Annotated in this window: 53 protein-coding genes and 3 tRNA genes (1 of these 56 running past the window's edge); 13 read left to right on the plus strand and 43 right to left on the minus strand. The window is 60.6% G+C overall.

Going from position 1 to position 56,730, the window contains the following annotated elements:
* The 21 genes from tuf (I6L48_RS02345) to I6L48_RS02445 form a co-directional block, all read right to left on the minus strand.
* Positions 1 to 958: the 5' portion of an elongation factor Tu gene (gene tuf / locus I6L48_RS02345; RefSeq protein WP_005306325.1), read on the minus strand. The gene continues 227 nt to the left of window position 1, outside the view; 958 of the gene's 1,185 nt are visible here — the first part of the coding sequence; it begins with the start codon at positions 956 to 958; the stop codon falls past the left edge of the window.
* 54 nt (positions 959 to 1,012) lie between these two features.
* Positions 1,013 to 3,118 (minus strand): elongation factor G, encoded by a 2,106-nt coding sequence (gene fusA, locus I6L48_RS02350; protein ID WP_010675948.1) that lies wholly within the window; start codon positions 3,116 to 3,118, stop codon positions 1,013 to 1,015.
* A gap of 75 nt (positions 3,119 to 3,193) precedes the next feature.
* A complete protein-coding gene (rpsG, locus tag I6L48_RS02355; protein ID WP_010675949.1) occupies positions 3,194 to 3,664 on the minus strand; it encodes a 30S ribosomal protein S7 in 471 nt (156 codons plus the stop codon).
* 93 nt (positions 3,665 to 3,757) lie between these two features.
* Complete coding sequence (gene rpsL / locus I6L48_RS02360) at positions 3,758 to 4,132, minus strand: 30S ribosomal protein S12 (RefSeq protein WP_005306278.1); 375 nt, start codon at positions 4,130 to 4,132, stop codon at positions 3,758 to 3,760.
* 181 nt (positions 4,133 to 4,313) lie between these two features.
* Positions 4,314 to 4,592 (minus strand): sulfurtransferase complex subunit TusB, encoded by a 279-nt coding sequence (gene tusB, locus I6L48_RS02365; protein ID WP_128273695.1) that lies wholly within the window; start codon positions 4,590 to 4,592, stop codon positions 4,314 to 4,316.
* Between the two features lie 7 nt (positions 4,593 to 4,599).
* Complete coding sequence (gene tusC, locus I6L48_RS02370; RefSeq protein WP_029314860.1) at positions 4,600 to 4,956, minus strand: sulfurtransferase complex subunit TusC; 357 nt, start codon at positions 4,954 to 4,956, stop codon at positions 4,600 to 4,602.
* A gap of 9 nt (positions 4,957 to 4,965) precedes the next feature.
* Entirely contained in the window at positions 4,966 to 5,358 is a 393-nt protein-coding gene (gene tusD, locus I6L48_RS02375) for a sulfurtransferase complex subunit TusD (protein WP_010675952.1), read from the minus strand.
* An 86-nt stretch (positions 5,359 to 5,444) separates the two neighbouring features.
* The gene (locus I6L48_RS02380) at positions 5,445 to 5,825 is read right to left on the minus strand and encodes a RidA family protein (protein ID WP_010675953.1); all 381 of its coding nucleotides are present in this window, start codon (positions 5,823 to 5,825) and stop codon (positions 5,445 to 5,447) included.
* A 26-nt stretch (positions 5,826 to 5,851) separates the two neighbouring features.
* The gene (locus tag I6L48_RS02385; protein WP_010675954.1) at positions 5,852 to 6,568 is read right to left on the minus strand and encodes a transcriptional regulator; all 717 of its coding nucleotides are present in this window, start codon (positions 6,566 to 6,568) and stop codon (positions 5,852 to 5,854) included.
* Between the two features lie 197 nt (positions 6,569 to 6,765).
* Positions 6,766 to 11,070 (minus strand): DNA-directed RNA polymerase subunit beta', encoded by a 4,305-nt coding sequence (gene rpoC, locus I6L48_RS02390; RefSeq protein WP_010675955.1) that lies wholly within the window; start codon positions 11,068 to 11,070, stop codon positions 6,766 to 6,768.
* 91 nt (positions 11,071 to 11,161) lie between these two features.
* Positions 11,162 to 15,190, minus strand: a complete 4,029-nt coding sequence (rpoB, locus tag I6L48_RS02395) for a DNA-directed RNA polymerase subunit beta (protein ID WP_010675956.1) — start codon at positions 15,188 to 15,190, stop codon at positions 11,162 to 11,164.
* Positions 15,191 to 15,413: 223 nt separating this feature from the next.
* Positions 15,414 to 15,779 carry a 50S ribosomal protein L7/L12 gene (gene rplL, locus I6L48_RS02400; RefSeq protein WP_010675957.1) on the minus strand — a complete coding sequence of 122 codons (366 nt, stop codon included), beginning with the start codon at positions 15,777 to 15,779 and terminating at the stop codon, positions 15,414 to 15,416.
* Positions 15,780 to 15,830: 51 nt separating this feature from the next.
* Positions 15,831 to 16,331 carry a 50S ribosomal protein L10 gene (rplJ, locus tag I6L48_RS02405; protein WP_042016252.1) on the minus strand — a complete coding sequence of 167 codons (501 nt, stop codon included), beginning with the start codon at positions 16,329 to 16,331 and terminating at the stop codon, positions 15,831 to 15,833.
* A 256-nt stretch (positions 16,332 to 16,587) separates the two neighbouring features.
* A complete protein-coding gene (gene rplA / locus I6L48_RS02410) occupies positions 16,588 to 17,289 on the minus strand; it encodes a 50S ribosomal protein L1 (protein WP_010675958.1) in 702 nt (233 codons plus the stop codon).
* Positions 17,290 to 17,293: 4 nt separating this feature from the next.
* Positions 17,294 to 17,722, minus strand: a complete 429-nt coding sequence (gene rplK / locus I6L48_RS02415) for a 50S ribosomal protein L11 (RefSeq protein WP_005306313.1) — start codon at positions 17,720 to 17,722, stop codon at positions 17,294 to 17,296.
* A 134-nt stretch (positions 17,723 to 17,856) separates the two neighbouring features.
* Complete coding sequence (gene nusG, locus I6L48_RS02420) at positions 17,857 to 18,408, minus strand: transcription termination/antitermination protein NusG (protein ID WP_010675959.1); 552 nt, start codon at positions 18,406 to 18,408, stop codon at positions 17,857 to 17,859.
* A gap of 9 nt (positions 18,409 to 18,417) precedes the next feature.
* A complete protein-coding gene (gene secE / locus I6L48_RS02425; protein WP_010675960.1) occupies positions 18,418 to 18,789 on the minus strand; it encodes a preprotein translocase subunit SecE in 372 nt (123 codons plus the stop codon).
* A gap of 60 nt (positions 18,790 to 18,849) precedes the next feature.
* Positions 18,850 to 18,926, minus strand: a tRNA-Trp gene (locus tag I6L48_RS02430).
* Between the two features lie 52 nt (positions 18,927 to 18,978).
* Entirely contained in the window at positions 18,979 to 20,163 is a 1,185-nt protein-coding gene (gene tuf / locus I6L48_RS02435) for an elongation factor Tu (protein WP_005306325.1), read from the minus strand.
* A gap of 172 nt (positions 20,164 to 20,335) precedes the next feature.
* A tRNA-Gly gene (locus I6L48_RS02440) sits at positions 20,336 to 20,410 on the minus strand.
* A 38-nt stretch (positions 20,411 to 20,448) separates the two neighbouring features.
* Positions 20,449 to 20,533, minus strand: a tRNA-Tyr gene (locus I6L48_RS02445).
* A 263-nt stretch (positions 20,534 to 20,796) separates the two neighbouring features.
* Here I6L48_RS02445 and coaA point away from each other — a divergent pair.
* Complete coding sequence (gene coaA, locus I6L48_RS02450) at positions 20,797 to 21,735, plus strand: type I pantothenate kinase (RefSeq protein ID WP_216987746.1); 939 nt, start codon at positions 20,797 to 20,799, stop codon at positions 21,733 to 21,735.
* Positions 21,736 to 21,811: 76 nt separating this feature from the next.
* Here the strand turns inward: coaA and birA are convergent, their stop codons facing one another.
* Positions 21,812 to 22,777 (minus strand): bifunctional biotin--[acetyl-CoA-carboxylase] ligase/biotin operon repressor BirA, encoded by a 966-nt coding sequence (gene birA / locus I6L48_RS02455; RefSeq protein ID WP_113069124.1) that lies wholly within the window; start codon positions 22,775 to 22,777, stop codon positions 21,812 to 21,814.
* Positions 22,774 to 23,811: a UDP-N-acetylmuramate dehydrogenase gene (gene murB, locus I6L48_RS02460; RefSeq protein WP_113069126.1), complete on the minus strand. Its 1,038-nt coding sequence runs from the start codon at positions 23,809 to 23,811 to the stop codon at positions 22,774 to 22,776. The genes birA and murB overlap by 4 nt, the downstream gene beginning before the upstream one ends.
* Positions 23,812 to 23,936: 125 nt before the next feature.
* On the opposite strand from murB, the gene I6L48_RS02465 reads away from it, so the two are divergent.
* On the plus strand, positions 23,937 to 24,590 hold the full coding sequence (locus I6L48_RS02465) for a TrkA family potassium uptake protein (protein WP_041211920.1): 654 nt from the start codon (positions 23,937 to 23,939) through the stop codon (positions 24,588 to 24,590).
* Positions 24,587 to 25,942 (plus strand): TrkH family potassium uptake protein, encoded by a 1,356-nt coding sequence (locus I6L48_RS02470; protein WP_010675966.1) that lies wholly within the window; start codon positions 24,587 to 24,589, stop codon positions 25,940 to 25,942. Before I6L48_RS02465 ends, I6L48_RS02470 begins: the two co-directional genes overlap by 4 nt.
* A gap of 72 nt (positions 25,943 to 26,014) precedes the next feature.
* On the opposite strand, the gene I6L48_RS02475 is transcribed toward I6L48_RS02470, so the two are convergent.
* Positions 26,015 to 28,012, minus strand: coding sequence for a DNA topoisomerase III (locus I6L48_RS02475; protein ID WP_113069128.1), 1,998 nt, complete (start codon positions 28,010 to 28,012; stop codon positions 26,015 to 26,017).
* Positions 28,013 to 28,309: 297 nt separating this feature from the next.
* Between I6L48_RS02475 and I6L48_RS02480 the strand changes: the two genes are divergently transcribed.
* Together I6L48_RS02480 and torA are read left to right on the plus strand one after the other, a co-directional pair.
* Positions 28,310 to 29,440, plus strand: a complete 1,131-nt coding sequence (locus I6L48_RS02480; RefSeq protein WP_113069130.1) for a NapC/NirT family cytochrome c — start codon at positions 28,310 to 28,312, stop codon at positions 29,438 to 29,440.
* 22 nt (positions 29,441 to 29,462) lie between these two features.
* Entirely contained in the window at positions 29,463 to 31,943 is a 2,481-nt protein-coding gene (gene torA, locus I6L48_RS02485) for a trimethylamine-N-oxide reductase TorA (protein ID WP_180898682.1), read from the plus strand.
* A 68-nt stretch (positions 31,944 to 32,011) separates the two neighbouring features.
* Here the strand turns inward: torA and I6L48_RS02490 are convergent, their stop codons facing one another.
* The 4 genes from I6L48_RS02490 to I6L48_RS02505 form a co-directional block, all read right to left on the minus strand.
* The gene (locus tag I6L48_RS02490; protein WP_010675970.1) at positions 32,012 to 32,473 is read right to left on the minus strand and encodes a hypothetical protein; all 462 of its coding nucleotides are present in this window, start codon (positions 32,471 to 32,473) and stop codon (positions 32,012 to 32,014) included.
* A gap of 102 nt (positions 32,474 to 32,575) precedes the next feature.
* Entirely contained in the window at positions 32,576 to 33,922 is a 1,347-nt protein-coding gene (locus I6L48_RS02495; RefSeq protein ID WP_113069132.1) for a sensor histidine kinase, read from the minus strand.
* 31 nt (positions 33,923 to 33,953) lie between these two features.
* A complete protein-coding gene (locus I6L48_RS02500) occupies positions 33,954 to 34,610 on the minus strand; it encodes a response regulator transcription factor (RefSeq protein ID WP_005332666.1) in 657 nt (218 codons plus the stop codon).
* Between the two features lie 87 nt (positions 34,611 to 34,697).
* Complete coding sequence (locus I6L48_RS02505) at positions 34,698 to 35,030, minus strand: PepSY domain-containing protein (protein WP_010675972.1); 333 nt, start codon at positions 35,028 to 35,030, stop codon at positions 34,698 to 34,700.
* 63 nt (positions 35,031 to 35,093) lie between these two features.
* Here I6L48_RS02505 and I6L48_RS02510 point away from each other — a divergent pair, with 63 nt between their 5' ends.
* A complete protein-coding gene (locus I6L48_RS02510; RefSeq protein ID WP_039039611.1) occupies positions 35,094 to 35,342 on the plus strand; it encodes a PepSY domain-containing protein in 249 nt (82 codons plus the stop codon).
* A 10-nt stretch (positions 35,343 to 35,352) separates the two neighbouring features.
* Here I6L48_RS02510 and msrQ read toward each other — a convergent pair whose 3' ends face one another.
* On the minus strand, positions 35,353 to 36,006 hold the full coding sequence (gene msrQ, locus I6L48_RS02515; protein WP_216987747.1) for a protein-methionine-sulfoxide reductase heme-binding subunit MsrQ: 654 nt from the start codon (positions 36,004 to 36,006) through the stop codon (positions 35,353 to 35,355).
* 91 nt (positions 36,007 to 36,097) lie between these two features.
* Complete coding sequence (gene msrP, locus I6L48_RS02520; protein ID WP_201969997.1) at positions 36,098 to 37,108, minus strand: protein-methionine-sulfoxide reductase catalytic subunit MsrP; 1,011 nt, start codon at positions 37,106 to 37,108, stop codon at positions 36,098 to 36,100.
* A 371-nt stretch (positions 37,109 to 37,479) separates the two neighbouring features.
* On the opposite strand from msrP, the gene I6L48_RS02525 reads away from it, so the two are divergent.
* Positions 37,480 to 37,953, plus strand: coding sequence for a DUF1097 domain-containing protein (locus I6L48_RS02525; protein ID WP_043153924.1), 474 nt, complete (start codon positions 37,480 to 37,482; stop codon positions 37,951 to 37,953).
* 59 nt (positions 37,954 to 38,012) lie between these two features.
* Here I6L48_RS02525 and I6L48_RS02530 read toward each other — a convergent pair whose 3' ends face one another.
* The 4 genes from I6L48_RS02530 to I6L48_RS02545 all read right to left on the minus strand — a co-directional run bounded on the left by I6L48_RS02530 (position 38,013) and on the right by I6L48_RS02545 (position 41,570).
* The gene (locus tag I6L48_RS02530; protein ID WP_010675978.1) at positions 38,013 to 39,293 is read right to left on the minus strand and encodes a sigma 54-interacting transcriptional regulator; all 1,281 of its coding nucleotides are present in this window, start codon (positions 39,291 to 39,293) and stop codon (positions 38,013 to 38,015) included.
* A gap of 54 nt (positions 39,294 to 39,347) precedes the next feature.
* Positions 39,348 to 39,857 (minus strand): hypothetical protein, encoded by a 510-nt coding sequence (locus I6L48_RS02535; protein ID WP_216987748.1) that lies wholly within the window; start codon positions 39,855 to 39,857, stop codon positions 39,348 to 39,350.
* 105 nt (positions 39,858 to 39,962) lie between these two features.
* Positions 39,963 to 41,375, minus strand: coding sequence for a sensor histidine kinase KdpD (locus I6L48_RS02540; protein ID WP_128342189.1), 1,413 nt, complete (start codon positions 41,373 to 41,375; stop codon positions 39,963 to 39,965).
* A 102-nt stretch (positions 41,376 to 41,477) separates the two neighbouring features.
* Positions 41,478 to 41,570, minus strand: coding sequence for a YnhF family membrane protein (locus tag I6L48_RS02545; protein WP_010675981.1), 93 nt, complete (start codon positions 41,568 to 41,570; stop codon positions 41,478 to 41,480).
* A gap of 125 nt (positions 41,571 to 41,695) precedes the next feature.
* Here I6L48_RS02545 and folK point away from each other — a divergent pair, with 125 nt between their 5' ends.
* Positions 41,696 to 42,241 carry a 2-amino-4-hydroxy-6-hydroxymethyldihydropteridine diphosphokinase gene (folK, locus tag I6L48_RS02550; protein ID WP_069784974.1) on the plus strand — a complete coding sequence of 182 codons (546 nt, stop codon included), beginning with the start codon at positions 41,696 to 41,698 and terminating at the stop codon, positions 42,239 to 42,241.
* A gap of 58 nt (positions 42,242 to 42,299) precedes the next feature.
* Here the strand turns inward: folK and I6L48_RS02555 are convergent, their stop codons facing one another.
* The gene (locus I6L48_RS02555) at positions 42,300 to 43,004 is read right to left on the minus strand and encodes an SDR family oxidoreductase (protein WP_039039618.1); all 705 of its coding nucleotides are present in this window, start codon (positions 43,002 to 43,004) and stop codon (positions 42,300 to 42,302) included.
* 159 nt (positions 43,005 to 43,163) lie between these two features.
* On the opposite strand from I6L48_RS02555, the gene I6L48_RS02560 reads away from it, so the two are divergent.
* On the plus strand, positions 43,164 to 43,568 hold the full coding sequence (locus I6L48_RS02560) for a CBS domain-containing protein (protein WP_029314862.1): 405 nt from the start codon (positions 43,164 to 43,166) through the stop codon (positions 43,566 to 43,568).
* A gap of 248 nt (positions 43,569 to 43,816) precedes the next feature.
* Entirely contained in the window at positions 43,817 to 44,581 is a 765-nt protein-coding gene (locus I6L48_RS02565; protein ID WP_039039620.1) for an ABC transporter substrate-binding protein, read from the plus strand.
* Between the two features lie 101 nt (positions 44,582 to 44,682).
* On the opposite strand, the gene asnC is transcribed toward I6L48_RS02565, so the two are convergent.
* Positions 44,683 to 45,144 carry a transcriptional regulator AsnC gene (asnC, locus tag I6L48_RS02570; protein WP_041214272.1) on the minus strand — a complete coding sequence of 154 codons (462 nt, stop codon included), beginning with the start codon at positions 45,142 to 45,144 and terminating at the stop codon, positions 44,683 to 44,685.
* 154 nt (positions 45,145 to 45,298) lie between these two features.
* Here asnC and asnA point away from each other — a divergent pair, with 154 nt between their 5' ends.
* Entirely contained in the window at positions 45,299 to 46,291 is a 993-nt protein-coding gene (asnA, locus tag I6L48_RS02575; protein ID WP_151028157.1) for an aspartate--ammonia ligase, read from the plus strand.
* A gap of 253 nt (positions 46,292 to 46,544) precedes the next feature.
* On the opposite strand, the gene I6L48_RS02580 is transcribed toward asnA, so the two are convergent.
* Together I6L48_RS02580 and I6L48_RS02585 are read right to left on the minus strand one after the other, a co-directional pair.
* Positions 46,545 to 47,051, minus strand: a complete 507-nt coding sequence (locus tag I6L48_RS02580) for a DUF1543 domain-containing protein (protein ID WP_113069135.1) — start codon at positions 47,049 to 47,051, stop codon at positions 46,545 to 46,547.
* A 26-nt stretch (positions 47,052 to 47,077) separates the two neighbouring features.
* Positions 47,078 to 47,704 carry a LysE family translocator gene (locus tag I6L48_RS02585; RefSeq protein WP_113069136.1) on the minus strand — a complete coding sequence of 209 codons (627 nt, stop codon included), beginning with the start codon at positions 47,702 to 47,704 and terminating at the stop codon, positions 47,078 to 47,080.
* Positions 47,705 to 47,876: 172 nt separating this feature from the next.
* On the opposite strand from I6L48_RS02585, the gene I6L48_RS02590 reads away from it, so the two are divergent.
* Positions 47,877 to 48,782, plus strand: coding sequence for a LysR substrate-binding domain-containing protein (locus I6L48_RS02590; RefSeq protein WP_113069138.1), 906 nt, complete (start codon positions 47,877 to 47,879; stop codon positions 48,780 to 48,782).
* Positions 48,783 to 48,877: 95 nt separating this feature from the next.
* Here I6L48_RS02590 and clpB read toward each other — a convergent pair whose 3' ends face one another.
* From clpB to rluD, 3 genes are all read right to left on the minus strand, one after another.
* Positions 48,878 to 51,451, minus strand: coding sequence for an ATP-dependent chaperone ClpB (gene clpB, locus I6L48_RS02595; protein ID WP_041211934.1), 2,574 nt, complete (start codon positions 51,449 to 51,451; stop codon positions 48,878 to 48,880).
* 251 nt (positions 51,452 to 51,702) lie between these two features.
* On the minus strand, positions 51,703 to 52,440 hold the full coding sequence (pgeF, locus tag I6L48_RS02600; RefSeq protein WP_113069140.1) for a peptidoglycan editing factor PgeF: 738 nt from the start codon (positions 52,438 to 52,440) through the stop codon (positions 51,703 to 51,705).
* A 119-nt stretch (positions 52,441 to 52,559) separates the two neighbouring features.
* Positions 52,560 to 53,540 carry a 23S rRNA pseudouridine(1911/1915/1917) synthase RluD gene (gene rluD, locus I6L48_RS02605; RefSeq protein ID WP_042864780.1) on the minus strand — a complete coding sequence of 327 codons (981 nt, stop codon included), beginning with the start codon at positions 53,538 to 53,540 and terminating at the stop codon, positions 52,560 to 52,562.
* Positions 53,541 to 53,656: 116 nt separating this feature from the next.
* Between rluD and I6L48_RS02610 the strand changes: the two genes are divergently transcribed.
* On the plus strand, positions 53,657 to 54,412 hold the full coding sequence (locus tag I6L48_RS02610) for an outer membrane protein assembly factor BamD (protein WP_216987749.1): 756 nt from the start codon (positions 53,657 to 53,659) through the stop codon (positions 54,410 to 54,412).
* A 72-nt stretch (positions 54,413 to 54,484) separates the two neighbouring features.
* On the opposite strand, the gene I6L48_RS02615 is transcribed toward I6L48_RS02610, so the two are convergent.
* Positions 54,485 to 55,792, minus strand: a complete 1,308-nt coding sequence (locus tag I6L48_RS02615) for a serine dehydratase subunit alpha family protein (protein WP_052816202.1) — start codon at positions 55,790 to 55,792, stop codon at positions 54,485 to 54,487.
* 26 nt (positions 55,793 to 55,818) lie between these two features.
* Positions 55,819 to 56,490 (minus strand): transcriptional regulator, encoded by a 672-nt coding sequence (locus tag I6L48_RS02620; protein ID WP_113069142.1) that lies wholly within the window; start codon positions 56,488 to 56,490, stop codon positions 55,819 to 55,821.
* Between the last annotated feature and the right edge of the window lie 240 nt (positions 56,491 to 56,730).

Below are 56,730 nucleotides of genomic sequence, written 5' to 3' on the forward strand. Positions count from 1 at the left end.
GACGACCACCTTCTTCCTTGGACAGCACGTACACTTCGGATTCGAACTTGGTGTGCGGCTTGATGGTGCCCGGCTTGGCCAGTACCTGACCACGCTCTACGTCTTCACGCTTCACGCCACGCAGCAGGGCGCCAACGTTCTCACCTGCACGACCTTCGTCCAGCAGTTTGCGGAACATTTCAACGCCGGTACAGGTGGTCTTGGTGGTATCTTTGATACCAACGATTTCCACTTCTTCACCAACCTTGACGATACCGCGCTCTACACGACCGGTTACTACGGTACCACGGCCTGCGATGGAGAAGACGTCTTCGATAGGCATCAGGAACGGCTGGTCAATGGCACGCTCCGGCTCCGGAATGTAGGTGTCCAGGTGGCCAGCCAGTTCCAGGATCTTCTCTTCCCACTGAGCTTCGCCTTCCAGCGCTTTCAGTGCGGAACCACGGACTACCGGCAGGTCATCACCCGGGAAGTCGTACTCGGACAGCAGTTCGCGAACTTCCATCTCGACCAGTTCCAGCAGCTCTTCGTCATCTACCATGTCGCACTTGTTCATGAACACGATGATGTACGGAACGCCTACCTGACGACCCAGCAGGATGTGCTCACGAGTCTGCGGCATCGGGCCGTCAGTCGCTGCTACTACCAGGATTGCGCCGTCCATCTGGGCAGCACCGGTGATCATGTTTTTAACGTAGTCGGCGTGACCCGGGCAATCTACGTGAGCGTAGTGGCGGGTAGCAGTGTCGTATTCTACGTGGGAGGTGTTGATGGTGATACCACGCTCACGCTCTTCCGGTGCCTTGTCGATCTGGTCGAAGGCGAAAGCTTTACCACCGAAGTGCTTGGCCAGCACGTTGGTGATGGCGGCGGTCAGGGTGGTTTTACCGTGGTCAACGTGGCCGATGGTGCCGACGTTTACGTGCGGTTTATTACGCTCAAATTTTTCTTTAGACACGACGTAGTCCTTCTAGGTTAAACCCGCCTACCGTCGTAGGCGGGGAATCTTAAATTACTTGGATTTGCGCTCTTCGATCACGGCCTGGGCGACGTTGGTCGGGGCATCGTGATACTTGGCGAATTCCATGGCGTAGGAAGCACGACCCTGGGTAGCAGAACGCAGGGAGGTGGCGTAACCGAACATTTCGGCCAGCGGCACCAGCGCACGTACGATCTTGCCGGACGGGCCATCTTCCATGCCTTCGATCAGGCCGCGACGACGGTTCAGGTCACCGATCACGTCGCCCATGTAGTCTTCCGGAGTCTCGACTTCGACCTTCATGATCGGTTCGAGCAGTACCGGGTTGGCCTTCATGAAGCCAGCCTTGAACGCCAGAGAAGCAGCGATCTTGAACGCCAGTTCGGAAGAGTCGACATCGTGGTAGGAACCGAAGTGCAGACGCACACCCAGATCCATTACCGGATAGCCTGCCAGCGGGCCGGACTTCAGCTGCTCGCGGATACCCTTGTCAACACCCGGGATGAATTCGCCCGGAATCACGCCACCCTTGATGTCGTTGACGAATTCGTAGGCTTTGCCTTCTTCCAGCGGGTACATGTCGATAACGACGTGACCGTACTGACCACGACCACCGGACTGCTTGGCATGCTTGCCTTCGATGTCCTTGACGGTGTTGCGGATGGTTTCACGGTAGGCAACCTGCGGCTTACCTACGTTGGCTTCTACCTTGAACTCGCGACGCATACGGTCAACGATGATGTCCAGGTGCAGCTCACCCATACCGGCGATGATGGTTTGACCAGATTCTTCGTCGGTCCATACGCGGAAGGACGGATCTTCCTGAGCCAGACGGCCCAGAGCCAGACCCATCTTCTCCTGGTCAGCCTTGGATTTCGGCTCAACGGCGATGGAGATTACCGGCTCCGGGAATTCCATACGCTCCAGGATGATCGGTGCGCTTTCGTCACACAGGGTATCACCGGTGGTGACGTCCTTCAGGCCGATGGCAGCAGCGATGTCGCCTGCGCGAACTTCTTTGATCTCTTCACGCTTGTTGGCATGCATCTGAACGATACGGCCGAAACGCTCGCGCTTCTCTTTAACGGAGTTCAGCACGGAGTCACCGGAGTTGACCACACCGGAGTAAACACGGAAGAAGGTCAGGTTGCCCACGAACGGGTCGGTAGCAATCTTGAATGCCAGAGCAGAGAACGGCTCGTCATCGGAAGCGTGACGCTCGTCCTTGGTCTCGCCATCCAGCTTCAGACCGTCGATAGCAGCAACGTCGGTCGGAGCCGGCAGGTACTCGACCACGGCATCCAGCATGGCCTGTACGCCCTTGTTCTTGAACGCGGAGCCACAGGTAACCAGGATGATTTCGTTGTTCAGAACACGCTGACGCAGAGCTTTCTTGATCTCTTCTTCAGTCAGTTCTTCACCACCCAGGTATTTTTCCATCAGGTCTTCAGACGCTTCAGCAGCGGCTTCAACCAGGTTCATGCGCATTTCTTGCGCCTGTTCCAGCAACTCAGCCGGGACGTCTTCGTAGTCGAAGGATACGCCCTGGTCAGCTTCGCTCCAGTTGATGGCTTTCATCTTGACCAGGTCGATAACGCCCTTGAAGTTCTCTTCGGAACCGATGTTCAGTTGCAGAGGAACCGGGTTACCTTTCAGACGGGTCTTGATGTGCTCAACGCAGCGCAGGAAGTTGGCACCGGTACGGTCCATCTTGTTGACGAACGCGATACGGGGAACCTTGTACTTGTTAGCCTGACGCCATACGGTTTCAGACTGGGGCTGTACGCCACCTACGGCACAGTACACCATCACGGCGCCATCCAGAACACGCATGGAACGCTCTACTTCGATAGTAAAGTCAACGTGGCCCGGGGTATCGATGATGTTGATACGGTGCGGTTGGAACTGTTTACCCATACCGGACCAGAAAGCGGTGGTCGCGGCGGAGGTGATGGTGATACCACGCTCTTGTTCCTGTTCCATCCAGTCCATGGTGGCGGCGCCATCGTGAACTTCACCGATCTTGTGACTTACACCGGTGTAAAACAGAACGCGCTCGGTAGTAGTAGTCTTACCGGCGTCGATGTGAGCGGAGATACCGATATTACGATAACGCTCAATGGGGGTTGTACGAGCCATTGTCATCCTCTTACTAGGGCGCTTGTCCCCAGATAATTAAAGGTGCGCAGAGTCATAAGACCCTGCGCAAGCGGATTACCAGCGGAAGTGAGCGAAGGCCTTGTTCGCTTCAGCCATACGGTGAACGTCTTCACGTTTCTTGACAGACGAACCCTTATTGTCAGCGGCATCCAGCAGCTCGCCAGCCAAACGCTGAGCCATTGATTTTTCACCACGTTTACGAGCGGCATCAACCAACCAGCGCATTGCCAGAGCATTGCGACGTACCGGACGAACTTCTACCGGCACCTGATAGGTTGCACCACCGACGCGACGAGATTTAACCTCGACCGCCGGACGAATGTTGTCCAGAGCGACTTCGAACAGGGCCAGGTGCTCTTTGCCAGATTTGGTGGCAATGATGTCCAGGGCGCCATAAACGATGGCTTCTGCAACAGATTTCTTACCGTCAACCATTACTACGTTGACAAATTTAGCCAGCAGCTCAGATCCGAACTTGGGATCCGGCAGGATTTTACGCTGACCAACAACACGACGTCTTGGCATTTCAAATTCTCCGTAACTTCAGGGGTTACCCAAAACTAGAAAGTTATCTAACTAGAAACGAATTAACGTTTGGCCTTACTTAACGGAGAACCATTAAGCTTTCGGACGCTTCACGCCGTACTTGGAGCGAGCCTGCTTACGGTCTTTAACACCGGCACAGTCCAACGCACCACGAACGGTGTGATAACGAACACCTGGCAAGTCTTTTACACGACCGCCACGGATCAGAACAACAGAGTGCTCTTGCAGGTTGTGACCTTCACCACCGATGTAGGAGGTGACTTCGAAGCCGTTGGTCAGACGTACACGGCATACTTTACGCAGTGCAGAGTTAGGCTTCTTCGGGGTGGTGGTGTATACACGGGTGCATACGCCACGCTTCTGAGGGCACGCTTCCAGCGCCGGCACGTTGCTTTTCACAACGAGCTTGATGCGTGGCTTGCGAACCAACTGGTTAATAGTTGCCATCAAAAGGCTCCTGATAATGACTTCATAAACGTGTGAAAAATCCTCCCCGCAGATACGGGGACGCGAAATTTTATGCCCTGTTGTCTGGGGAGTCAAGATTTATACAATTTGCACACCGAAATGGCAAATGACAGTCGAATGACATTATGCTAAGCAACTGAGATAAAAAGGAAAACCAAGCCTAACCGCCCCAGGTCTGCGGTGATCCGTGCTCGGCGATCAACCTGATCAAACCCGGCATATCGAGTTCCATCCCGATCCCGGATGACAAGCCTCTCGCTTGCAGATCTTCCTTCATGACGTACAGGGGGACCTCTGCCAAGCGCTCGCACCACCCGGGGGCAGCCGCCGCCATCACGGCATCCTGCATCAACACCACCAGATCCCCTTCCATGCGGTAACGCAACGCCAACTCGAGATCCTGGCTCATGAAGGGAGAGTTCAATATCAGCTGTATCACGGGCACCTCAGAAGCAGATGTGGGTGGTGAAACCCGCCCAGCTACGGCGAATTTCCGCAGGAGAGAGCGGAATCACTGGGATTAGCAGATCCGCCGCCGTCAGTCCTCGCTCAGCCAGTGACACCGCACAGACATAGATCTCTTCGATGTCATACAGTTCCAGCATCTTGAAGGTCGGGGCGTAGTGACGCTGCAATATGGCGTGTGGTGATTGCTCCCTCACCAGTTGCATCACGCCATCCCCCACCAGAAAGAGTGCCAGGGACTCCGTCAATGCAGAGGTGGCCAGCAGAGCATCCAGCCCCTCCCGACCACTCGCCGAACCATGGGGACCACGCCGTGAGATAAACGCTATTCTGGTCATTTTGTCCCCCTAGAACTGAACGAAGCGATCAGCGGTCAGTGCGGCTTCCGCCAACTGACCGAGCCCGCTCAGGCAGAATGGCGCTTCCAGATTGAAATGCTCCCGTCCCATTCCCTTGGCCTCCTGCTCATCCAGCACGCCACGGCGCATGGCCGCAGCCACACACACATCGATGCGGATACCCTGCTGGATGGCCAACTCGCGCCACAATGCCACCAGGTCGGTCTCATCGCTGGCTGGCGCATGGAGGCCATTGGCATTGCACACCCCCTCCTGATAGAAGAAGAGGTGGGACAAGCGGTGTCCCTGCTCGACCAGACTCAGGGCAAAACGATAGGCCGTGCTGGCCGTCTGGGTGCCATAGGCGGGCCCGGTGACCAGCAGAGCAAAATTCAGACTCATGATCGCACTCCTGCACAGCGGTGTATCCATTCTACCTCACAGACGCAAAAGCCCCTCCTGGGAGGGGCTTTTCCAATGAAACAGGCTCAGACGTAAGCGATGGCTTCGACTTCGACCAGTACATCCTTGGGCAGACGAGCAACTTCCACGCAGGAACGTGCCGGGGCGGACTCGCCAAAGTAGCGGGCATACACCTGGTTGAAGGCCACAAAGTTGTTCATGTCACTCAGGAAGCAGGTGGTCTTCAGCACCTTGCTGGTATCGGCCCCTGCGGCTTTCAAGACGGCAACCAGATTCTTCATCACCTGCTCTGCCTGAGCCTCGATGCCACCGGCAACGATGTCCATGGTGGCCGGATCGAGCGGGATCTGCCCGGAGGTAAAGACCAGCTCACCCAGCTTGGTAGCCTGGACATAAGGGCCAATTGCGGCAGGCGCCTTGTCGGTTGCAATCACTTCTTTAGCCATTGTTATCTATCCCCCATCTATGGCGCTTACTCGCTCTCTTCTTCACCCTGCTTGCGCTGTCGGATGTAGAGATACACGGTATGTTTGGAAATATTCAGCTTGTCGGCGACCAGGTTGATCGAGTCCTTGATATCAAATATGCCCTTCTCGAACAACTGGGTCACGATAAAACGGTTCTTGGCATTGTTGGCCACGGAGGGATCACGATTGATCTCGTCGATGGTGTTGTCCACCGTCTGGGCAACCAGCTCTTCGACGCTGTTGGCGAAGGTCTCCGGTGATTGCCGCTCCACCTGCTGTGGCGTCGGGAAGAATTCGGCCACGAACTCGTGGAAAGGTGCATTGATGTGCAGGTTGATGCAGATAAGGCCGATCACCTGCTTGTCGCGGTTACGGATGGCGATGGTGCTCGACTTCATCAAGGCACCGGTCCGACTGCGGGCAAAATAACTCTGGGTGTGATCCTGACCCGTGCTCTCGATGTCCTTGAGCATCCTCAGGGCGAGATCGGTGATCGGCGCCCCCAGAGTTCGACCCGTATTGAAACCATTCGCGATTTGGATCACGGACTCATGCAGATTTTCCAGGGAGTGGAGCACCACCTCGCAGTGCTTGCCGAACAGATCGGCCAGGCCTTCGATAAGGCCCCCATATGAACGCAACAGCTCCCTGTCTTCGTCTGTAAAAGCGCGACCGCTCAGTTGCTCTTCGGGAAGCAGTACTTCCTCGATACCGACAGCCATGTTCTACCCCTGTAATACCCATTCAACTTTCCCGAGTTTTCAGTTGCGACGGGGCAATGTCAACTTTTTTTGATTTTTTGCTCTATAACCTTGCACTGGATCATCCCCCTGCCCCAGCCCAGTGCACGCTGGGCGCCGGATGGGAAATAAAAAAAGGGCCCCTAGAAGGGGCCCTTTTCGATCACTGCTGCGGAAGATTACTCTTCGTCAAAACTGCCGGCTGCGTTGAGCAGATCCGCCAGGTTTTGCTGAGCTTCATCGGCAGTCACCTGCGGCACACCGACAGCACGAGCTGCGGCGGCACGCTGGTTGATGCGGCTGTGGTGGTAGGCAAAGCCGGTACCAGCCGGGATCAGACGACCCACGATCACGTTCTCTTTCAGGCCGCGCAGTTCATCACGCTTGCCACCAACGGCTGCTTCGGTCAGCACGCGGGTGGTCTCCTGGAAGGAAGCCGCGGAGATGAAGGACTCGGTGCTCAGAGATGCCTTGGTAATACCCATCAGGATATGACGGTAGGTAGCCGGGGTCTTCCCTTCGGCAACCAGTTTACGGTTGGCGATCTTCACACGGGCCACTTCAACCTGTTCACCTTCGATCAGGTCGGTGTCGCCAGCGCTCAGGATCTCGCACTTGCGAAGCATCTGACGCACGATGACTTCGATGTGCTTGTCGTTGATCTTAACGCCTTGCAGACGGTAAACGTCCTGCACTTCGTTGGCGATGTAGTTGGCGACCGGGCTGATACCGCGCAGACGCAGGATGTCATGAGCAGACTCGGGACCGTCCGCCAGCACTTCACCCTTCTCAACTTTTTCACCTTCGAACACGTTGAGGTGACGCCATTTCGGAATCATCTCTTCATAAATCTCGCCACCATCGGTCGGGGTGATGACCAGACGACGTTTGCCCTTGGTCTCTTTCCCGAAGGAGATGGTACCGGAGATCTCGGCCAGGATGGCCGGCTCTTTCGGCTGACGTGCTTCGAACAGATCCGCAACGCGCGGCAGACCACCGGTGATGTCCTTGGTACCACTGGACTCTTGGGGGATACGCGCAACCGCGTCACCCACGCCCACGTTGGCACCATCTTCCAGGTTCACGATCGCCTTGCCCGGCAGGAAGTACTGGGCGGGAACGTCGGTGCCCGGGATCATCACATCCTTGCCATTCAGGTCGACCAGTTTCACGGTCGGACGCATCTCTTTACCGGCGCTCGGACGTTCGTTGACATCCAGCACGACGATGGAAGAGAGACCGGTCAGCTCGTCGGTCTGACGAGTGATGGTCACACCGTCGATCATGTGTTCGAAGTGCAGGCGACCCGCCACTTCGGTGATGATCGGGTGGGTGTGCGGGTCCCAGTTCGCGACGGTATCACCGGCGTTCACCGCTTCGCCATCCTTCACTTCCAGCACGGAACCGTAAGGCAGCTTGTGGCTTTCCTTGGTACGGCCCATCTCGTCCATGATGGTCAGCTCGGTAGAACGGGAGGTGATAACCAGCTTGTCAGAGTTGTTCAGAACGAACTTGGCGTTCTGCAACTTGATGCTACCGGTGTTCTTCACCTGGATGCTGCTCTCGGCAGCCGCTCGGGATGCGGCACCACCGATGTGGAAGGTACGCATCGTCAGCTGGGTGCCCGGTTCACCGATGGACTGAGCGGCGATAACACCGACAGCCTCACCCTTGTTAACCAGGTGACCACGGGCCAGATCACGGCCGTAGCAGTGAGCACAGTTACCGAAGTCGGTCTCACAGGTGATGGCAGAACGTACCTTCACGCGGTCGACGGAGTTGCGCTCCAGCAGGTCACACAGCTGCTCGTCGAGCAGGGTGTTGCGCGCTACCAGCACTTCATCCTCGGTACCCGGCTTGATCACGTCTTCGGCCACCACACGACCCAACACGCGCTCACGCAGCGGCTCGACCACGTCGCCACCCTCGATCAGCGGAGTCATCCACAGACCGTCGGTAGTGCCGCAATCGTCCTCGGTGATCACCATGTCCTGGGCCACGTCAACCAGACGACGGGTCAGGTAACCGGAGTTCGCTGTCTTCAGTGCGGTATCCGCCAGACCTTTACGAGCACCGTGAGTGGAGATGAAGTACTGCAGTACGTTCAGACCTTCACGGAAGTTCGCCACGATCGGCGTTTCGATGATGGAGCCATCCGGCTTCGCCATCAGGCCACGCATACCGGCCAGCTGACGGATCTGGGCGGCGGAGCCCCGCGCACCAGAGTCGGCCATCATGAAGATGCTGTTGAAGGAGGCTTGCTCTTCCTCATCGCCCAGGGAGTTGACGTTACGCTCCTTGGAAAGGTTGTCCATCATGGCCTTGGAGACGCGATCGTTCGCGCTGGCCCAGATATCGATAACCTTGTTGTAACGTTCGCCCGCGGTTACCAGACCGGACAGGAACTGGTCCTGGATCTCGGCAACTTCGGCTTCTGCAGCAGCGATGATGTCTTTCTTGGCATCCGGGATGACCATGTCATCGATACCAACAGAGGCACCGGACAGGGCCGCGTAGTGGAAACCGGTATACATCAGCTGGTCAGCGAAGATGACGGTATCCTTCAGGCCCTGCTTGCGATAGCAGGTGTTCAGCAGACGGGAGATGAGCTTTTTGCCCAGCGCCTTGTTGGAGACGCACTTGATCCAGTTCTGCGGGTTGGCGTCCAGGTCAGCCTGCTCTGCAGCAGTCAGTACCTTGGGCTCGTCAATCAGCGCGTACTCCATGCCTTTGGGCAGGATCAGGCTCAGGATCGCACGACCAACGGTGGTGTTCTTCATCTCGGTCTTGGCAACCAGCTCACCGGCTTCGTTCTTCACGTACTCGGTGATGCGGCACTTGACGCGAGCATGCAGGTCGGCCAGACCGGCACGGTAGACCTTCTCGGCCTCTTTAGGACCGGACAGCACCATACCTTCGCCTTTGGCGTTGATACGGGCACGGGTCATGTAGTACAGACCCAAAACCACGTCCTGAGAAGGAACGATGATCGGCTCACCGGAGGCAGGCGACAGGATGTTGTTGGTGGACATCATCAGGGCGCGCGCTTCCAGCTGGGCTTCCAGGGTCAGCGGTACGTGGACCGCCATCTGGTCACCGTCGAAGTCCGCGTTATAGGCGGCACAGACGAGCGGGTGCAGCTGGATGGCCTTCCCTTCGATCAGGGTCGGTTCAAACGCCTGGATACCCAGACGGTGCAGGGTCGGTGCACGGTTCAGCAGAACCGGGTGTTCGCGGATCACTTCGTCCAGGATGTCCCAGACGACGGCTTCTTCGCGCTCCACCATCTTCTTGGCGGCCTTGATCGTGGTCGCCAGACCGCGGGATTCCAGCTTGCCGTAGATGAAGGGCTTGAACAGCTCAAGTGCCATCTTCTTCGGCAGACCGCACTGATGCAGACGCAGGGTCGGACCTACGGTGATAACGGAACGACCAGAGTAGTCGACACGCTTACCCAGCAGGTTCTGACGGAAACGACCTTGCTTACCCTTGATCATGTCGGCCAGGGATTTCAGCGGGCGCTTGTTGGAACCGGTGATGGCACGACCACGACGGCCGTTGTCCAGCAGGGCATCCACGGACTCTTGCAGCATGCGCTTTTCGTTGCGCACGATGATGTCCGGCGCAGCCAGATCCAGCAGACGCTTCAAGCGGTTGTTACGGTTGATCACGCGACGGTACAGATCGTTCAGATCGGAGGTCGCGAAACGACCGCCGTCCAGCGGTACCAGCGGACGCAGGTCCGGCGGCAGCACGGGCAGCACTGTCATGATCATCCACTCCGGCTTGTTGCCGGATTGCAGGAAGGCTTCCATCAGCTTCAGACGCTTGGTGGTCTTCTTGCGCTTGGTCTCGGAGTTGGTCTGATCCAGCTCCTCACGCATGGCTTTGACTTCGCCTTCCAGATCGATGGCGCGCAGCAGAGCCAGAATGGCCTCGGCACCCATCTTGGCGTCGAATTCGTCGCCCCACTCTTCCAGTGCGTCCAGATAGTTCTCTTCGGAGAGCATCTGGCTGCGCTCGAGGTTGGTCATGCCGGGTTCGATCACTACATAGGATTCGAAATACAGCACGCGCTCGATGTCACGCAGGGTCATGTCCAGCAGCAGACCGATACGGGACGGCAGGGACTTCAGGAACCAGATGTGGGCAGTCGGGCTGGCCAGCTCGATGTGGCCCATGCGCTCACGACGGACCTTGGTCTGGGTCACTTCTACACCGCACTTCTCGCAGATCACACCACGGTGTTTCAGGCGCTTGTACTTGCCGCACAGACACTCGTAGTCCTTCACCGGTCCGAAGATACGGGCGCAGAACAGACCATCACGCTCCGGCTTGAAAGTCCGGTAGTTGATGGTCTCAGGCTTTTTGACCTCACCGAATGACCAGGAGCGGATCATGTCAGGAGAGGCCAGACCGATCTTGATACTGTCAAACTCTTCGGTCTTGGTCTGAGCCTTCAAAAACTTGAGTAAGTCTTTCACGTGTTTCCCCTGTCAGGAGTCTAACCTCGGCGCCCCAGCTGCCGAAACAGCGGGGCGCCCACGTCAATTCTCGAACAATAAGAGCGAGCTCTTACTCTTCGTCCAGCTCGATGTTGATACCCAGAGAGCGGATTTCCTTCAGCAATACGTTGAAGGATTCGGGCATGCCCGGCTCCATACGGTGGTCGCCATCCACGATGTTCTTGTACATCTTGGTACGGCCGTTCACATCGTCAGACTTGACGGTCAGCATTTCCTGCAGGGTATATGCCGCACCGTAAGCCTCCAGGGCCCACACTTCCATCTCACCGAACCGCTGACCACCGAACTGCGCCTTACCACCCAGCGGCTGCTGGGTAACCAGGCTGTAGGAACCGGTAGAACGCGCGTGCATCTTGTCGTCTACCAGGTGGTTCAGCTTCAGCATGTACATGTAACCCACGGTGACCTTGCGCTCGAAGGCGTTACCGGTACGACCGTCGAACAGGGAGATCTGACCGGATTCCGGCAGATCGGCCAGCTTCAGCAAGGCTTTGATTTCGCGCTCTTTGGCACCATCAAAGACAGGTGTAGCCACCGGCAGACCCTTACGCAGGTTACCCACCAGGGTACGCACGTCGTCGTCAGACAGTTCAGCAATGTTCACTTGCTGGGAGTCCTTCTCGCCCAGGTCATAGACCTGTTGCAGGAACTCGCGCATCTCGTGCAGCTCGCGCTGTTCTTTGATCATGCGGTCGATCTTCTCGCCGATGCCCTTGGCCGCGAGGCCCAGGTGCACTTCGAGGATCTGACCGATGTTCATACGAGACGGTACACCCAGCGGGTTCAGTACGATGTCGACCGGACGGCCGTACTCGTCATGGGGCATATCCTCGACCGGACAGATCTTGGAGATAACACCCTTGTTACCGTGACGGCCCGCCATCTTGTCACCCGGCTGGATGCGACGCTTGACGGCCAGATAGACCTTGACGATCTTCAGTACGCCCGGCGCCAGGTCATCGCCCTGGATGATCTTGCGACGCTTGTTCTCGAATTTCTTGTCGAACTCGGCCTTCAGCTCAACGTGCTGTTCAGCGATCTGCTCCAGCTCGATTTGCTTGGCTTCATCTTCGATGGCCAGCTCAAACCACTTGGAACGATCGAGCTTGTTCAGACGATCTTCGCTGTAACCGGCGGCCAGCAGCAGGTTGCGGGAACGGCCGAAAATGCCGTCTTCCAGGATCTTGAACTCTTCGGTCAAGTCCTTCTTCGCTTCCTTCAACTGCATCTCTTCGATTTCTTTGGCGCGCTTGTCTTTTTCCACGCCATCGCGGGTAAAGACCTGCACGTCAACCACGGTACCGTACACACCGTTCGGCACTCGCAGGGAAGAGTCCTTCACGTCGGACGCCTTCTCACCAAAGATGGCGCGCAGCAGCTTCTCTTCCGGGGTCAGCTGGGTTTCACCTTTCGGAGTCACCTTGCCGACCAGAATGTCGCCGCCCTTCACTTCGGCACCCACGTAGACGATACCGGACTCGTCCAGCTTGGACAGAGCGGCTTCACCCACGTTCGGGATGTCAGCAGTGATCTCTTCCGGACCCAGCTTGGTGTCACGGGAGATACAGGCCAGTTCCTGGATGTGAATGGTGGTCAGGCGATCTTCCTGAACAACACGCTCGTTCACCAGGATCGAGTCTTCGAAGTTGTAACCGTTCCACGGCATGAACGCGACGCGCAGGTTCTGACCCAGCGCCAGTTCACCGAGATCGGTGGACGGGCCGTCAGCCAGTACGTCGCCAGCCATCACCGGCTCACCCAACATCACGCACGGACGCTGGTTGATACAGGTGTTCTGGTTGGAACGGGTGTATTTGGTCAGGCTGTAGATGTCGATGCCGGCTTCGCCAGGCAGCAGCTCATCTTCGTTGACCTTGATAACGATACGGGAGGCATCGACATAGTCGATCATGCCGCCACGCTTGGCCACTACGGTCACACCGGAGTCAACGGCCACTGCGCGTTCCATACCGGTACCAACCAGCGGCTTGTCGGCGCGCAGGGTCGGTACAGCCTGACGTTGCATGTTTGAACCCATCAATGCGCGGTTCGCGTCATCGTGTTCCAGGAACGGGATCAGGGCCGCTGCCACAGAGACGATCTGTTGCGGGCTCACGTCCATGTACTGGATCTGGTCGGCGTTCATAAAGGTGGATTCACCTTTGTGACGGCACGGGATCAATTCATCTTTCAGACGGCCATCTTCGGTGGTCGCGGCGTTGGCCTGTGCGATCACGTACTTGCCTTCTTCAATCGCAGACAGGTAATCCACTTCGTCGGTGATCACACCGTCGATCACCTTGCGGTACGGGGTTTCGAGGAAACCGTACTCATTGGTGCGGGAATACACGGACAGCGAGTTGATCAGACCGATGTTCGGACCTTCCGGCGTTTCGATGGGGCACAGACGACCGTAGTGGGTCGGGTGTACGTCTCGAACTTCGAAACCGGCACGCTCACGGGTCAGACCGCCCGGGCCCAGCGCGGAGATACGGCGCTTGTGGGTCACTTCGGACAGCGGGTTGTTCTGGTCCATGAACTGGGACAGCTGGCTGGAACCGAAGAACTCTTTGACCGCGGCGGAGATCGGTTTGGCGTTGATCAGATCCTGCGGCATCAGGGTGTCCAGATCGCCCAGAGACAGGCGCTCCTTCACCGCACGCTCGACACGGACCAGACCGACACGGAACTGGTTCTCGGCCATTTCACCGACGGAACGAATACGACGGTTACCAAGGTGGTCGATATCGTCCACTTCGTCGTTACCGTTACGGATGTCGATCAGGCGCTTCATGACCTCGACGATATCGTCCTTGGTCAGCACGCCAACGCCAGTCTCGTCTTCACGACCCAAACGGCGGTTGAACTTCATCCGACCTACGGTAGAAAGGTCGTAACGCTCGGAAGAGAAGAACAGGTTCTCGAACAGCTGCTCGGCCGCTTCGCGAGTGGGCGGCTCGCCCGGACGCATCATGCGATAGATCTCGACCAGGGCTTCCAGGCGGCTGGAGCTGGAGTCGATACGCAGGGTCTCGGACATGTAGGCACCGTGATCCAGTTCGTTGGTGAACAGAACCTCGAAGTGCTTGAAGCCGGCTTGGGACAGGTTGGCAACCGCTTCCAGGCTCAGCGCCTGGTTGGCAGTGACAACCATTTCACCAGTCTGCGGGTGCGCGTAGTTCTTGGCTGCAACTTTGCCAACAACATACTCTACCGGCACCTCGATCTGGGTGATGCCGTCTTTTTCCAGCTGACGGATGTGACGGGCAGTGACACGACGACCGGTTTCAACCACCACGGCGCCATTGGCAATGATGTCGAAGGTCGCGGTCTCGCCACGCAGGCGCTCGGGCACCAGATCCATCATCAACTTGCCATCCTTGACTTCGAAACCGATGGTCTCGAAGAAGGTGGCCAGGATTTCTTCGGAACTGAAGTCCAGGGCGCGCAGAATAATGGAGGCTGGCAGTTTACGACGACGGTCGATACGGACAAACAGGTTGTCTTTCGCATCGAACTCGAAGTCCAGCCAGGAGCCACGGTAGGGGATAACGCGAGCGTTATAAAGCACCTTACCGGATGAATGTGTTTTGCCTTTATCGTGGTCGAAGAAGACGCCCGGGCTGCGGTGCAGCTGGGAGACGATGACCCGCTCGGTACCATTGATGACAAAGGTGCCGTTTTCGGTCATGAGCGGGATTTCGCCCATGTAAACTTCTTGTTCCTTGATGTCTTTGACGGTGCCGGCAGCTGCTTCACGGTCGTACAGAACCATACGAAGCTTGACACGCAGCGGCGCGGAGTAGGTCACTCCACGGATCTGGCATTCTTTTACGTCAAATACCGGCTCACCCAGGCGATAGCTGACATACTGAAGCTCAGCACTACCGGAGTAACTGGTGATCGGGAAAACGCTACGGAAGGCGGCTTCTAGGCCGTACTCACCTTCCGGGTCAGCCTCGATGAACTGCTTGAAGGAGTCCAGCTGAATGGACAACAGATAAGGCGTGTCCAGTACCTGGTCTCGCTTACCGAAGTCCTTACGTATGCGTTTTTTTTCGGTATAAGAGTAAACCATAGGGTTCCTCAGCTCGCTGATAAGTGACCCACTCTGTCCCCACGGGACAGCTCTGTCTCAACACCGTTTTGTGTTGGCCCGGACGATGAGGCGGTCCGGATTGCTGGTGCACCGAGAGTCGTGAACGGTGTGAAATACTCTCAGTCTACAGCGCAAAAAGGCTGGTGAATAAAGATTCACCAGCCTTAGCCTGTTTTATCAGGCTAATCTACATAAATGCAGATTATTTGATCTCAACAGAAGCACCGGCAGCTTCCAGCTCTTTCTTCAGAGCTTCAGCTTCGTCCTTGGACACGGCTTCTTTCAGATTGGTCGGAGCAGCTTCTACCAGGTCCTTGGCTTCTTTCAGGCCCAGACCGGTAGCGCCACGAACGGCCTTGATGACGGCAACTTTGTTGGCGCCAGCAGCAGTCAGAACTACGTCGAACTCGGTCTTCTCTTCTACTGCTTCAGCAGCAGCCGGGCCGGCCATGACGGCAGCAGCGGCAGAAACACCGAACTTCTCTTCCATAGCTTCGATCAGCTCAACAACTTCCATTACGGACATGGAAGCAACGGCTTCGATGATTTGGTCTTTAGTGATAGACATGACAAAAATTCCTGATGTTGAATAAACTCAAACAGCCTAGATAGGCGAGAATCAAGCAGCAGCTTGTTTCTGGTCGCGAACAGCAGCGATAGTACGAACCAGCTTGCCAGCAGAGGCTTCCTTCATGGTAGCCATCAACTTCGCAATTGCTTCTTCGTAAGTCGGCAGCGTGGCCAGACGATCAATTTGTGCTGCGGCGATAAACTCACCGTTAAAAGCGCCAGCCTTGATTTCGAACTTTTGGTTCGCTTTGGCAAACTCTTTGAACAGACGAGCGGCAGCGCCCGGGTGTTCGTTAGAGAAAGCAATCAAGGTAGGACCGGTAAATGCGTCGTTCAGGCACTCGTATTCGGTACCTTCTACCGCGCGACGCAGCAGGGTGTTACGCACAACGCGCATGTACACACCAGCTTCACGAGCGGTCTTACGCAGGACGGTCATCTTCTCTACAGTGACGCCGCGAGAATCGGCTACAACTGCAGAAAGAGCGCCTTTGGCAGCTTCGTTGACTTCAGCAACAATTGCCTTTTTGTCTTCGAGTCCCAATGCCATTGGCTTAACTCCTGGATTGAATCCGGGTCTGTTGACCCAGTACTGACACATCCCCCCTACCTTTACAACAGAGGGGAACGATGCGGTAGCAGGATTCCAGAAGAGAAAGAATCTTTCTCGCTGGGTTTCCGGCACCGTCTACGCAGGAATAATTAAGGCTTTGCGGCCTCCTGCGGTCTTGGACGGAGGTCGAAACCCCCAACCAATCAAGGCGCAAAATTATAGATTAAATTTTGCGCCTTGTAAAATCCATCAATTAGGCCTGAGCTTCCAGGGAAGCTTGGTCTACGGCAACACCGGCACCCATGGTGGTGGAGATGCTGACTTTCTTGATGAATACACCCTTGGCGGAGGACGGCTTGGCCTTCTTCAAGGCAACCAGCAGCGCTTCCAGGTTTTCTTTCAGCTGAACTTCGTTGAAAGAGACCTTGCCCAGAGTGGTATGAATGATACCGTTCTTGTCGTTACGGTAACGAACCTGACCAGCCTTGGCGTTCTTGACGGCTTCGGCTACGTTCGGAGTGACGGTACCCACTTTCGGGTTCGGCATCAGACCGCGCGGGCCCAGGATTTGACCCAGTTGACCAACAACACGCATGGCATCCGGGGATGCGATGACGACGTCGAAGTTCATCTCGCCTTTCTTGACCAGCTCGGCCAGGTCGTCCATACCAACCAGTTCAGCACCGGCAGCCTTGGCGGCTTCGGCATTGGCACCCTGAGTGAACACGGCGACACGGATGTCACGACCAGTACCGTGCGGCAGTACAGTTGCACCACGTACGTTCTGGTCGGATTTACGAGCATCGATACCCAGGTTAACGGCAACGTCAACGCTTTCAACGAACTTGGCGGTAGCCAGTTCTTTCAGCAGGGCAATGGCTTCGTTGATGGAGTACTCTTTGGTACCGTCAACTTTTTCGCGAATAACGCGCATACGCTTGGACAGTTTAGCCATTGTCTTACTCCTCCACTACCAGGCCCATGGAACGAGCGGAACCGGCGATGCAACGTACTTTTGCATCCAGATCGGCACCAGTCATATCCGGCTCTTTGGTCTTGGCGATTTCTTGCAGCTGAGCCACAGTCACCTTACCAACCTTGTCTTTGTTCGGCTTGGCGGAACCAGACTGGATACCAGCGGCTTTCTTCAGCAGGAAGGAAGCGGGCGGAGTCTTGGTTTCGAAGGTGAAGGAACGGTCGCTGTAAACGGTGATCACGACCGGAGTCGGAGAACCTTTTTCCAGCTTTTCTGTACGGGCGTTGAATGCCTTACAGAATTCCATGATGTTCACACCGTGCTGACCCAGAGCAGGACCAACGGGAGGGCTGGGGTTAGCACTGCCAGCCTTAACTTGCAGCTTGATATAAGCTGTGACTTTCTTAGCCATTACAAAAATACCTCAAAAATGGGTTCTAACGCCTCGGAGACATGCTCCTGCAAACGGCTCCCCAACAAATAAAGGGGCAGCGAATTATAGAGATAATCGCTGCCCCTGACAACCGTTAAACGTACAGAGATTAATCAGCCTTTTTCGACCTGACCAAAATCCAGTTCTACCGGCGTTGAGCGGCCGAAGATCAGTACGGAGACCTTCACGCGGCTCTTTTCGTAGTCCACCTCTTCAACGGTACCGTTGAAGTCGGCGAACGGACCATCGGCAACCCGGACCATCTCACCCGGTTCAAACAGGGTTTTCGGACGCGGCTTGTCGTGGGCATCTTGCAGACGATTGAGGATGGCATCCGCTTCCTTATCGGAGATAGGAGCAGGGCGATCGGAGGTACCGCCGATGAAACCCATTACACGTGGTACATTGCGTACCAAGTGCCATGTGGTTTCATCCATCACCATCTGGACCAGGACGTATCCCGGGAAAAATTTGCGCTCACTCTTGCGCTTCTGGCCAGCACGCATCTCGACCACTTCTTCGGTCGGGACCAGCACTTCACCAAACAGCTCTTCCATGCCATGCATCTTGATATGTTCACGCAGGGATTTGGCAACACGGCCTTCGTATCCGGAAAATGCCTGCACGACATACCATCTCATACGCTGTTCACGTTGTTCAGTCATGGCTTATCCTTACACACCGGTAATCAGGTTGACCAACCAGACCAAGGCGCCGTCCAACACGAACAGCAGCAGCCCCATCACGGCAGTCACCGCCAGCACAATCAGGGTTGTCTGAATGGCTTCCTGACGGGTCGGCCATACGACCTTGCGGACTTCCAGGCGAGACTCACGGGCAAACGCCAGTGTTGCCTTGCCCTTGGTGGTTTGCAGGGCCACTGCACCGGCAGCAGCGATGACAACGACCACACCCAGGGCGCGGACGGCAGCAATAACGTCGCTCAGCAGGTAATTGCCCACTACAGCGGCCGCTAGGATGATGAAAACCAGGCCCCAAAGCAGGGTATCCTTGCTTCCGCCCTGACCCTCAGAACTAACACTCATACAACCCACCTGTATCTGACGTAACCAAAGACACAAAAGCCCCGTACGAGACGAGGTATATGGCAGGGGCGGCAGGACTCGAACCCGCAACCATCGGTTTTGGAGACCGCTGTTCTACCAATTCGAACTACGCCCCTGCATAAGAAAGCCCCTATTATAGGGGCTTTGCTTTATTTATGTAAGCCAAGATTAAGCGATAACTTTGGCTACAACACCAGCACCTACGGTACGGCCACCTTCACGGATGGCGAAACGCAGGCCGTCGTCCATCGCGATCGGCGCAATCAGGGTAACAACCATCTTGATGTTGTCGCCCGGCATTACCATCTCTACGCCTTCCGGCAGTTCGATGGTACCGGTCACGTCGGTAGTACGGAAGTAGAACTGCGGACGGTAGCCCTTGAAGAACGGGGTGTGACGACCACCTTCTTCTTTGGACAGCACGTACACTTCGGATTCGAACTTGGTGTGCGGCTTGATGGTGCCCGGCTTGGCCAGTACCTGACCACGCTCTACGTCTTCACGCTTCACGCCACGCAGCAGGGCGCCAACGTTCTCACCTGCACGACCTTCGTCCAGCAGTTTGCGGAACATTTCAACGCCGGTACAGGTGGTCTTGGTGGTATCTTTGATACCAACGATTTCCACTTCTTCACCAACCTTGACGATACCGCGCTCTACACGACCGGTTACTACGGTACCACGGCCTGCGATGGAGAAGACGTCTTCGATAGGCATCAGGAACGGCTGGTCGATGGCACGCTCCGGCTCCGGAATGTAGGTGTCCAGGTGGCCAGCCAGTTCCAGGATCTTCTCTTCCCACTGAGCTTCGCCTTCCAGCGCTTTCAGTGCGGAACCACGGACTACCGGCAGGTCATCACCCGGGAAGTCGTACTCGGACAGCAGTTCGCGAACTTCCATCTCGACCAGTTCCAGCAGCTCTTCGTCATCTACCATGTCGCACTTGTTCATGAACACGATGATGTACGGAACGCCTACCTGACGACCCAGCAGGATGTGCTCACGAGTCTGCGGCATCGGGCCGTCAGTCGCTGCTACTACCAGGATTGCGCCGTCCATCTGGGCAGCACCGGTGATCATGTTTTTAACGTAGTCGGCGTGACCCGGGCAATCTACGTGGGCGTAGTGGCGGGTTGCAGTGTCGTATTCTACGTGGGAGGTGTTGATGGTGATACCACGCTCACGCTCTTCCGGTGCCTTGTCGATCTGGTCGAAGGCGAAAGCTTTACCACCGAAGTGCTTGGCCAGCACGTTGGTGATGGCGGCGGTCAGGGTGGTTTTACCGTGGTCAACGTGGCCGATGGTACCCACGTTAACGTGCGGTTTATTACGCTCAAATTTTTCTTTAGACATGATCGTCCCTCTAAACTAACGCTGAGTACGCGGTGGCAAGCTAACCACAGAACAGTTTATATGATGGATTTGAATCAAGGGGAGTAGAGAGGTTGGTGCTGACAGGCTGGTTCGATTGCCGAACTCACCCTAAGGTGTGGCTCTCAGAATTACCTGAGCCATATCAGCATCTTGGAGCGGGCAGCGGGAATCGAACCCGCATCATCAGCTTGGAAGGCTGAGGTAATAGCCATTATACGATGCCCGCATTTCTCTAACCCAAAGAACTCAAACCGCAGAGAAATATGGTGGAGGGAGAAGGATTCGAACCTTCGAAGGCAGAGCCGTCAGATTTACAGTCTGATCCCTTTGGCCGCTCGGGAACCCCTCCAGTTGCATAAATGCCACAACGGTAATTCTGCTTGCACCCGTTGTTTTTGTCGCATTTGCTGGGCAAATAGACGACAGACATCCAAGCGTCGCGCATTTTATGGTAAGGATTTTGGGGATGCAACCATTGCACCTTGCAAAATGTGCATTTATGCCGGGATCCAGGCAAAAAAACGCTCCTTCTCCGTCCCGACCGGACGCGTCCCTTGTCGCTCCCGATCCCTTGGTGTATGGTCGCCCTGCCCAAGAAACAGTGATGACACCATGACGACAGAGCATAACCCCTATTTGCAATTCACCCGCGAACAATGGGCGTTATTGCGCGATGCGGTCCCCCTGACCCTGACCGAGCACGATCTGCAGACCCTGCGCGGGATCAACGAGAAGGTGTCATTGCGGGAAGTGGAAGAGATCTATCTGCCCCTCTCCCGTCTCCTCAATCTCTACGTCAAGGCCAAGCAGCGCCGCAGCCGGGTGCTGGAGCAGTTTCTCGGTCAGTCCCGCGGCAAGGGCACCTATATCATCAGCATCGCCGGCAGCGTGGCGGGGGGAAAGAGCACCACGGCCCGTATCCTTCAGGCATTGCTGGAGCGCTGGCCGGAGCACCCCAGGGTGGAGCTGGTCACCACCGACGGCTTCCTGTTTCCCAACAAGGAGCTGGAAGCCCGTGGCCTGATGCGTCGCAAGGGGTTCCCCGAGTCTTATGACATCCGCCATCTGGTGGAGTTTGTCGCCAATATCCGCGCCGGCCACGAGAAGGTCGAGGCCCCCGTCTACTCCCACCTCATCTATGACATCCTGCCCGACGAGAAGAAGGTGGTGGAGCAGCCGGACATCCTGATCCTGGAAGGGCTCAATGTGCTGCAAAGCGGCATGGGCTATCCCCAGGACCCTCATCGCGTGTTCGTGTCGGACTTCGTCGACTTTTCCATCTATGTGGATGCCGATGCCGAGCTGCTGCGCACTTGGTACATCGATCGTTTTCTCAAATTCCGCAGCGGCGCCTTCTCGGATCCCGACTCCTATTTCCACCACTACGCCAAGCTGGCCGAGAGCGAGGCGACCGAGATCGCCAACAACATCTGGCAGGATATCAACTACCTGAATCTGCAAGAGAACATCTTGCCGACCCGGGAGCGGGCCAACCTCATCCTCACCAAGGGCAACGAGCACGCCATCGAGCAGATCAAGCTGCGCAAGTGACCACTGTCGCAGTGCATACATGAAAGAGGGGGCCCGCAGGCCCCCTCTTTCATTCAGTCGTCATGAGCGTATGGGCTCAGTCCCCCCGCCGCAAGGAGAGTTCCCCTCCCAGATAGAACTTGAGCCCCTCTTCCGTCTCCAGACGCAGGGCTCCGCGTTCGTCGATCCCCCGGGCAATCCCGCGGCTCACCTGCTCTCCCATCAGCAGCTTCACCGGCTGGCCGGCGAAGTGGTCGAGCCGGTTCCAGCTCTCGACGAAACTCGCCAGTCCCGTCTGTTCGAAGGTCTGCATGGCCTGCTGCAGGTGCAGCAGCACGCAGGCGGCCAGCTCGTTGCGATCCACCAGCTCGGGCTGGATATGGCGCAGCTCGGACCAGGCCTGATCGATCTTCTCCCCCTCCCGACTCGGCATCGCCAGATTGAGGCCGACCCCGATCACCAGATGGCAGCTGGCACCCGCACTGCCGCTCATCTCCACCAGGATGCCCGCCAGCTTGCGGCCCTGGTAATAGAGGTCGTTCGGCCACTTGAGCGCCACCCCGGGATAACCGAGTGACTCCAGCGCCTCGACCACCGCCACGCCGACCGCGAGACTCAGTCCCATGGCGGCCGCCATGCCCTGCTCAAGCCGCCAGTACATGCTCAGGATCAGCTGGCAACCGAAGGGGGAAACCCAGGGTTTGCCACGACGTCCCCGCCCGGCGGTCTGGCACTCGGCCAGACAGCTCTCCCCGGAGCTCAGGGTGTTGACCCGCTCCAGCAGGTACTGGTTGGTGGAGTCGATGACAGGGAAGCAGTGCACCGGCGCCATCGGTGCCTCTGCCTGCAGCCGCCCCTCGTCATAGAGGGCCATGGGCACCGCCAGCCGATAGCCCTTGCCGGTCAGGCTGAAGAGATCCAGCCCCAGATCCTTGAGCGCGGCCATGTGCTTGCTCACCGCCGCCCGGCTGATGCCAAGGCGCTCGCCCAGCTGCTCGCCGGAATGGAACTGACCATCGCTGAGCAGGGTGATCAGGGTCTGTCTGACGGGGGTCAGGGTCATGCCAGTACCTCGTCGAGCCAGGTTTCACCGCTGCGCCCCATGAAGCGCACTTCATGTTCCAGCACCACACCGAACTGGTGCTCTACGCTGTCGCGGACATGGGCCGCCAGCGCGATGAGTTCCATGGCGCTGGCGCCCCCCAGATTGACCAGCACCAGCGCCTGCTCCTGATGGACGGCGGCACGACCGATGGCAAACCCCTTGAGACCGCACTGATCGATGAGCCAGCCAGCCGCCAGCTTGGCCTGCCCTTCTGCCGCGGGGTAGCAGGGCATCTGCGGGTATTGCTGTTTCAGGGTCTCGGCCAGGGCGGCGGGCACCACAGGGTTTTTGAAGAAACTGCCCGCGTTGCCCAGCACCGCCGGATCCGGCAGCTTGGCCATGCGGGTGGCACAGACGGTGTCGAAGATGGCCTGTGGCGAAGGGGCATCTCCCAGCGCCGCCAGCGGGCCATAACCGGCGACCGGGCGCCATGCCTTGGGCAGGCGCAGACCGACGGCGGTGATGAAGTGGGAGTCCTGATAGTCGTGCTTGAAGATGCTGTCACGGTAACCGAACCGGCAGTCGGCCGCCGCGATGCACTCAACCTCGCCACTCTGCCAGTTGAACGCCTCCACGTAGGCACAGACGCTGGCCAGCTCGACCCCGTAGGCACCGATGTTCTGTACCGGGGCCGCCCCGACCGTCCCGGGAATGAGTGCCAGGTTCTCCAGCCCGTGCCAGCCCTGTTGCAGGGCGTGGCATACCAGCTCGTGCCAGTTCTCACCTGCCGCCACGTGCAGCAGCCAGTGCTCGGCCTCCTCGTGCAGCGTGATCCCTTTCAGGCCGTTGTGGACCACCAGACCGGCAAAGTCATCGCAGAACAGGATGTTGCTTCCTCCTCCCAGCACCAGGCGCGGCAAGGTGGCCAACTCCGGGTTGGTCCGCAGTTGCGCGAGATCATCCGGCCGGGTCACATCGGCCAGCCAGAGGCAGTGTGCGTCCAGGCCCAGAGTATTGAGGGTCGACAGGGAGGCGTGGGGGGTGAGTTTCATCTGTGTGTTCCGACAAGGACAAGGGCGCAGTTTACCCCAGATCCCCCGGGACAAAAAACCCGGACACTTTTCGGACTCAGGGCTCTGGAGTAGAGTAACCCCTTCATCCCGCTGAGGAAGCATGTATGAACAATCAATTCGCCGTCATCGGCCTGGGCCTGTTTGGCAGCGCCTTGTGCGAAGAGTTGCAGCGCCAGAATGCCGAGGTACTGGCCATCGACATCGACGAGAGCAAGACCCGCCAGATAGCCACCCTCTGCAACCACGTCATCGTGGCCGATGCCACCGACGAGGCCACGGTCGCCGAACTGGGCCTGGCGAATTTCGACATCGTCTTTGTCGCCATCGGCGACAACCTGGAGACCAGCATCCTGACCACGCTGGTGCTGAAAGAGGCGGGCGTGAAGAAGGTCTGGGTCAAGGCCCGCGACAAGTTCCACGCCAAGATCTTGCAGAAGGTGGGCGCGGACAAGGTGATCAACCCGGAGTGGGACATGGGCCGCCGGGTAGCCCAGAGCATGCTGGACAACCGGCTGTTCGACTACCTGGAGCTGGGTCACGACATGGTGCTGACCGAGTTCGTGATCGGCCTGCAGCAAAACACCCGCACCCTGGCAGATTTGCACCTGCTGCAGCAAAGCGATTTCCAGCTGCTGGCCATCAAGCGTGGCGAGGTGCTCCACAACGTCCTGACCGGCAAGATGGAGCTGCAACTCGGTGACATCCTGATCCTGGCCGGCAACAAGCACGCCATCGATCACTGGCTCGACACCCTATGATCAACTGGCGCAGCAACTACGCCTTCACCCTGCACCGGGAAGACAACTCCCGCTGGAGCGAGGCCAAACTCATCCTGGGCAGTTTCCTCATCATCCTGCTGGTCGGCACCCTGTTTCTGGTCCAGCCCTCCAGCCACAAGGGTGAGGTCACCGTCATCAACGCCCTGTTCACCGCCACGTCGGCCATCAGCGTGACCGGCCTCGGGGTGGTGGATACCGGCACCGCCTTCACCCTGCAGGGGCAGATCATCCTGTTGATATTGATGGAGATTGGCGGTCTCGGCCAGATGACCATGACACTGCTGCTCATCGCCATGTTCAGCAAGCGGGTCGGGCTGCGCCAGCAGGTGCTGGCCAAGGAGGCACTGGGCCAGGAGGGATCCGTCAACATCGTCCAGCTGGTGAAGCGCATCGTCCTGTTCGCCCTGATTGCCCAGCTGATCGGCACCGCCATCATGGCCATTCGCTGGGTGCCCGACATGGGCTGGGGCCACGGCCTCTACGTCAGCTTCTTCCACGCGGTGTCAGCTTTCAACAACGCCGGCTTCTCGCTGTTTGCCAACAACCTCATGGACTACCGGGATGACCCCATCATCAGCCTGACCATACCGGCCCTGCTGATCCTGGGGGGGGTAGGCTTCACCGTCATCGTCGACCTGGTGCGCAACCGCCGCTGGCGCAAGCTGAAACTGCACAGCAAGCTGATGCTGCTGATGACCCCTGCCCTGCTGCTGCTGGGGACCCTGATGTTCTGGCTGCTGGAGCACAACAACCCGGGCACCCTGGGCAACGCCTCCTTCGGGAGCCAGTGGCTGGCAGCCTTCTTCCAGTCGGCCACCGCGCGCACGGCGGGCTTCAACACGGTGGATATCGGCCAGATGGTGCCGGCCTCCTTGCTGTTCATGATGATGCTGATGTTCATCGGTGCCGGGGCAACCTCCACCGGGGGCGGTATCAAGGTCACCACCTTTGCCGTCGTCCTGCTGGCGACCCGGGCGTTTCTGACCAAGCGCCCCCATGTCACCGCCTTCGGCCGCACCCTGTCACCCCAGATAGTGACCCGTTCCCTGGCCATCATCATCGTCAGTACCATGGTGCTGATGCTGGCGATGTTCCTGCTGATGCTCACGGAGTCGCAACCCTTCGACAAGATCATGTTCGAGACCATCTCTGCCTTTGCCACTGTGGGTCTGTCCACCGGCATCACCGCCTCACTGAGCGAGCCGGGCAAGCTGATCCTGGTGCTGGTGATGATCTGTGGCCGTCTGGGGCCCCTCACCCTGGCCATCATGCTGGCCCGTCCGGTGGAGACCCGCATCCGTTATCCGGAAGAGAGCGTCTACACGGGGTAAGCCATCCCATCCATACAAAGAGGGGCCTCCGGCCCCTCTTTCTTTTCTATGTGATCACGGCGCGCGCCAGCCTCAGGCCGCCTTGCCCCTGGTCGTCCCCTTGCCAGAGCTCTTTCCCGTACTCTTGCCAGCACTCTTGCTCGTGCGGGGGCGTGCGGCGGTGGACGCAGTCCGCTTGCGGCGGACAAAGCGGTGCTTGCTGTCACCGGGCGCCGCCTTGGGCAGCGCGCTGAAGCTGGCGCCGGAATCCTGCCGGGCCCCCTCGATCAGGCCGTTGAGCTGCTCGGTGAGCGGCCCCATGAACTGCTGGTAGCTGCCGTGACGTTCGGCGATCTGCCCCAGACTCTGCTCCCACAGTGCCGTCATGTCCGGTGTCGTTGCGGTCGCAGGCAGCGCCTGGACCAGGGCTCGCCCGGTCGGGGTGGCCTTGATGCTCTTGCCCTGGCGCACCAGGAAGCGGCGCTTGAACAGCAGATCGATGATCCCGGCCCGGGTCGCCTCGGTGCCCAGACCGTCGGTCTCCCGCAGGGTCTTGCGGATCTCGGGATCCTGCACATAACGGGCGATGCCGGTCATGGCGGCCAGCAGGGTGGCATCGGTAAACGGCTTGGGGGGCTGGGTCATCTTCTCCAGCAGCTCCCCCCGCTCGCACAGCAGCTCCTCTCCCTCTTTCAGGGCAGGCAGGGTTCCCGCCTCCTCCTCGTCATCCTCTTCCACCCCGAGCAGCGCCTTCCAGCCCGCCTTGAGGATGCGGCGCGCCTTGGCCTGGAACAGCCCTCCGGCGATGCGCAGCAACACCTTGCTGTCGTTGTACTCGAACGGCGGGTAGAACTGCAGCAGATACTGGCGGGCAATCAGGCCGTACAGCTTCGCCTCGTCGGCCCCCAGGCTCCCCTCGCTCCCCCTCTTCTCGGTGGGAATGATGGCGTGGTGGGCATCCACCTTGCTGTCGTTCCACGCCTTGCTGCGAATCCTGCCATCCGCTTCGGCGACCGCCCTGGCCAGCGCAGGGGCCGTGCTGGCGATGGCCTCCCGCACCTGGCCGGCCCGGTTGAAGTGCTCGCTCGGCAGATGGCGGCTGTCGGATCTGGGATAGGTGATGAGCTTGTGCCGCTCGTAGAGACTCTGGCAGATATCCAGCACCCGCTTGGCATCCATGCCAAAGCGCTTGGCCGCATCGATTTGCAGGCTGGAGAGGTTGTAGGGGAGCGGCGCCGCCTGCTTGCGCGCCTGCTCCTCCACCGCTTCCACCCGGGCGGGCTGCCCCTGGATCCGCTCCACCACCTTGGCGGCCAGCGCCCGGTTGAGCACCCGTCCCTCCTCATCCTGCCAGGGCAGGCAGGCCTCCGATGGCAGCCACCTGGCGGTGAAGCGTTCGTTGCCCTGGGTCAGCAGATGGGCCATCACCTCGTAGAACGGCTTGGGAACGAAGGCCTCGATCTCGAGATCCCGGCGCACCACCAGACCGAGCAAGGGGGTCTGTACCCGGCCCACCGACAGCAGTTCGCTGCAACCCCCCTTGCGGCCAAGCAGGGTATAGGCCCGGGTCATGTTGATGCCATAGAGCCAGTCGGCACGGCTACGGGCCAGCGCCGACACCGCCAGCGGCACGAACTCCTTGTTGTCCCTGAGCTTGTCGAGGGCGCGGCGCACGGCGGGCGGGTTGAGATCGCTGATGAGGCAGCGCTGAACCGGTTTGGTCTTGGGATAACCGAGAAAGTCGATCACCTCGTCCACCAGCAGTTGCCCTTCCCTGTCCGGGTCACCGGCGTTGACCACGCAGTCCGCCTGCTTGATGAGCCCCTTGATGACGGCCAGCTGGGCCTTGGTCTTGGGTTTGGCCACCAGCTGCCACTGGGTCGGGACAATGGGAAGGGATTCCATGCGCCACTGCTTGTAGGCGGCATCGTAGGCATCGGGCTCGGCCTGCTCCAGCAGGTGGCCGATGCACCAGGTCACCACGTCTCCCTGCGCCGTCTCGATGAAACCCTCCCCCTTCTTGTGCGGTTTGGGGAGGACATCGGCGATGGCACGGCCAAGGCTGGGTTTCTCGGCGATAAAGAGTCGCATGATGGATACACCTGAATACTGTATATGTGAACAGTATACAATCCTCTCACCGCAAACCCCAAGCCCCGGGGTGGTGCGCGGCCTCCCCGCCCCGGCTTGGGCATCGCCCCCATCACAGGACATCCCGCTCCCGTTGAAGGGTAAAAGTGCGATTAAAATTCAAAAAAGCATGCCCAAACAAAAAAAAAACCAAAAATTACTTACATGTCAAAATAAAAATCATGACCGAGGTCAACCCATCGAATCTTGGGACTACTACTATATTGGTAATACCCGAATTCGAAGGACACCGTCACCATGCTTGGAAAACTGTTGAGAAAGACCTGGTTCTGGCTTCTGCTGCTCGGGGCCCTGCTGGGGGTCGCTGCACTGGGCGTCACCGTCACCGTGCTGCACAAGACCAGCTCCACCGAGTTCTGCGTCTCCTGCCACTCCATGCAGACCCCCCTCGCCGAATATCAGGGCAGTGTCCACTTCCAGAACGTGAAGGGGATCCGCGCCGAGTGCGCCGACTGCCACATCCCCAGTGAACCCGCCGCCTATCTCTGGACCAAGATCCGCGCCGTGAAAGACATCTATCACGAGGCGATCGGCACCCTCGACACCCCGGAAAAATACGAGGCCCACAAGCTGCGCATGGCCCAGACCGTGTGGGATCAGCTCAAGGCCAATGACTCCGCCACCTGTCGCAGCTGCCACAGCTACGCCGCCATGGACATCCTGGCCCAGCGCCCCAATGCCCGCGCCGAGCACCCGGTCGCCATCAAGGAGGGTCAGACCTGCATCGACTGCCACCGCGGCGTCGCCCACATCATGCCGGACATGAGCGGCCTGGCTGCCGCCGGTGCCAGCGAGCTGGCGCAAGCCGCCGCCCAGACCCCGGCCACCGTCACCACCCGCTATGCCATTGCCACCACCCCGCTCTATCTGGATGCCGGCGCCAAGACTGATGAAGGCACCCTGATGCCCTCCACCCAGGTGGAAGTGCTGGCCAACGACAACGGCCGCGCCCAGGTGCGCATCGACGGCTGGCAGCAGGACGGGGTGAACGAGGTGTTCTACGCCGCCCCCGGCAAACGGATCCTGAGCGTGCTGGTCGGCGAAGCCGCCAGAAAAGCCCTCGTGACCGGCAAGAGCGAGACCGACAGCGCCACCAACCTCACCTGGCATCAGGTCAGCCTGACCGCTTGGGTCGACCAGAGCCAGCTCATCGGCGACCAGGGCAAGCTGTGGCAATACGCCTCCACCCTGATGTCCAACAACTGCACCGGCTGTCACGGCCTCACCGCGCTGGATCACTTCAACGCCAACCAGTGGATCGGCGTCATCAAGGGGATGGAGTCCCGTACCTCCCTCACCCCGGAGCAGGCGCGCATGCTCACCCAATACGTGCAGAAACACGCCAGCGACATGAGCGCGGCCCATTAAGGCAGGAACAGAGGACTCTCCCATGACTTTTTTCAATGACCAACAGACCAACCTCTCCCGCCGTACTCTGCTCAAGGGGCTGGGGGCCTGTGCCGCCCTGCCCCTGCTGGCTGGTCTCTTTCCGAAAAGCGCCCTGGCCAAGGCCGTCAGCACGGCGCTGGAGCAGTTCCCGACTCTGGTCCCCGCCCAGAAAGGCATCCTGACCGGCGCCCACTGGGGAGCCTTCGAGGCCATCGTCTCCGAGGGCCGCATGGTGCGGGTCCAGCCGGTGGCCGATGACCCAGCGCCGAATGACCTCATCGACATGGCGCCGTTCCAGGTCCACGCCAAGAACCGCATCAAGTACCCCATGGTGCGCAAGAGCTGGCTGGAGCACGGCCCGGGTGCCAGACCGGAGCTGCGCGGTGCCGACGAGTGGGTGCGAGTGAGCTGGGAGAAGGCCATCGAACTGGTGGCCGGCGAGATCCAGCGCGTCCAGTCTGATTTCGGCCCTCAGGCGATCCACGCCGGTTCCTACGGCTGGAAGAGCGTGGGCATGTTCCACAACAGCCGCACCCTGCTGCACCGCCTGATGAACCTGGCCGGGGGTTTCACCGGCTATGCCGGGGACTACTCCACCGGCGCGGCCCAGGTGATCATGTCCCACGTGATGGGTTCCATCGAGGTGTACGAGCAGCAGACCGCCTGGCCCAACGTGGTGGAACACGCCGAACTGGTGGTGCTCTGGGGGGTCAACGCCCAGGTGACCCTGAAGAACAGCTGGAACATGCCGGATCACGAGGGGCAGGCCGGCTTCAAGGCGCTGAAAGAGAAAGGCACCCGGGTCATCAGCATCGACCCCGTCTACAACGAGACCGCCAAGCAGGCCAATGCCGAGTGGATTGCCCCGAACGCCTATACCGACGTGGCCATGATGCTGGGGGTGGCCCACACCCTCTACAGCGAGAAGAAGCACGATCAGGCCTTCCTCGATCGCTACACCGTCGGCTTCGACACCTTCCTCGCCTACCTGCTCGGCAAGGATGACGGTCAGCCCAAGAGCGCCGAGTGGGCGAGCGCCATCTGCGGCGTCGATGCCAAGGTGATCCGCCAGCTGGCCCTCGACATGGCCGCCAAGCGCACCATGATCATGGCCGGTTGGGGCATGCAGCGTCAGCACCACGGGGAGCAGCCCAACTGGATGCTGGTCACTCTGGCCGCCATGCTGGGCCAGATCGGCCTGCCGGGGGGCGGCTACGGCTTCAGTTACCACTACTCCTCCGGTGGCAGCCCCACCGCCAAGGGCGGCATTCTGGCGGGCATCTCCGCTGGCAGCGCACCGAAGAACAGCCCGGCCCCCATCCCGGTGGCCCGCATCGCCGACTGCCTCGCCAACCCGGGCAAGACCATCGACTTCAACGGCCGCAAGGTGACCTATCCGGACATCAAGCTGGTCTACGTGGCGGGCGGCAACCCCTTCCACCACCATCAGGACACCAACAACCTGCTGCAGGCCTGGCGCAAACCCCAGACCGTGATCGTGCACGAGCCCTACTGGACGGCGACTGCCAAGCACGCCGACATCGTGCTGCCGGCCACCACCAGCTACGAGCGCAACGACCTGGAGATGGGGGGCGACTACTCCCAGCGCTACGTCTTCCCCATGCACCAGTGCGTCCCCCCCCAGCATGAGTCCCGCAACGACTTCGACATCTTCAGCGCCATCGCCGCCAAGCTGGGCGTGCAGGAGCAGTACACCGAAGGGAAGGACGAGATGCTGTGGCTCAAGCAGATGTACGACGGCATGGCGGCCCAGGCTCGCGGTGCCCGGGTCGCGCTGCCGCCGTTCAACATGTTCTGGGAGGCCAACAACTACATCCGCTTCCCGATCCCCGAGGCCAACCGCCAGTGGATCCGTCACGCCGATTTTCGCGAAAACCCGCTGCTCAACCCGCTCGGTACCCCGTCCGGCAAGATCGAGATCTTCTCCAACACGGTGGCGGGGATGGGTTACGCCGACTGCGCCGGTCATCCCAAGTGGTATGAGCCCAAGGAGTGGGTGAAGAGCGAGGTGGCGGCGCGCTATCCGCTGTCGCTCAACACCTCCCACCCGACCCAGCGGCTGCACTCCCAGCTCGACAACACCCCGCTGCGGGACAAGTTCGCCATCGCCGATCGGGAGGCGATCCTGATCCATCCGGACGACGCCAAAGCGCGCGGCATCCAGGATGGCGATCTGGTGCGGGCCTTCAACGAGCGCGGCCAGATCCTGGTGGGGGCCCTGATCTCCGCCGATATCCGGCCCGGGGTAGTGCGGGTGTGTGAAGGGGCCTGGTACGATCCGGCCAAGCCGGGCGAAGCGGGCAGCATCTGCAAGAACGGCAACGTCAACTGCCTCACCTTCGACGAGGGCTCGTCCAGTCTGGCCCAGGGCAACTGCGGCCACATGGCCCAATTGCAGATAGAGAAGTATATCGGGCCAGTGCTCGCCAACACGGCGCACGAGGTACCGGCCAACGCCTGAGTAGAGGACTGAGCAACAAAAACGGCGCCATCAAGGCGCCGTTTTCTTATCGCAGTTTGTGGTGTGGCTCAGAAGTCTCCTTCCACCATGTACTCTTCGGCACACTCCACCAGCTGGGGCCAGAGATCTTCCGGCACCCAGGCCTCGGGGTCATCCTCGTCACCGTCATACTGGCTCCAAAAGAAGGCACGCAGCCCGCTTGCGAAGTCGTCGCTCAACTCCGCCAGTTCGGAGAGGGGCCCCAGCCAGGCAATGCGGCGCAGGCCGGAGGCGAGATCGTTGATAGCATCCATCAGGGTGCGATCATCCAGGCTCTGCTCCACCAGCAGGGTGAAGCGCTCGCGGGCGCTCTCGGTCTGATCCTCGTCCAGCTCACCCACGTCGGCCAGCAGGTCGACAAAGTCCTCCAGCAGGAACTGGATCAGGGCATCCCTGTCCTCGAACCACTGGATCTGGGCCCCCTTGGTGCCCAGCACCGAGGCATCGAACGAATCATCGAGATGGCACAAAGCCCAAGGATCGTCAGTCATTGCTACCCTTCCTACACCTGAAACAAGAGACGTATCTTATGCCGGGTGCCGCACCCTTGCCAGCACGGCGGCACAAAAGGGGCCCCCCGACGGGGCGCCCCATCACTCGACCCTGGCCACCTTGGGCAGGGAGAGGGAAGCGGCGAGCCCCCCCAGCTCAGCCCGCCCCATGATGAGGCTGCCACGATAGGCTTCCGCGAGATCCGAGACGATGTTGAGGCCAAGGCCCGAGCCCGGCACCTTCTCGTCGAGGCGCACCCCCCGCAGCACCGCCTTGGCGATCTGATCCTCACTCATGCCGGGACCGTCGTCCTCGATGCGCAGGGTAATCCAGCCCCCCAGCTCGGCGCTGGAGATGCGCAGCGAGCTGGCGGACCACTTGAAGGCGTTCTCCAGCAGGTTGCCCACCATCTCGTCGAAGTCTTGCTCCTCCACTCCGACCGCCAGATTGACCGGCACCTGCAAGTCCACCGTCTTGCCGGGATAGAGGCGGGAGAAGGCGCGGCAGATGTACTCCACCCGGGCCCGCACCGGGGTCGACACCCCGAGGATCTTGGCGGCGCCGGTCACCCGCGCCTTGCCGAGGTGGTAGTCGATGTGGCGCTGGATCTGGTCGAGCTGCTCGCCGAGGGCGGCCTGATCCTCCGGCGGCAACTGGGTCACCTGGTTGCGCATGATGCTGAGCGGCGTCTTGAGGGCGTGGGCCAGGTTGCCGGTGTGGGAGCGGGCTCGTTGCAGCAGCTCGCCATAGTGGTGCAGCAGGCGGTTGATGTCCTCCACCAGCGGCTGGATCTCCAGGGGGTAGCGCAGCCGGAACCCCTCCTGATGACCTTGATGGACGCGGCTCAGCTCGCGGCGTAGCAGGTGCAGCGGGCGCAGGCCGTAGAGGATCTGGAACATGAAGCCGAGCACCAGGCCGGTGGCGGCGAAGCCGAGGCCAAGGAACAGGCTGATGCGGGTCTTCTTCAGGGTCTGGGTCAGGGCACTGCTGTCCTTGGCCATCACCAGGGTGAAGACCCGATCAGACCCCGGCAGCAGCACGGTACGGGTCATGATGAGCAGGGGCTCCTTGTTGGGCCCCTTGCCGACAAAGAGATCCGGATCGCCGAAGGCCGACTTCAGGCCGTGGGCGCTCAAATGGGCATCCCACAGGGAGCGGGAGCGACTGACCACCGTCTCCCCCAGCTCCAGTTGCCAGTAGTAGCCGGAGTAGGGCTGGCGATAACGGGGGTCGGCCATGGGCTCGGTGACCACCGGCATGCCGTCCGGCTGGATCTCGAGGCGGGAGAGCAGATCGTAGAGCTGCAGGCGCAGGCCATCGGCCTCCGCCTCCTGCCAGTAGTTGCGCATCATGGTCTGCAGGCTGAAGCCGGTGGCGAACAGGAAGAGACCGCACCAGACCATGGCGATCACCACCAGCCGACCTCGCAGGGTGCGTACCAGCCTCATTCAACCCACCCCGCCATCGGTTGCGGTCGCGTCATTCGTTGATCCGGTAGCCGAGGCCGCGCACCGTCTCGATGAGATCGGCGTGGGTCTTCTTGCGAATGCGGCCGATGAACACCTCCACGGTGTTGGAGTCGCGATCGAAATCCTGGGCATAGATGTGGTCGATCAGCTCGCTGCGGGACACCACCTTGCCCCTGTGCTGCATCAGGTAGCCCAGCACCCGGAACTCGTGGGCGGTGAGCTTGATGGGGGTTCCTTCGTACCATACCTGGGACGCCGCCATGTCGAGACGCACGCCACCGATCTCGAGGATGGAGCTGGCGTTCCCCGCCGCCCGGCGCACCAGCGCCTGCACCCTCGCCACCAGCTCCGCCACCTGGAAGGGCTTGGTGAGGTAGTCGTCCGCCCCGGCGTTGAGCCCTTCAATCTTCTCGTGCAACTGGCCACGGGCGGTCAGCACCAGCACCGGGGTGTCCATCCCCTTGCTGCGCCACTCCTTCAGTACGCTCAGGCCGTCGCGACCGGGCAGGCCGAGATCCAGGATGATGGCGTCATAGGGTTCGGTCTCGCCGAGAAAGCCCGCCTCGTTGCCATCGTGGCAGAGATCGGTGACGAAACCGGACAGACGCAGCTGTTCCGCCAGCTGGCCCGCGAGGATCTTTTCATCTTCAACTATCAGAATGCGCATACATGGGTATCCAAAACAGGGTTGTGCCGGCACCGGCAACGGTTGGGGGGACGAACCGGACGGCGGTAGGTTCGCGGACTCACGCCGTTACTCCTCTTCCGGGGGCGGGCGCGGAGCGAACAGGCGCTCCAGATGGTGGCCCTTGAGCCACACCATCTCCAGGTTGTCAGCCCGATAGCCCACCTTGATGACGCTGTTCTCCTCGTCGATGAGCCTGAGCTCGTAGAGCCAGACGCCATCCTCCTCACCCAGATCGACGCGCAGCACGCGCACCGGCAGGCGGGAGGCCACCTCCATCAACTCATGAAAAGGGCGGACCCGCCCCTCGCTGACCGCCTGTTGCAGCAAGGCCTCGTTCGGCTGGGCCGCCTGAACCAGCATCGGCAGCAGCAATCCAAGCAGGGGCAGCGCGCTATTCATGGGTGATTCATCTCTCAAAACCTAACATAATGCCGTTTATAGTGTGCCAGCCATGAATCCGGAATGAATATGATCCCACGCAGTATCCTGCTGATCTTGTGCCTCTTTTCCACCTTTGGCTGGGCGGCGCAGACACGTCTCGACATGGCCGGACTGGTCAAGTTGTTGCTGGCACAAGGGTATCACGACATTCGGGAAGTGGAGCTGGAAGGGGAGAAATTCGAGGTCGATACCCTGGATGCCGACGATCAGCGCGTCCAGTTGCAGGTCGATGCCAACACCGGCGAGATCACCAAAAAAGAGGCCGAATAGGCCTCTTTTGCTATGGGCGTGACGACTGTTGCGCCGCCTCCCTCCCGGCCACTTGCGCTCGCCTGCGCCAGGGGCGCAGCAGCTTTTCCCGACGGGGCCACAGCAGGGCGCAGGCCAGCACCAGATAGATGAGGGGTTCCTGCCACCCGCTCTTGACCGACCACCAGTAGTGTACCGGCACCAGCAGAGCCCCCCCGTAGATCCAGTTGTGCAGCTTCTGCCAGGCCGGCCCCATGCGACGCAACAGGGCCGGGATCGAGGTGATACTCAGCGCCAGCAACAGCAGCAGCGCCACCATGCCCACCACTATGTAGCTGCGCTTCACCAGCTCGCCGCCAATCAGCCCCCAGTCGAACTGCAGATCCAGCCCCAGCCAGACCATGAAGTGCAGGGACGCCCAAGCGGCGCACCAGAGCCCGAGGGGGCGGCGCAACTTGATGAGCTGCCCCTGGCGCCAGCGCTTGGCGAGCGGCGACACCAGCAGGGTCAGCAACAGCAGGTGAAGGGCCCCCTTGCCAAGGTAATGGGTCAGCCCCTGGACCGGATCCCCCCCCAGCAGCCCGGCTGGCACGGCATAGCCCAGCCAGAGCAGAAAGCCGAGCGAACCAAAGTGCACCAGCGCCCGCAAGCCGTTGACATGGGCTGTTTTCAGTCTCGGCGTCATATTGCAGTTCCCGTCATGTTTTTCCCGCTTCTCATCCCCTCGCCCACCAGGGGAAAAGGGGGCAAGAGATCAGTCGGACAGAGCGTCAGTCTCAATACCATTTACGCAGATCCATCCCCTGATAGAGGGACGCCACCTCGTCGCCGTAGCCATTGAACATCAGGGTCGGCTGGCGCTTGGCCCCGAAGATGCCCCCCTCGCCGATGAAACGCTCGCTCGCCTGGCTCCAGCGCGGGTGATCCACGTTCGGGTTGACGTTGGCGTAGAAGCCATATTCGTTGGGGGCCAGCAGGTTCCAGGTGGTGGGGGGCATCTCCTCCACCAGGCGGATGGAGACGATGCTCTTGATACTCTTGAAGCCGTACTTCCAGGGCACCACCAGCCGGATGGGAGCCCCGTTCTGGGCGGGCAGGGTCTTGCCATAGAGCCCCATGGCGAGGAAGGAGAGGGGGTGCATGGCCTCGTCGAGGCGCAAGCCCTCCACATAGGGATAATCGATGCCGCCCCCCAGGGCACGGGAGGCCTGCCCCGGCAACTGTTCCGGATCATAGAGCGTCTCGAAGGCCACGAACTTGGCGCGACTGGTGGGCTCGGCACGGCGGATCAGATCCGCCAGCGCAATGCCGCTCCAGGGCAACACCATGGACCAGGCCTCCACGCAGCGCAGCCGATAGATGCGCTCCTCCAGCGTGCTCTTGTTGATGAGATCCCACACATCCAGGGTGAAGGGTTTGGCCACCTCCCCTTCCACCTTCAGGGTCCAGGGCTCGGGCTTGAGGTAATGGCCGTTGCGGGCCGGATCCCCCTTGTCGGTCCCCAGCTCGTAGAAATTGTTGTGGGTGGTGGCCTTCTCCTCCGGGGTGAGGATCAATCCCTCTGGCCGGGTCGCGGCACGGATGTCGAGGGGTCTGGTGGGGGCCACGGTGGCCGGCTTGTCCGGTGCGAAGAGATCCAGCAGGCTGGCCTTCACCGGAAACGCCAGGGTGGCGGCACCGACGCCCAGGCCCAGCCCTTTCAGGATGCGGCGACGATCCTGATAGACGGTTTCCGGCGTGACATCCTGTTCGGTGGGGTGATGAGAAGTACGGCGCTTGATCAACATGAAAAAACTCCCGGGACGATGAGGTTGACAACCATAAGACCCGCCCCGGCCGAGTTTTATTTCACACAGAATTACATGAGTTGGTAAAGGGGCAGTGCCTTGGCCATGGTACCGGCCAGGAAGAGCACTACGAACACCAGCAGAGGAACGATCACGTTTGGCACCATCAGACTCACTCCATGAGCAGGACAGGGCCTCTAACTATGGAACAAGGTCTGCGGCGCCTCCAATGAATTTTTTTAGCGAGCGCAAGCGTATTCCAGAGTTGCAAAGAGTGATCGGGATCACACACAATCCGGCCCCCGCTTGCTGCCGCTCTACCGCGGAGTAGGCTGCCTCCTTTTCCGGATTCAACCACTGAGAGTCACGCCATGAGCCCACTGTTCGCCATCGCCATCACGACCGGGATCCTCTCCGCCGTCTGGGGTGGACTGGCCGCCGCACTCGGTCTCATCTCCTGGGTCGGCTTCCTCGGCTGCACCAGCTACTTCGCCTCGAGTGGCGGTTACAAGGCGCTGTTGCAGACCCTGCTGTGCAACACCACCGGCATGCTGTGGGCACTCCTGCTGATCCACGGGGAGACCTGGTGGGGGGCCGGCATGGCGGGTTATCTGATGACAGGGGTGGTGGCCACCCTGATGTGCGTGCAGGCCAGGCAGCAGTGGCTCGCCTACATTCCCGGCACCTTCGCCGGTTGCTGTGCCACCTTCGGCGCCGCAGGCGAGTGGCGGCTCATTCTGCCCTCCCTCATCATCGGCGCCCTGTTTGGCTATCTGATGAAGGCGAGCGGCCTCTGGCTCTCCCAGAAGACTCTCTCTACCAGCGGTGTCAGCGACCCGGCCTGAGGCCGATTCTGTCGGAAACCAGAGGGGCGGCCCGTCATCGACGGCCGCCCCTCTGTCATTTATCCCTTCGACTTGAAGTTGGCCGCCTCGATGCCGTGCCGATTCAGCAGCTTGTAGAAGTCGGTGCGGTTTCTCCCCGCCATGTTGGCCGCCAGGGTCACATTGCCTTCCGTGGTGCGCAGCAGCCGGATCAGGTACTCCTTTTCAAACTCGGCCCGCGCCTCGTTGAACGAGGGAATGCCGCCACCGCCGCCACTCAGGGCCGACTCCACCATGGCCGCGCCGATCACCGGGCTGCAGCAGAGGCTCGCGAGCTGCTCCACCACCCCGCAGAGCTGGCGCACGTTGCCCGGCCAGGCCGCGGCGGCCAGCAGGGCCAGCGCCTCAGGCGAGAAGCCGAGGGCGGCGCAATCGGGGTGACGGTTGCGGTAATCGTCCAGCGCCTGACGGGCCAGCAGGGGGATGTCCTCGCTGCGGGCGCTCAGAGGCGGCAGGGTGATGTTGGCCACGTTTAGGCGGTAGAAGAGATCCTCGCGAAAACGCCCCTCTTCCATGGCGGTCACCAGATCCTGATGGCTGGAGCTGATGACCCGCACCTCGGGGGTGCCCTGACCATACTCCGCCAGCACCTGGAGCAACTTGGCCTGGAGTGACTCCGACAGATCCCCTATCTCGTCGAGGAAGAGGGTGCCGCCTTTGGCCTCGGCAAACAGGCCGGACTGGCCATCCTCGCCAAACAGCTGCAAGTCCAGCGCGGGCCAGGGCAGAGCCGCACAGTTGATGGTATGCAGCGGCTTGTCACGGCGGTGGCTGGCCTGGTGCAGCGCCTGGGTCATCACCCCCTTGCCGGCGCCGGAGGGGCCCAGGATCAGCACGGGCACGTCCATGGTGGCGATGCTGCTCGCCTGGATCAGCAACTGCTCCATCTGCGGGTTGCGGGTCTGGATGAGGGACTGCCACTCCTGCTGCTGCTTCGGACGGGTCAGGCTGAGAGCATGTTCTATGGTGACCAGCAGCTCGTCCTTGTCGATGGGCTTGGTCAGGAAGCTGAACACCCCGGAGCGGGTCGCCTGGATGGCATCGGGAATGGTGCCGTGGGCGGTCATGATGATCACCGGCATGCCGAGCCACTGGGACTGAATCCGCTCGAACAGCGCCAGCCCGTCCATGCCCCCCATGCGCAGATCGCTCAGCACCAGGTCAGCCCGTTGCTGGCGCAGCCTGTCCAGCGCTCCTTCGGCGCTGTCGGCGGTATCCACCTCGTAACCCTGGCTGCGCAGGCGCATGCTCATCAGCTTGAGCAGGCTGGCATCATCGTCCACCAGCAGAATACGGCTCATGCTCTCACCCCCTCTTGGCGAAAAACGCGGTCATTACGGCGCGGTCCGGAGCTGTCATGGCTGACCTCCCCCATTGAGCTTACGCTGGTTGAGCTGCTCGTCGATTGCGGAGAGCTGCTCTATCTGCTGGCGCAGACGCTTCACCTCCTGACTCTGATCGTCGCGGCGGCTGTCTCGCACCAGCAGCTCCTCCCCGAGGGCGATCCAGCTGCGCAGGAAGGCCTGGGCATCGAGACCGAGCTCCGGCAACAGAGCTTTCAGCTGATCCAGCCCGGCCCGGCGGCTGGCCACCGATTCGGACGGGTGGGTGTTGACCATGGCCAGGCTGACCCGGCTCTCGAGGTCGGTGGCGCCGGCCAGTCGCTGGCGCTCCTGAATCCGCTGCTGGGGATGGCTGGCCAGCAACCAGTCCGAGTATTGCAGGCGCACCTGCATCTCCTTGTTGGCAAACTCCATCCGCCTGGCGATCGCCTCCTGGGAAGGCTCGGTGAGGCTGGTAGAAGGCAGCAGGGAACAGCCAGCGAGCAGGCCTATCATCAATACGGGAATCACAAATCGTTTCATCTTGAATGTCACTTCAGATCCTGGTGGGGAGCAGGCACCTGCCCGCTCCTCTCAATATTCGGTGTCAAGGCGCCACCCGCACCTGCGGGGTCGCCGCCACGCCCGTCAGCTCGGGCGCACGTTCAAATCCAGCCGGAAACAGACATCCGCCTGGGCATCCTCGATCAGCCTGAGCTCGCCGCCCAGACTCATGGCAGACTCACGGGCAATGGAGAGGCCCATGCCGGAGCCTTTCAGCAATCCCTGACGCACTATGCTGCCCTGTTCAAAGGGCTCGAAGATGCGCTCCCGCTCGTCTGGCGGGATGACAGGCCCTTCGTTGGCCACCTCCAGCCAGCCGCCGCCCGCCCCCGCCCCGGCGCGGATCCAGATCTGTCCGCCCCTGGCGCCATAGCTGACTGCGTTGGAAAAGAGATTGTCGAGGATGAGTCGCAGGCGGTAGGGCTCTGCCCGCAGGCTGATGGGCTCGGGCGGCAAGTGTACACTGATTTGCTTGGATTCCAGCGCGAGCCGGTACTCTTCGGACAAGTCTGACAACAAGGGCGCCAGGGGCACCTCGGACAGGGTGAACACCTCCTGCTGGCTGAGGCGATTGAAGTCGAGCAGCCGCTCGATCAGGGTCTGCAGACGGCGGCTGTTCTCCTCCAGCATCTGGCAGATCTCCTGCTGATCCCCGTTGAGGGGCCCCACCAGCTGCTCCGAGAGCAGATCAGCCCCCTCCCGCAGCACGGCAAGGGGGGTTTTCAGCTCGTGGGATACGTGGCGCAGGAACTGGTATTTCTGCTGTTCCAGCTCCTTGAGCTTGTCGTGCAGCCAGCTGATCCGCTCTCCCAGCAGCACCAGTTCGGCCGGGCCATCCACCGGGCGCTGATCCGGCTCGACGCCTGCGCCCAGACTCAGGATCCGCGACTCAATCTGACGTACCGGGTGGATGATGAGGTAGGTAAAGAGCAACACCAGCAGCAGGCTGAGCCCGACCACGAAGCCGCTGACCCACCAGATCTGCTGTTTCAGCTCCACGATGGCGCCCCGCATGCGGGTCACGTGATCATCCACCTGGCTGCGGGTGACCACTTCCAGTTGCTGGTTCAGTTCGTTGAAGTCGGTGAAACGGGGGCTGGTCGCCTCCTGCCTGGCCTTGCGCAGATCCTGCAGGCCGTCGAGCCAGACCAGCGCCGCCTCGAGATCTCCGTAGACCTCGGCATCCGGAATGGAGTCCTGATGGGTCGCGAGCAGTTCCCGGTAGCGCACCAGCTGCTGTCGATAGCTGGCCAGGATGCGGTCATCACCCAGGACCGCATAGCGGCGCAGGGTGCGCTCCAGATCGATGGCCTGGGTGGAGAGCAGCGTCGCCCGGCGAGTGTCCCGCACCGCACGTTCCATCTCGTCGCTGGTGAGCTGGCCCAGGTGGGAGAGAGCCTGACTGTCGTGCCAGATCATGCCCCCCAGGGGCATCAGCACCAGCACGAAGCCCATCAGTACTACCTGGAGCAGGGAGCGGGGCCGAACCTTGGTCATCTTCTGCGGTCTCGATTCGTCATGGGGGAGCCAGCATATCCGCACTGCCCCAAAAAGCAAAACCGGCCATAAAGCCGGTTTGATTGCTCACCGAGGCCGGATTCACGCCAGGCCGACGGACGCCACACAGATGACAATGATCATGGCAAGGGCCCCTGACGCGGCCAACAGTGCCCATTTCATTTCTACGCTCATGCAAACCTCCTTTCTGCCAATCAGCGTTGGATCACAACAGATGACGACATGTTAATTCATAGTGAATCCCATAACCGTGAGCTGCGTATATATTTCAGACGAGCCCAACCCAAGGAATGGAAAGCATGTTTTACCTCTGTAGCATTGGATCCAATCTCGACCCCGCCCTGCACGTCAGTCAGGCCGTCGCCGAATTGCTGGCCCGCTTTGGTCGCCTTCACCTGAGTTCCGTCATCCAGACCAAGCCCGTGGGCATGCATTCGCGCCACGACTTCCTCAACTGCCTGTTCGTCGTCCAGAGCGACCTCTCCCCCGTCCAGCTCAAGGCCGAGTTCGTCACCATGGAGCTGGCCCATGGCCGGGATCGCAGCAACCCCCTGTGCAAGGTGGCGGACAGGCCACTGGACATCGACATCCTGGCCTGCGGCGAACGGGATGACTTCGCCGAGGCCGGGGTGGATGCCTACCTGGGGGATCTGCTGGCGGAGATGTATCAGGGCGGCAGTGTGGACTCCGGCAAGGTGACCCTCGGCCTGCCGGGCAGCAAGGTGTTTGCGAAGCAGCGCATCGGCCAGGCCCCCATCCATCTCTGCCAGCAAGACGAGGCCCTGCTTCCCGGCAACGGCCACCCCGGTCCCCCTTCCCGGCACGCCGCCATCCGGCACCCTTGAGCCATTCACACACATGAGGCGCCCAAAGGCGCCTCATGTCATGGCGGCCCGCCTTGCCCTAGATGACGGCGAGGGCGCGCCCCCCGTCCACCCGGATGCTGGCCCCGGTCATGTAGTCGTTCTTCATCAGCATCTGTACCGCCTGCCAGATGGGCTCCAGACCCCCTTCCCGCGCCAGCGGCGTCTTCGCCAGCACCTGCTGGCGCCAGTCATCCCCGTGCTCGTCGAGAAACAGGATGGGGCCAGGCTCTATGGTGTTGACCCGCACGGCGGGTGCCAGTTCGCGGGCAAAGCTCATGGCCAGGGAATGGGCTCCCGCCTTGGTGGCCACGTAGGCGGCAAACTGGGGCGCCGGGGCATGGATGTAGATATCGGTGATGTGGATGATGCCCCCGTTGGGCTGGCGGGCAAGGGCGGGGGCCAGCGCCCGGTTGAGCTGGAAGGGAGCCGCCATGTGTACCCGGTAGAACTGATCAAACTGGGCCAGCTGCACCGCAGGATCCGCCGCCTGGGGCTCGAAGGCGGAGGCATTGTGGATGATCAGGGCAAGATCCTCATGGGCCGCCAGCGCCGTCACCACGGCGCCCACCTCCTCTTCCCGGGTGAAGTCCGCCTGTACCAGCTCGACGCCCACGTCTCGCAGACGATCCAACTCGGGCCGTTCGCTGCGATAGCTGCCCGTCACCTGCCAGCCAGCGGCCACCAGCTGCTCGCACAGATAGAATCCCAGGCGACGGCCACAGCCCGTTACCAATGCACGCATACCCTCTCCTTGTGGTTGTCGCCCTCCCCGATCCATGCAGGATCGCACGGAGGGCCCATTCATCGGCCATGACCTATCGATGTCCGAGGCAAAACCCATTGGCCCCCTGTCACGGCCACCGGGCATAGTGGCCCCATCGACCCCCATGGAGCCACCATCATGCTACAAATTCGCGATCATATGCAGCCATTGACCCACTCACTGCACCCCGGCCTCGGTCTGGCCGAGGCGCTGGACAGACTCCATCGGGCAAACCTGGGGGGCCTGCCGGTACTGGATGACCATCAGCACCTCGTCGGATTTCTCTCCGAGCAGGATTGCATTCCCGCCCTGCTCACGGGCAGCTATCACTGCGACACCCGTACTCTGGTCGAAGATCTGATGAGCCGGACCCCGCTGTTCGTCTCTCCTGATGACAACATCGTGGATCTCGCCCGCCAGATGGCCGGGGCCAGACCCAAGGTCTATCCAGTGATGGAGGGAGGCAAGGTGACGGGCATCATCAGCCGTCGTCAGGTGATGCAGGCCCTCAACACCCAGATGAAACAGTGTCAGGCAACCTGAGGCAGGCAACCTCGCACAGGTTTCATGCCGACTACCCTCCCGCCCACAGCCGGCGAGTGGCTGGTCCATCCCGCCCGACTCTGCCACGGGGCGGCCTGTCGAGGCAGCCCGCCCCCCTCCCACCGGCACCGTTCGTTTGTCCCCTCCCCATTTCAGGGTTTGCCATCCGTGGTCGTCTCTAGTTAGATAGGTGCCGGTCACAGTCCCTGCCGGATGCGACCCCGTCCCGAGTGCTCAGGAGATGTAACGTGCGACGCTTGCTCGTATTCTGCTTGCTGCTGCCCTGCTGGCTGTCAGCCAGGGAGCTGGTCATTGGTGGCATCCTGGAGCCTCCTCTCAAGTGGCTGGATGCACAGGGGCACCCTCGCGGGCTGGATGTGGATCTCGTCACCGCCATCTTCGGCACGCTCCATACCCCCATCAGGATTGAGCTCATCGATTCGGGGGCCAGGCTCACCCGCAATGCCGAAAGCGGCTTCTATGATCTGCTGCTGACCCACTCCTACAAACCGGAGCGGGAGGCCTATCTGCTCTACCCCAAACAGGCCCATATGCTCCATAGCTGGCACTTCTTCATACGCAAGGAGTCCGCAGGCCGGATCCATTATGACCATCTGACGGATCTCAAACCCTGGCGCATCGGTGTCACCCGGGATTTCTCCTATACCCCCGAGCTCGCGGCAGCCATGACAGACCCGAGCTATCACTTCCAGGAGATCCCCATCAACCAGCTGCAACTGCGCAAACTCATCGCCGGTCGCATCGACGTGGTGCCCATGTCCCTGGTCACCGCCTTCACCCAGATAAGAGAGGAGGGACTGGAAGGCAAGCTCGACTACCTGCCAAAACCCCTCAAGACCAGCCCCTACTTCAATGTCTGGACCCGTTCCCGGGCCGATGCCGACACCCCGGCCCTGATGGCCGCCTATGATGCCGAACTGCTGCACATGAAGCGGGACGGCCGGCTCAAGGCCCTCTACGACAAATACGGCATCCCCTATATCGAACCCTGATCCACCGCTCAGGGTGTCATCTCCCACAGGGTCGAATTCTGCTGCGCGAACAGGGTCTCGCACGGGAGAGGGATCTCTACGCCCCCCTCAGACCACCCGACTCAAGGCTTCACATCCCGCAGGATCGGGTTTTGCAGCGAAATCAGCGTCTCGGTGGACTGGATCTCGTCGATGGTCTGGATCTTGTGGATCAGTACCGTCTGCAACTCGTCGATGGAACGGGTCATCACCTTCATGAAGATGCTGTAGTGGCCCGTGGTGTAGTAGGCCTCCACCACCTCGTCCAGCGCCTGCAGTTTGGCCAGGGCCGACGGGTAATCCTTGGCGCTCTTGAGGTTGATCCCGATGAAGCAGCAGACGTCGTAGCCCAGCTTCTTGGGGTTCACCTGCACCCGCGTTCCCTCGATGATGCCCGCCTGCTTCATCTTCTCTACCCGCACGTGGATGGTGCCCGGGCTCACCAGCAGTTGTTTGGCCAGCTCGGCGTAAGGCAGGCGCGCATTCTCCATCAGGGCGGAGAGGATGGCCTGATCGAGATTATCGATCCGATAATTTTCTGACACTTTTTTGCGCTCCTTTTAATGATTCATCATTAATTGATGGCTTATTTTGAAGAAAAAAACACACAAAGCCTATTTCAATTATCGAATATTGAATTTAGTTGGCATTCTGTTGAAGAATCACCGCATTCAACGGATTCACGACAGGTAATTCAGCATGAAACAGCACTACATCCGCAGCCAACAGCAGATCAGCTTCGTCAAAGAGATGTTCTCCCGCCAACTCGCACTGCAACTCGGCCTGATGGAGGTACAAGCCCCCATTCTGAGCCGGGTCGGTGACGGCACCCAGGACAACCTCTCCGGCTGCGAGCATGCAGTGCAGGTCAAGGTGAAAACCCTGCCGGAGCACAGCTATGAAGTGGTCCACTCCCTGGCCAAGTGGAAGCGCCAGACTCTGGGTCGCTTCGGTTTCGGCCCGGGTGAAGGCATCTACACCCACATGAAGGCACTGCGTCCGGACGAGGAACGTCTCAGCCCCATTCACTCCGTCTACGTCGACCAGTGGGACTGGGAGAAGGTGATGCCGGGCGAGCGCCGGGATCTGGCCTATCTGCAGGAGACGGTGCGCGGCATCTGGGCCGCCATCAAGGCCACCGAGCGCGCGGTCTGTGCCGAGCACGACCTGACCCCCTTCCTGCCGGCGGATATTCAGTTCCTGCACAGTGAAGAGCTGCTGACCCGCTACCCGGACCTCGATGCCAAGGGACGCGAGCGCGCCATCGCCAAAGAGCTGGGAGCGGTTTTCCTCATCGGTATCGGTGGCGCCCTCTCCCACGGCGAACGCCACGACGTGCGAGCCCCGGACTACGACGACTGGAGCAGCGAGAGCGAGCTGGGGCTGGCGGGTCTGAACGGTGACATCCTGGTGTGGAACCCGGTGCTGGAAGACAGCTTCGAGATCTCCTCCATGGGGATCCGGGTGGACGCAGAGGCCCTGCGCCGCCAGCTCGCCATCACCGGGGACGAGGATCGCCTGCAATATGACTGGCATCAGGATCTGCTGGCAGCACGCATGCCGCAAACCATCGGCGGCGGCATCGGCCAATCCCGTCTGGCCATGCTGCTGCTGCAAAAAGAGCACATAGGTCAGGTCCAGGTCGGCGTCTGGCCATCTGAAATGAAAACTGCCATCCCAGGCATGCTGTAACGAATTGATTTGATTGCATCTGTCCTCCTATCGCGGCAACACGGCGCGGGACAGACGCGGTAGCGAAGCTGGTCAGCCGGGGTGGAGAGCGTATCCCGACTGACTGTAAGGCGGGCATGGTCGCTGACTGTGCCTGCCGACCCTGGGGCTTGCCCCTGCGATCCGCTCAGCCCACGTCAGATCGCATCGAATACATTCCTCCCGGCAATCTTCGGATTGCCGTTTTTTTATCTCCCACCTGCAACCGTCACGCTCAGCGGCCGATGGGCTGATATCCCTGCCATTGCGGCCTGAAGGGGCTCCCTTCGGAGTCGGGCACAAGGTGCACGTACAGACCGCTCACCGTCTCCAGCAGCAGGCAGTCGTCCACCTCTTTCAGGTTGTCCTTGTGCTGGTGCCTGACCCCCTTTAGCAAGGATGCGAGCCCCCTGGCTTTTGCTTCCTTTGCATCCTTTGCCACAAAGAAATCGAAGGCATGCAGCTCCGCGAGGGAGTCTGGGTGATAGCCACCCATGTTCACAAAGTAGAGGCGGGGAGCCTCTTTCTCAGGAGGCGTCTCCCGCAGATGCACCGAATAGCCATCCGCCCAGAGCAGCCTGGCGTAACCGTCGATATGCACCTTGTCGGGATCGCCGAACCAGGCCTCCCGCAGTACAGGCCAGGCCTCCTCGGGGGTCTGCGCCGCCACAAACTGGATGTCGTGGACCTCGATATTGGATTGGCCGGCGTTGCCGCCCAGATAGAACACGAATAGAAACATGCCTGACTCCCTTGTCTCACCCCTGGTCACGCCAGCATCAGGGTGACTTTCACCCCATTGTACATAACCCCGAACAGTGAAACTGCGAGCAAAAACAAAGATGAAATCAACGCGATATGCTTGCTGTGCCGGGCCGGCATCCAACGCTTCACCAGCAGGACATAGAGACTCAGCACCAGCAGATCGAAGAAGATCCATACCATGGAGAGGGTCAGAATGCTGGTGCCAAAGTGCGGTGTCACCGCGATGAACTGCGGGAAGAAGGCGACGAAGAAGAGAATGTCCTTGGGATTGGCCACGCCGGTCATGAAGCCCTGCGTAAAGCCACCACCTGCAAGGACAGGCGCACCGGATCCGGTATCCTGGCTCACCCCTGCCATCAAGCCGCCCACGGCCGCATAACCGATGTAGAGTGACCCCGCCCCGCCCAGCAGATAGAGCCACAAGGGTGGCAGAGAGATCACGCCGGCCAGGATCAGGGTCGCCATCAGGATCAGCACCAGGGAGGCCCCGTTGGTGCCGAGCAGGGTCATCCAGGCCTGGCGATAACCATGACGAACCGCCGTGCCGGTGACGAGTGCCACGACGGGCCCCGGAGTCAACAACAGGAGCACGACCGACAAGGTGTAGGCCCCCAGCAACATCATGTTCATTCCGTCTTTCCTCCTTCGTTGATACCGCCATGTCCGCCTTTAGCCAGGACTGGCATGATGAGTCATGCTCAACCAGCCCCGGGGTTGGCTGCATTATTCAACGGGACTCAGCCCTTGAAAAACGGATAAAACTCCCATTGAATGTGAGTAAAGCTCACATTGATATCGAACGATGACCCTTCCTCCTCTCTACGCGCTGCGTGCGTTTGAAGCCGCGGCCCGGCTCGGCTCCTTCAGCAAGGCGGCAGCCTCCCTGCACGTGACGCCGGGCGCCGTCAGTCGCCATGTCCAGACCCTGGAGGCCTGGTTCGAGTGCGAACTCTTTCACCGTCATGGCCCCAGGGTCGAGGTGACGGAAGCCGGCCGCGCCCTGGCAGAACAGTTGACGGAGGGGTTCCAGAGCCTGGCGATGGCGTGTCAGACCTTTCGCCGCAACGGCCAGGAGCTGCGACTCAAGGCGCCCTCGACCCTGACCATGCGCTGGCTGCTGGATGTGCTCGGCACGTTCCGTGAACATCACCCCACTCCCAGGATCCTTGCCTCCAGCGTCTGGATGGACATAGACGGCGTCGATTTTCACCGTGAGCCCTATGACTGCGCCATCTTGCTGGGGAACGGCCATTTCGGGGATGACACCGAGTGTCACCTGCTGTTCGAAGAGTGGCTGATCCCCCTCTGTGCCCCGGCCCTGGTGGAAACCGCCCACACGGATTTGGCGGCGTGCGAACTGATCCACCCCTCGCCGGATCGCCGTGACTGGCGGCGGTGGCTCAAGGGAACCGGCGCCAGGCCAGGGCTCAATCTGGCCAGTGGCAAGGTGTTCGACACCCTGGAGCAGGGCAACATGGCCGCCATCAGCGGCCACGGCGTCTCGGTCGGGGATCTGCTGCTGAGCCAGGAGGCCATCGCAAACGGGCTGCTGGCACTGCCCTTTCACCAAGCCGTCGCCACCACGGATGGATACTACCTGGTGTGGCCCAGACACAGCACCCGGCGTAAGCATATCGACAGCCTGCGCCGCTGGCTGACCGACGCCGTGCCACACAACAGGCTGGAGCACATTGAATGGGTCGGGTGACATGCCGCAACAGGGCACAGGATCCCCCCTGACGGGTTGCGAACGCCCATAAAAAAACGCAGGCACGAGGCCTGCGTTTTTCATCGACAATCCCATTACTGGGTCATGGTGAGGCCGTTGCTGTCGGCCCCCAGCCGCAGTGTCTTGCCCGGGATGACCCGACCACTGAGCAGGGCCTGGGCCAGCGGGTTCTCCACCTTCTGCTGGATCGCCCGCTTGAGGGGGCGCGCCCCGTAGACGGGATCGAACCCGGCATGAACCAGCTTGGTCAGCAGCTCCTCGCTCACCTCCACCTCGAAGCCCTGGGACTCCAGACGGCTCATCAGGCTCTTGAGCTGGATACGGGCGATGGACTTGATGTGCTCCTCACCGAGGGGGTGGAACACCACGGTCTCGTCGATCCGGTTGATGAACTCCGGCCGGAAGCTGCGGGTCAGCACCTCCATCAGCATGGTCTTCATCTCGTCGTAATCCTTCTCGGAGTGGTGCTCCTGAATGAGATCAGACCCGAGGTTGGAGGTCATGATCACCACGGTGTTGCGGAAGTCCACGGTACGCCCCTGACCGTCGGTCAGGCGGCCATCGTCCAGCACCTGCAACAGGATGTTGAACACGTCCGGGTGGGCCTTCTCCACCTCGTCCAGCAGGATCACCGAATAGGGGCGACGGCGCACCGCCTCGGTGAGATACCCCCCTTCCTCGTAACCCACGTATCCCGGAGGCGCCCCCACCAAACGGGCCACGCTGTGTTTCTCCATGAACTCGGACATGTCGATCCGCACCATGGCGTCCTGGGTATCGAACAGGAACTCCGCCAGCGCCTTGCACAGCTCGGTCTTGCCCACCCCGGTCGGACCGAGGAACAGGAAAGAACCGATCGGCCGGTTCGGATCGGACAGCCCGGCACGAGAGCGGCGAATGGCGTTGGAGACGGCGTCCACCGCCTCTTCCTGGCCGATCACCCGGCTGTGCAGCTGATCCTCCATCCGCAGCAACTTCTCCCGTTCCCCTTCCAGCATGCGGGCCACCGGAATGCCGGTCCAGCGGGCCAGGACGTCGGCGATCTCCACGTCGGTGACCCGGTTGCGCAGCAGGCTGGTCTCCTGCATCTCGGCCTGGGTGGCGAGATCCAGCTGTTTCTCCAGTTCAGGGATGCGGCCGTACTGCAACTCGGACATGCGGCCCAAGTCCCCTGCGCGGCGCGCCACCTCGAGATCCTGACGGGCCTGCTCCAGCGCCGCCTTGATGTGCTGAGTCCCGGCGAGGGCAGCCTTCTCGGCCTTCCACACCTCTTCCAGCTCGTTGTATTCCCGCTCTTTTTCCGTCAGCTCCTGATTGAGCAGATCGAGGCGCTTGCGGCTGGCGTCATCGTCCTCCTTCATCAGCGCCTGCTGCTCCAGCTTGAGCTGGATGATGCGCCGCTCGAGCCGGTCCAGGGATTCCGGCTTGGAGTCGATCTGGAGCCGGATGCTGGCCGCCGCCTCGTCGATAAGGTCGATGGCCTTGTCAGGCAGCTGGCGATCCGCGATGTAGCGGTGGGAGAGCTGGGCCGCCGCGACGATGGCGGGGTCGGTGATCTGCACATGGTGGTGCAGCTCGTAGCGCTCCTTCAGGCCACGCAGGATGGCGATGGTGTCCTCCACCGAGGGCTCCTCCACCAGCACCTTCTGGAAACGGCGCTCCAGGGCGGCATCCTTCTCCACATACTGCCTGTACTCATCGAGGGTGGTGGCCCCGACGCAGTGCAGCTCGCCGCGGGCCAGGGCGGGCTTGAGCATGTTGCCCGCATCCATGGCACCCTCGCCCTTGCCGGCGCCGACCATGGTGTGCAGCTCGTCCACGAAGAGGATGACGCTGCCCTCCTCCTTGGCCAGATCGTTCAGAACCGCCTTGAGCCGCTCCTCGAACTCGCCGCGATACTTGGCACCGGCCACCAGGGCCCCCATGTCCAGGGAGAGCACCCGCTTGTTCTTGAGCCCTTCCGGCACTTCGCCATTGATGATGCGCTGGGCCAGACCCTCGACGATGGCGGTCTTGCCGACGCCGGGTGCGCCGATCAGCACCGGGTTGTTCTTGGTGCGGCGTTGCAGCACCTGGATGGTGCGGCGAATTTCGTCATCCCGGCCGATCACCGGGTCGAGCTTGCCGAGTTCGGCCCGCTCGGTGAGATCGATGGTGTACTTCTCCAGCGCCTGGCGATTCTCCTCGGCGTTGGCATCCTCCACCTTCTTGCCGCCACGGACCTTGTCGATGGCTGCCTCGAGTTTTTCCTTGGTCAGCCCCTGGGCACGCAGCAGCTCGCCCAGCGTCCCCTTCTCGTCCAGGGCCGCCAGCACGAACAGCTCGGACGAGATGAACTGATCCTTGCGCTGCTGGGCCAGCTTGTCGCAGACGTTGAGCAGGCGGCCGAGGCCGTTGGAGAGCTGTACGTCCCCTTCCACCCCACTGACGCGGGGCAGGCGATCCAGCTCCTCGCCGAGGCGCGAGCGCAGGGTATTGATGTCGAGCCCGGTCAGGGTGAGCAGCGGACGAATGGATCCGCCGTCCTGATTGAGCAAGGCGCTCATCAGATGGACGGGTTCGATGAATTGGTGGTCACGACCCAGTGCAAGAGACTGGGCATCGGAAATGGCAATCTGGAATTTGCTGGTCAGGCGATCGAGGCGCATTGCACTCCCCCTTCAAGACAGACGCCGCATGCGCGGCAACAACATCGCTTTCTGACAAGGAAGATGTGGTCTTGAAGGGCAATTTCAAGGGGGGGCTGTTTATTTTTTCCTCAATAGCAATGACCGAGGGAAAACGACCTCGCAATGGCAGCCTGCTGCCCTGAGCCTGCTCGGCAGCAAGACATGGCCGCCAAAGGGCCATCACCAGGGAGTGAAGAGGCGCTTGCGGCCACTCGCGAGCGCCTCTTCGGCTATTTTTCCAGCCACACAAGGGAGGCCATGCGACCCGTCTGTCCGTCGCGGCGATAGGAGTAGAAGCGCTCGCTGTCGCTGAAGGTGCAGTATTCGCCGCCATAGATGGCGGTGACGCCGGCGCGGGCGAGGCGCAGTCGGGCCAGCTGGTAGATATCCGCCAGCCATTTCCCTTCGTTGAGGGATGGCACGAATGCAGTCGCCGCTTCCGCCTGCTCCGTCATGAAGGCCTCACGCACTTCGCCACCCACTTCGAACGCGGCGGGACCGATGGCCGGGCCCAGCCAGGCCAGGATCTCGCCAGGCTCGCAGCCCATGGCGGCGATGCTTGTCTCCAATACACCCCCCTGCAGTCCGCGCCAACCGGCATGGGCCGCCGCCACTACGGTGCCTGCCCGATCGCAGAACAGCACCGGCAGGCAGTCGGCAGTCATCACGATGCAGGCCTGCCCCGCCTCATGCGCACAGGCGGCATCGGCATCCGGTGCGCGCTCATAACGGTCGCTCACCGGATGGACGGCGATGCCATGTACCTGGTTGAGCCAGTTGAGAGTGCCGGGGATCCCCGCCACCTGCTGCAGTCGGGCGCGGTTGGCCTCGACCCTGGCCGGTGCATCGCCCACATGGGCCCCGAGGTTCAGACCGGCAAAGACCCCTTCGCTGATGCCGCCGTCCCGGGTGGTCGAGAGAGCCCTGACATTGCCCGGTGCGGGCCATTCGGGTGCGATCCAGTTCATCTGTGGCTCCTTTCGTTCATATGAAAACGGGGCCCCTTGGCTGCAACCAGTCAAGGGGCCCCGCATCAGATCATGGAGGGCAGGTTACGGCAGGAATCGTCGCAAGGCCGCCCTCGGGATCAGTTCCAGACCAGATCGTCCGGATTGGCCAGGGTATCCGCCCGCAGCACTTCCATCAGCGCCACCATATCCTGCGGCGTGGGGGAGTGCCACTCCATCACTTCACCCGTGATGGGGTGCGCCAGCTTCAGCATGGTGGCGTGCAGCGCCTGACGGTGGAAAGCGCGCAGGGCCTCGGTCAGTTCGGGGGTGGCGTTGCGCAGCAGACGCAGACGGCCACCGTAGGCGGGATCCCCCACCAGCGGATGCTTGATGTGGGCCATGTGGACACGGATCTGGTGCGTACGGCCGGTCTCCAGCCGCAACCGCAGACGGGTGTGACCACGGAACTTCTCGTGCACCCGGTAGTGGGTGACGGACTCGCGCCCGTTGGGCACCACTGCCATGTGGGTACGCTGGGTCGGGTGACGACCGATGGGGGCATCGACGGTGCCGCCGGCGGTCATGTGACCGATGGCAATCGCCTCGTACTCACGGGTGATCTGGCGTGCCTGCAGGGCTTCCACCAGGTGGGTCTGGGCGGGAATGGTCTTGGCCACCACCATCAACCCCGTGGTGTCTTTGTCCAGACGGTGCACGATACCGGCACGGGGGACCTCGGCGATGCCGGGGTAGCGGTGCAGCAGGGCGTTGAGCACGGTGCCGTCCGGCGTACCGGCGCCCGGGTGAACCACCAGGCCGGCCGGCTTGTCGATCACCAGGATGTGTTCATCTTCATAAACGATGTTCAGCTCGATGTTCTGGGCATCCCAGCGGGTGTCGTCTGCCAGTTCCACATTCACATGTACCTGCTGCCCGGCCACCACTTTCTCGCGCGGGGTATTGGCAACCTGACCGTCCAGGGTCACTCTGTCCTGTAAAATCCACTCCTTGATGCGGGTCCGGGAGTAGTCGGGAAACAATTCGGCCAGGGCCTGGTCGAGTCGTTGCCCGAATTGGTGATCCTGAAATTCGCCTGTCAGTTCAATATGCTGGCTCATGTATGGTCTCTTGAGCGGGGGTATCAATTCGAAATAATCCGGGTATTCTAGCTTTTCTTTTAGCCAAGCATAACGGATACTTTGCCAATTTCGTGGAAATGGACCGGATGTTGTTGATGGGAAAGAAGTCTCACCTGCTGATGTCGCTCGCCTTGGTCGCTACCCTGATCACTGGCTGTTCCAGCACCAAACCCAAGGTTCCCGACGAACCGCCGGAAGTTCTGTACCAGAAAGCCCGCATCAAACTGGATACCGGCAACTACCTCAATGCCATCGAACTGCTGGAAGCGCTGGACTCTCGTTACCCGTTCGGTGCCTACTCAAACCAGGTTCAGCTCGATCTCATCTATGCCTACTACAAGCAGGATGATACCGCCCAGGCGATCGCCAACATCGACCGTTTTATCCGCCTGAACCCGGCGCACAAGAACATCGATTACGTCTTCTATATGCGCGGCCTGACCAACATGGCGGCGGATTACAACTTCTTCCAGGATTTCCTCGGCATCAATCGGGATGACAAGGACCCCTCCTACGCACGTCAGGCCTTCCAGGACTTCAAGACCCTGCTGCAGAACTACCCCAACAGCAGCTATGCAGCCGATGCCCGTGCCCGCATGATCGGCCTGAAGAACCGTCTTGCCCGCTATGACCTGGGGGTAGCCGAGTACTACGTCAAGCGTGGCGCCCTGATCGCCGCAGCCAACCGCGCCAAGCTGATCGTCGAGACCTATCCCGACACGGTGGAAACCGAGAAGGCACTGGAAATCATGGTCAACGCCTATGACACCCTGAAGATGCCGACCCTGGCCCAGCATGCCCGAGAAGTGCTGGCCAAGAACTACCCGGACAACCGTCTCGGTCGCGGCTGAGTAGCGAACGGACAATGAAAAACCGGAGCCACTGGCTCCGGTTTTTTTATGGCCGACGGCGGCACTCCGGGGTCACTGGTGCTTACCCTGCTGCTTGGCCCGCATGATGTTGATGATCTCGATGTCGGTATCCAGCATCCCCTCCCTGGAGAGGCGACCCAGGTTGGCGATGGTCTGATCCACGTCGTCGGAGACGATCCCCTCGCTCTGGGGCACGCGCAGGTTGTTGATGGCCATCAGCGAGGATTTCACCGCCGCCGAGGTGGAGGTGGAGACCTTCATGGAGCAGGCGCTGCCGGCGCCGTCGCAGATGATGCCGGAAACATCCCCAATCATGTTGTTGATGCAGTGGCTGATCTGCTCGAACTGGCCCCCCAGCAGCCAGGTGATGGCGGCCCCCGATCCCATGGCGGCGGTACTGGCGGCACACAGGGCGGAGAGCTTGTTCTGGTAGGCCTTGATGTAGATGGCCACCAGGTGGCTCATCACCAGGGCACGGGCTAGCTGCTCGTCATCGGCCTTGAGGAAGCGGGCCGCGGCGACCACCGGCATGGTGGCGGCAATGCCCTGGTTGCCGGAACCGGAATTGGACATGGCGGGCAGCATGGCGCCATCCATCCGCGCATCGGAGGCGGCAGACGACAGGCGCATGGCCAGGGTCATCAGGTCGTCGGAGAGCAGCTTGCGCTCCACCTGATCGGTGAGGATCTTGCCGATGCGCAGGCCATAGCCCTGCAGCCCTTCGTCCGCCAGCGCCTGGTTCATGGTGGCCGCCTCGCGGATGAAGTCGATCTCGACCAGCGGCACCTCCAGGGCGAAGGCCACGATCTCCTTCAGGGTCATGGTGGGCTTGTCGGCCTTGGCTGGCTGGATCTGCACCCCGGGGGCGCTGTCCTGCACCATCAGCACCTCGCCATCCTTCTCCATCAGCACGATGCGGGTATGGTCGGTACAGATCACCACCCGGGCACTGTGCCCCTCCACTTCGGCCAGCACCTCGGCGTAGAGCACGTCGGGCACATCCTTCACATCCACCTCTATGGTGGGCAGCAGCCCCTTGGCCGCCTCGACCTGATCCGGCGTGAGGCTCTTGAGCACCTCCAGCCCGGCATCCGGGTTGCCACCGGTGATGCCGACGGCGGCGGCCACCGGCAGGCCGATCATGCCGGTGCCGGGCACACCGACCCCCATGCCGTTCTTGAACAGATTGCCGCTGACCCAGACGCGGGTGCGGGTCGGTACCTGCCCCAGCAGCTTGCGGCAGTTGGCCGCCGCCAGGGCGACCGACATAGGCTCGGTGCAGCCGAGGGCCGGCACCACTTCACGCTTGAGCAGGGTAATAAAGTCGGTCCATTGTGCGTTCATTGCGATGTGTCTCATGTTCATGGCGCCCGCGTGCGGGCTCGTCATTGTTGTTCGGCCAGTTCCGCCTTGTGATTGCGGATATGCAGGTAAACGGTATGGCGGGAGATGCCGAGCAGCTCGGCCACCAGTTGGGCGGCATCCTTGATCTCGAAGATGCCCATGTCGTAAAGCCGGTGCACGATCGCCTTGTTGCGCACGCTGCTGCCCAGCCCGGGATCCCTGTCCACCTTGGCGATCACCTGCGCCACCAGATCATCCACCGAGCTGGCGAAGGTTTCGGTGCCGTGGGCAGGGGGCACTGCGGGCGGGGCAAAGGTGTCGAGCAGGCTGCCAAGGGGCGTGTCCAGACTGAAATTCACGCACAGCATACCGATGGGTTTGCCCTCGCGGTTGCTGATGGTGATGGACGAGGACTTCAGCAGGGAGCCCTCCCGGGTGCGGGAGAAATAGCTGCTCCACTGGCTGCCGGCGGCACTGTGCAACTTGTCGAGCGCGAAGTCGGTGACCGGCGCTCCCTCCTGGCGGCCGGTGATGTGGCCGTTGGCAATCTTGATGACGGAGGCATGCAGGCTGTCAAAGGCGTGCAGCACCACCTCGCAACCCGGGCCAAACAGGGCGGACAGCGCCGCCACCGCAGGCTCGAAGCTGGCGATCAGATGGCGCTCTTCATCGGTCAGTGTGCTGACGTCGCGCAAGGGGGCTACCTCGGTCATGGGGTCATCCGGTCAACGTTGGGTAAGGATATTCGAAGCGGACTCAAATAAAATTGAGCAAATCCGCTTTCTGCGCGGGCATTATGCCCGACTGGTGAGACAACACCACAAAATGTGAGCAAAATCACGACTGAAATGACAAAAAGGCCCCATGAGAGGCCTTCAAGGTGGTTTTTTGGTGCTTTTGATCAACTTTAATTGAGCCAGGGCTCGCCAGTCAGCCCGGACAGGCAGGCACCA

Origin of the sequence: Aeromonas sp. FDAARGOS 1418 (assembly GCF_019048585.1) — a bacterium.
GTDB classification, from domain to species: Bacteria; Pseudomonadota; Gammaproteobacteria; order Enterobacterales; family Aeromonadaceae; genus Aeromonas; species Aeromonas caviae.

Excerpts from the sequence above, each read along its gene's own strand:
- fusA (WP_010675948.1), bottom strand. The coding sequence starts at position 3,118 with ATGGCTCGTACAACCCCCATTGAGCGTTATCGTAATATCGGTATCTCC.
- rpsG (WP_010675949.1), bottom strand. The coding sequence starts at position 3,664 with ATGCCAAGACGTCGTGTTGTTGGTCAGCGTAAAATCCTGCCGGATCCC.
- rpsL (WP_005306278.1), bottom strand. The coding sequence starts at position 4,132 with ATGGCAACTATTAACCAGTTGGTTCGCAAGCCACGCATCAAGCTCGTT.
- tusC (WP_029314860.1), bottom strand. The coding sequence starts at position 4,956 with ATGACCAGAATAGCGTTTATCTCACGGCGTGGTCCCCATGGTTCGGCG.
- tusD (WP_010675952.1), bottom strand. The coding sequence starts at position 5,358 with ATGAGTCTGAATTTTGCTCTGCTGGTCACCGGGCCCGCCTATGGCACC.
- I6L48_RS02380 (WP_010675953.1), bottom strand. The coding sequence starts at position 5,825 with ATGGCTAAAGAAGTGATTGCAACCGACAAGGCGCCTGCCGCAATTGGC.
- I6L48_RS02385 (WP_010675954.1), bottom strand. The coding sequence starts at position 6,568 with ATGGCTGTCGGTATCGAGGAAGTACTGCTTCCCGAAGAGCAACTGAGC.
- rpoB (WP_010675956.1), bottom strand. The coding sequence starts at position 15,190 with ATGGTTTACTCTTATACCGAAAAAAAACGCATACGTAAGGACTTCGGT.
- rplL (WP_010675957.1), bottom strand. The coding sequence starts at position 15,779 with ATGTCTATCACTAAAGACCAAATCATCGAAGCCGTTGCTTCCATGTCC.
- rplJ (WP_042016252.1), bottom strand. The coding sequence starts at position 16,331 with ATGGCATTGGGACTCGAAGACAAAAAGGCAATTGTTGCTGAAGTCAAC.
- rplA (WP_010675958.1), bottom strand. The coding sequence starts at position 17,289 with ATGGCTAAACTGTCCAAGCGTATGCGCGTTATTCGCGAAAAAGTTGAC.
- rplK (WP_005306313.1), bottom strand. The coding sequence starts at position 17,722 with ATGGCTAAGAAAGTCACAGCTTATATCAAGCTGCAAGTTAAGGCTGGC.
- nusG (WP_010675959.1), bottom strand. The coding sequence starts at position 18,408 with ATGACTGAACAACGTGAACAGCGTATGAGATGGTATGTCGTGCAGGCA.
- secE (WP_010675960.1), bottom strand. The coding sequence starts at position 18,789 with ATGAGTGTTAGTTCTGAGGGTCAGGGCGGAAGCAAGGATACCCTGCTT.
- tuf (WP_005306325.1), bottom strand. The coding sequence starts at position 20,163 with ATGTCTAAAGAAAAATTTGAGCGTAATAAACCGCACGTTAACGTGGGT.
- coaA (WP_216987746.1), top strand. The coding sequence starts at position 20,797 with ATGACGACAGAGCATAACCCCTATTTGCAATTCACCCGCGAACAATGG.
- birA (WP_113069124.1), bottom strand. The coding sequence starts at position 22,777 with ATGACCCTGACCCCCGTCAGACAGACCCTGATCACCCTGCTCAGCGAT.
- murB (WP_113069126.1), bottom strand. The coding sequence starts at position 23,811 with ATGAAACTCACCCCCCACGCCTCCCTGTCGACCCTCAATACTCTGGGC.
- I6L48_RS02465 (WP_041211920.1), top strand. The coding sequence starts at position 23,937 with ATGAACAATCAATTCGCCGTCATCGGCCTGGGCCTGTTTGGCAGCGCC.
- I6L48_RS02470 (WP_010675966.1), top strand. The coding sequence starts at position 24,587 with ATGATCAACTGGCGCAGCAACTACGCCTTCACCCTGCACCGGGAAGAC.
- I6L48_RS02475 (WP_113069128.1), bottom strand. The coding sequence starts at position 28,012 with ATGCGACTCTTTATCGCCGAGAAACCCAGCCTTGGCCGTGCCATCGCC.
- I6L48_RS02480 (WP_113069130.1), top strand. The coding sequence starts at position 28,310 with ATGCTTGGAAAACTGTTGAGAAAGACCTGGTTCTGGCTTCTGCTGCTC.
- torA (WP_180898682.1), top strand. The coding sequence starts at position 29,463 with ATGACTTTTTTCAATGACCAACAGACCAACCTCTCCCGCCGTACTCTG.
- I6L48_RS02490 (WP_010675970.1), bottom strand. The coding sequence starts at position 32,473 with ATGACTGACGATCCTTGGGCTTTGTGCCATCTCGATGATTCGTTCGAT.
- I6L48_RS02495 (WP_113069132.1), bottom strand. The coding sequence starts at position 33,922 with ATGAGGCTGGTACGCACCCTGCGAGGTCGGCTGGTGGTGATCGCCATG.
- I6L48_RS02500 (WP_005332666.1), bottom strand. The coding sequence starts at position 34,610 with ATGCGCATTCTGATAGTTGAAGATGAAAAGATCCTCGCGGGCCAGCTG.
- I6L48_RS02505 (WP_010675972.1), bottom strand. The coding sequence starts at position 35,030 with ATGAATAGCGCGCTGCCCCTGCTTGGATTGCTGCTGCCGATGCTGGTT.
- I6L48_RS02510 (WP_039039611.1), top strand. The coding sequence starts at position 35,094 with ATGAATATGATCCCACGCAGTATCCTGCTGATCTTGTGCCTCTTTTCC.
- msrQ (WP_216987747.1), bottom strand. The coding sequence starts at position 36,006 with ATGACGCCGAGACTGAAAACAGCCCATGTCAACGGCTTGCGGGCGCTG.
- msrP (WP_201969997.1), bottom strand. The coding sequence starts at position 37,108 with ATGTTGATCAAGCGCCGTACTTCTCATCACCCCACCGAACAGGATGTC.
- I6L48_RS02525 (WP_043153924.1), top strand. The coding sequence starts at position 37,480 with ATGAGCCCACTGTTCGCCATCGCCATCACGACCGGGATCCTCTCCGCC.
- I6L48_RS02530 (WP_010675978.1), bottom strand. The coding sequence starts at position 39,293 with ATGAGCCGTATTCTGCTGGTGGACGATGATGCCAGCCTGCTCAAGCTG.
- I6L48_RS02535 (WP_216987748.1), bottom strand. The coding sequence starts at position 39,857 with ATGAAACGATTTGTGATTCCCGTATTGATGATAGGCCTGCTCGCTGGC.
- I6L48_RS02540 (WP_128342189.1), bottom strand. The coding sequence starts at position 41,375 with ATGACCAAGGTTCGGCCCCGCTCCCTGCTCCAGGTAGTACTGATGGGC.
- I6L48_RS02545 (WP_010675981.1), bottom strand. The coding sequence starts at position 41,570 with ATGAGCGTAGAAATGAAATGGGCACTGTTGGCCGCGTCAGGGGCCCTT.
- folK (WP_069784974.1), top strand. The coding sequence starts at position 41,696 with ATGTTTTACCTCTGTAGCATTGGATCCAATCTCGACCCCGCCCTGCAC.
- I6L48_RS02555 (WP_039039618.1), bottom strand. The coding sequence starts at position 43,004 with ATGCGTGCATTGGTAACGGGCTGTGGCCGTCGCCTGGGATTCTATCTG.
- I6L48_RS02560 (WP_029314862.1), top strand. The coding sequence starts at position 43,164 with ATGCTACAAATTCGCGATCATATGCAGCCATTGACCCACTCACTGCAC.
- asnA (WP_151028157.1), top strand. The coding sequence starts at position 45,299 with ATGAAACAGCACTACATCCGCAGCCAACAGCAGATCAGCTTCGTCAAA.
- I6L48_RS02580 (WP_113069135.1), bottom strand. The coding sequence starts at position 47,051 with ATGTTTCTATTCGTGTTCTATCTGGGCGGCAACGCCGGCCAATCCAAT.
- I6L48_RS02585 (WP_113069136.1), bottom strand. The coding sequence starts at position 47,704 with ATGAACATGATGTTGCTGGGGGCCTACACCTTGTCGGTCGTGCTCCTG.
- I6L48_RS02590 (WP_113069138.1), top strand. The coding sequence starts at position 47,877 with ATGACCCTTCCTCCTCTCTACGCGCTGCGTGCGTTTGAAGCCGCGGCC.
- clpB (WP_041211934.1), bottom strand. The coding sequence starts at position 51,451 with ATGCGCCTCGATCGCCTGACCAGCAAATTCCAGATTGCCATTTCCGAT.
- pgeF (WP_113069140.1), bottom strand. The coding sequence starts at position 52,440 with ATGAACTGGATCGCACCCGAATGGCCCGCACCGGGCAATGTCAGGGCT.
- rluD (WP_042864780.1), bottom strand. The coding sequence starts at position 53,540 with ATGAGCCAGCATATTGAACTGACAGGCGAATTTCAGGATCACCAATTC.
- I6L48_RS02610 (WP_216987749.1), top strand. The coding sequence starts at position 53,657 with ATGGGAAAGAAGTCTCACCTGCTGATGTCGCTCGCCTTGGTCGCTACC.
- I6L48_RS02615 (WP_052816202.1), bottom strand. The coding sequence starts at position 55,792 with ATGAGACACATCGCAATGAACGCACAATGGACCGACTTTATTACCCTG.
- I6L48_RS02620 (WP_113069142.1), bottom strand. The coding sequence starts at position 56,490 with ATGACCGAGGTAGCCCCCTTGCGCGACGTCAGCACACTGACCGATGAA.